Origin of the sequence: Micromonospora sp. NPDC005299 (genome assembly GCF_042872345.1) — a bacterium.
In the GTDB taxonomy this organism is placed as follows: Bacteria; Actinomycetota; Actinomycetes; order Mycobacteriales; family Micromonosporaceae; genus Micromonospora.
On record NZ_JBIAKG010000004.1, the window covers coordinates 111,426 to 168,230 of the forward strand.

Annotated in this window: 49 protein-coding genes and 2 pseudogenes (2 of these 51 running past the window's edge); 27 read left to right on the forward strand and 24 right to left on the reverse strand. The window is 74.9% G+C overall.

Translation table 11 applies throughout. The annotated features are described in order from the left end of the window. On the forward strand, positions 1-1,460 hold the 3' portion of the coding sequence (locus ACFYPD_RS13600; RefSeq protein ID WP_387112647.1) for an AAA family ATPase. The gene continues 1,015 nt to the left of window position 1, outside the view; 1,460 of the gene's 2,475 nt are visible here — the last part of the coding sequence; the start codon falls outside the window, past its left edge; it ends in the stop codon at positions 1,458-1,460. Between the two features lie 32 nt (positions 1,461-1,492). Here ACFYPD_RS13600 and ACFYPD_RS13605 read toward each other — a convergent pair whose 3' ends face one another. Next, positions 1,493-2,695 (reverse strand): RNA-guided endonuclease InsQ/TnpB family protein, encoded by a 1,203-nt coding sequence (locus ACFYPD_RS13605; protein ID WP_387113381.1) that lies wholly within the window; start codon positions 2,693-2,695, stop codon positions 1,493-1,495. 191 nt (positions 2,696-2,886) lie between these two features. Between ACFYPD_RS13605 and ACFYPD_RS13610 the strand changes: the two genes are divergently transcribed. From ACFYPD_RS13610 to ACFYPD_RS13635, 6 genes are all read left to right on the forward strand, one after another. Then, entirely contained in the window at positions 2,887-3,846 is a 960-nt protein-coding gene (locus ACFYPD_RS13610; protein WP_387112649.1) for a hypothetical protein, read from the forward strand. Further along, positions 3,846-4,703: a spermidine synthase gene (locus tag ACFYPD_RS13615; protein ID WP_387112651.1), complete on the forward strand. Its 858-nt coding sequence runs from the start codon at positions 3,846-3,848 to the stop codon at positions 4,701-4,703. The genes ACFYPD_RS13610 and ACFYPD_RS13615 overlap by 1 nt, the downstream gene beginning before the upstream one ends. Before the next feature lie 81 nt (positions 4,704-4,784). Continuing rightward, a complete protein-coding gene (locus tag ACFYPD_RS13620; protein ID WP_387112653.1) occupies positions 4,785-5,483 on the forward strand; it encodes a sigma-70 family RNA polymerase sigma factor in 699 nt (232 codons plus the stop codon). Next, on the forward strand, positions 5,480-6,268 hold the full coding sequence (locus ACFYPD_RS13625) for an anti-sigma factor family protein (RefSeq protein ID WP_387112655.1): 789 nt from the start codon (positions 5,480-5,482) through the stop codon (positions 6,266-6,268). The genes ACFYPD_RS13620 and ACFYPD_RS13625 overlap by 4 nt, the downstream gene beginning before the upstream one ends. A gap of 205 nt (positions 6,269-6,473) precedes the next feature. Continuing rightward, positions 6,474-7,118, forward strand: coding sequence for a hypothetical protein (locus ACFYPD_RS13630; protein ID WP_387112656.1), 645 nt, complete (start codon positions 6,474-6,476; stop codon positions 7,116-7,118). 253 nt (positions 7,119-7,371) lie between these two features. After that, the gene (locus ACFYPD_RS13635) at positions 7,372-8,286 is read left to right on the forward strand and encodes a DNA-3-methyladenine glycosylase family protein (RefSeq protein WP_387112658.1); all 915 of its coding nucleotides are present in this window, start codon (positions 7,372-7,374) and stop codon (positions 8,284-8,286) included. Here ACFYPD_RS13635 and ACFYPD_RS13640 read toward each other — a convergent pair. After that, complete coding sequence (locus ACFYPD_RS13640) at positions 8,280-8,801, reverse strand: DUF1990 family protein (protein ID WP_387112660.1); 522 nt, start codon at positions 8,799-8,801, stop codon at positions 8,280-8,282. The genes ACFYPD_RS13635 and ACFYPD_RS13640 overlap by 7 nt on opposite strands. Positions 8,802-8,894: 93 nt before the next feature. On the opposite strand from ACFYPD_RS13640, the gene ACFYPD_RS13645 reads away from it, so the two are divergent. Next, positions 8,895-9,377, forward strand: a complete 483-nt coding sequence (locus ACFYPD_RS13645) for a GNAT family N-acetyltransferase (RefSeq protein ID WP_387112662.1) — start codon at positions 8,895-8,897, stop codon at positions 9,375-9,377. A gap of 10 nt (positions 9,378-9,387) precedes the next feature. On the opposite strand, the gene ACFYPD_RS13650 is transcribed toward ACFYPD_RS13645, so the two are convergent. Further along, on the reverse strand, positions 9,388-9,600 hold the full coding sequence (locus ACFYPD_RS13650; RefSeq protein WP_387112664.1) for a hypothetical protein: 213 nt from the start codon (positions 9,598-9,600) through the stop codon (positions 9,388-9,390). 137 nt (positions 9,601-9,737) lie between these two features. Here ACFYPD_RS13650 and ACFYPD_RS13655 point away from each other — a divergent pair, with 137 nt between their 5' ends. Next, positions 9,738-10,850, forward strand: a complete 1,113-nt coding sequence (locus ACFYPD_RS13655) for an ATP-dependent DNA ligase (protein ID WP_387112666.1) — start codon at positions 9,738-9,740, stop codon at positions 10,848-10,850. Between the two features lie 34 nt (positions 10,851-10,884). Beyond that, positions 10,885-12,471: an alpha/beta hydrolase gene (locus ACFYPD_RS13660; RefSeq protein ID WP_387112668.1), complete on the forward strand. Its 1,587-nt coding sequence runs from the start codon at positions 10,885-10,887 to the stop codon at positions 12,469-12,471. A 15-nt stretch (positions 12,472-12,486) separates the two neighbouring features. Here the strand turns inward: ACFYPD_RS13660 and ACFYPD_RS13665 are convergent. After that, positions 12,487-12,696, reverse strand: a pseudogene (locus ACFYPD_RS13665) (YncE family protein); the annotation flags it as partial. A gap of 4 nt (positions 12,697-12,700) precedes the next feature. On the opposite strand from ACFYPD_RS13665, the gene ACFYPD_RS13670 reads away from it, so the two are divergent. Then, positions 12,701-13,090, forward strand: coding sequence for a helix-turn-helix domain-containing protein (locus ACFYPD_RS13670; RefSeq protein ID WP_387112669.1), 390 nt, complete (start codon positions 12,701-12,703; stop codon positions 13,088-13,090). Between the two features lie 13 nt (positions 13,091-13,103). On the opposite strand, the gene ACFYPD_RS13675 is transcribed toward ACFYPD_RS13670, so the two are convergent. Continuing rightward, positions 13,104-13,607, reverse strand: coding sequence for an ion channel (locus tag ACFYPD_RS13675; protein ID WP_387112671.1), 504 nt, complete (start codon positions 13,605-13,607; stop codon positions 13,104-13,106). Positions 13,608-13,680: 73 nt separating this feature from the next. Here ACFYPD_RS13675 and ACFYPD_RS13680 point away from each other — a divergent pair, with 73 nt between their 5' ends. Both ACFYPD_RS13680 and ACFYPD_RS13685 read left to right on the forward strand, forming a co-directional pair. After that, positions 13,681-14,133: a GNAT family N-acetyltransferase gene (locus ACFYPD_RS13680; RefSeq protein ID WP_387112673.1), complete on the forward strand. Its 453-nt coding sequence runs from the start codon at positions 13,681-13,683 to the stop codon at positions 14,131-14,133. A gap of 134 nt (positions 14,134-14,267) precedes the next feature. Continuing rightward, positions 14,268-14,801 (forward strand): hypothetical protein, encoded by a 534-nt coding sequence (locus tag ACFYPD_RS13685; protein WP_387112675.1) that lies wholly within the window; start codon positions 14,268-14,270, stop codon positions 14,799-14,801. Between the two features lie 73 nt (positions 14,802-14,874). Here ACFYPD_RS13685 and ACFYPD_RS13690 read toward each other — a convergent pair whose 3' ends face one another. From ACFYPD_RS13690 to ligD, 5 genes are all read right to left on the reverse strand, one after another. Then, positions 14,875-15,591: an ABC transporter ATP-binding protein gene (locus tag ACFYPD_RS13690; RefSeq protein WP_387112677.1), complete on the reverse strand. Its 717-nt coding sequence runs from the start codon at positions 15,589-15,591 to the stop codon at positions 14,875-14,877. Then, entirely contained in the window at positions 15,591-16,580 is a 990-nt protein-coding gene (locus tag ACFYPD_RS13695; RefSeq protein WP_387112679.1) for an ABC transporter ATP-binding protein, read from the reverse strand. Before ACFYPD_RS13695 ends, ACFYPD_RS13690 begins: the two co-directional genes overlap by 1 nt. 1 nt (position 16,581) lies before the next feature. Then, positions 16,582-19,314 (reverse strand): FtsX-like permease family protein, encoded by a 2,733-nt coding sequence (locus tag ACFYPD_RS13700; RefSeq protein ID WP_387112681.1) that lies wholly within the window; start codon positions 19,312-19,314, stop codon positions 16,582-16,584. Next, on the reverse strand, positions 19,311-22,502 hold the full coding sequence (locus ACFYPD_RS13705; RefSeq protein ID WP_387112683.1) for an FtsX-like permease family protein: 3,192 nt from the start codon (positions 22,500-22,502) through the stop codon (positions 19,311-19,313). The genes ACFYPD_RS13700 and ACFYPD_RS13705 overlap by 4 nt, the downstream gene beginning before the upstream one ends. Before the next feature lie 281 nt (positions 22,503-22,783). Then, positions 22,784-23,812 carry a non-homologous end-joining DNA ligase gene (gene ligD / locus ACFYPD_RS13710; protein WP_387112685.1) on the reverse strand — a complete coding sequence of 343 codons (1,029 nt, stop codon included), beginning with the start codon at positions 23,810-23,812 and terminating at the stop codon, positions 22,784-22,786. Between the two features lie 47 nt (positions 23,813-23,859). Between ligD and msrB the strand changes: the two genes are divergently transcribed. Both msrB and ACFYPD_RS13720 read left to right on the forward strand, forming a co-directional pair. Next, positions 23,860-24,270: a peptide-methionine (R)-S-oxide reductase MsrB gene (gene msrB / locus ACFYPD_RS13715; protein ID WP_387112686.1), complete on the forward strand. Its 411-nt coding sequence runs from the start codon at positions 23,860-23,862 to the stop codon at positions 24,268-24,270. Between the two features lie 35 nt (positions 24,271-24,305). Then, positions 24,306-24,677 (forward strand): hypothetical protein, encoded by a 372-nt coding sequence (locus ACFYPD_RS13720; RefSeq protein ID WP_387112688.1) that lies wholly within the window; start codon positions 24,306-24,308, stop codon positions 24,675-24,677. Positions 24,678-24,684: 7 nt separating this feature from the next. Here the strand turns inward: ACFYPD_RS13720 and ACFYPD_RS13725 are convergent, their stop codons facing one another. Next, positions 24,685-24,960 carry an isoamylase early set domain-containing protein gene (locus tag ACFYPD_RS13725; protein ID WP_387112690.1) on the reverse strand — a complete coding sequence of 92 codons (276 nt, stop codon included), beginning with the start codon at positions 24,958-24,960 and terminating at the stop codon, positions 24,685-24,687. 157 nt (positions 24,961-25,117) lie between these two features. Here ACFYPD_RS13725 and ACFYPD_RS13730 point away from each other — a divergent pair, with 157 nt between their 5' ends. The 3 genes from ACFYPD_RS13730 to ACFYPD_RS13740 all read left to right on the forward strand — a co-directional run bounded on the left by ACFYPD_RS13730 (position 25,118) and on the right by ACFYPD_RS13740 (position 27,085). After that, a complete protein-coding gene (locus ACFYPD_RS13730; RefSeq protein ID WP_387112692.1) occupies positions 25,118-25,378 on the forward strand; it encodes a Prokaryotic metallothionein in 261 nt (86 codons plus the stop codon). A gap of 31 nt (positions 25,379-25,409) precedes the next feature. Beyond that, on the forward strand, positions 25,410-25,859 hold the full coding sequence (locus ACFYPD_RS13735) for a GNAT family N-acetyltransferase (RefSeq protein WP_387112694.1): 450 nt from the start codon (positions 25,410-25,412) through the stop codon (positions 25,857-25,859). 128 nt (positions 25,860-25,987) lie between these two features. Further along, positions 25,988-27,085 (forward strand): lytic polysaccharide monooxygenase, encoded by a 1,098-nt coding sequence (locus ACFYPD_RS13740; RefSeq protein ID WP_387112696.1) that lies wholly within the window; start codon positions 25,988-25,990, stop codon positions 27,083-27,085. A gap of 46 nt (positions 27,086-27,131) precedes the next feature. On the opposite strand, the gene hemQ is transcribed toward ACFYPD_RS13740, so the two are convergent. Genes hemQ through hemE form a run of 3 tightly spaced genes read right to left on the reverse strand, consistent with a single transcriptional unit; the run spans position 27,132 to position 30,344 of the window. Further along, a complete protein-coding gene (hemQ, locus tag ACFYPD_RS13745) occupies positions 27,132-27,833 on the reverse strand; it encodes a hydrogen peroxide-dependent heme synthase (RefSeq protein WP_387112698.1) in 702 nt (233 codons plus the stop codon). Then, positions 27,830-29,239, reverse strand: a complete 1,410-nt coding sequence (hemG, locus tag ACFYPD_RS13750) for a protoporphyrinogen oxidase (RefSeq protein WP_387112700.1) — start codon at positions 29,237-29,239, stop codon at positions 27,830-27,832. The genes hemQ and hemG overlap by 4 nt, the downstream gene beginning before the upstream one ends. Positions 29,240-29,252: 13 nt before the next feature. Next, positions 29,253-30,344, reverse strand: a complete 1,092-nt coding sequence (hemE, locus tag ACFYPD_RS13755; protein WP_387112702.1) for a uroporphyrinogen decarboxylase — start codon at positions 30,342-30,344, stop codon at positions 29,253-29,255. A gap of 193 nt (positions 30,345-30,537) precedes the next feature. Here hemE and ACFYPD_RS13760 point away from each other — a divergent pair, with 193 nt between their 5' ends. Beyond that, positions 30,538-31,110, forward strand: coding sequence for a DUF3000 domain-containing protein (locus ACFYPD_RS13760; RefSeq protein WP_387112704.1), 573 nt, complete (start codon positions 30,538-30,540; stop codon positions 31,108-31,110). 125 nt (positions 31,111-31,235) lie between these two features. On the opposite strand, the gene ACFYPD_RS13765 is transcribed toward ACFYPD_RS13760, so the two are convergent. Next, positions 31,236-32,042, reverse strand: coding sequence for a hypothetical protein (locus ACFYPD_RS13765; RefSeq protein WP_387112706.1), 807 nt, complete (start codon positions 32,040-32,042; stop codon positions 31,236-31,238). A 125-nt stretch (positions 32,043-32,167) separates the two neighbouring features. Next, positions 32,168-33,334 (reverse strand): annotated as a pseudogene (locus ACFYPD_RS13770) (trypsin-like peptidase domain-containing protein); the annotation flags it as partial. A gap of 729 nt (positions 33,335-34,063) precedes the next feature. On the opposite strand from ACFYPD_RS13770, the gene ACFYPD_RS13775 reads away from it, so the two are divergent. The 4 genes from ACFYPD_RS13775 to ACFYPD_RS13790 all read left to right on the forward strand — a co-directional run bounded on the left by ACFYPD_RS13775 (position 34,064) and on the right by ACFYPD_RS13790 (position 40,046). Next, a complete protein-coding gene (locus tag ACFYPD_RS13775) occupies positions 34,064-35,386 on the forward strand; it encodes an HRDC domain-containing protein (protein ID WP_387112708.1) in 1,323 nt (440 codons plus the stop codon). 248 nt (positions 35,387-35,634) lie between these two features. Further along, the gene (locus tag ACFYPD_RS13780) at positions 35,635-36,858 is read left to right on the forward strand and encodes a thiolase family protein (protein WP_387112710.1); all 1,224 of its coding nucleotides are present in this window, start codon (positions 35,635-35,637) and stop codon (positions 36,856-36,858) included. Then, positions 36,855-38,924 carry a 3-hydroxyacyl-CoA dehydrogenase NAD-binding domain-containing protein gene (locus ACFYPD_RS13785; protein WP_387112712.1) on the forward strand — a complete coding sequence of 690 codons (2,070 nt, stop codon included), beginning with the start codon at positions 36,855-36,857 and terminating at the stop codon, positions 38,922-38,924. Before ACFYPD_RS13780 ends, ACFYPD_RS13785 begins: the two co-directional genes overlap by 4 nt. A gap of 249 nt (positions 38,925-39,173) precedes the next feature. Further along, positions 39,174-40,046 carry a hypothetical protein gene (locus ACFYPD_RS13790; RefSeq protein WP_387112714.1) on the forward strand — a complete coding sequence of 291 codons (873 nt, stop codon included), beginning with the start codon at positions 39,174-39,176 and terminating at the stop codon, positions 40,044-40,046. Between the two features lie 63 nt (positions 40,047-40,109). On the opposite strand, the gene ACFYPD_RS13795 is transcribed toward ACFYPD_RS13790, so the two are convergent. The 4 genes from ACFYPD_RS13795 to ACFYPD_RS13810 form a co-directional block, all read right to left on the reverse strand. Further along, positions 40,110-40,496, reverse strand: coding sequence for a VOC family protein (locus ACFYPD_RS13795; protein WP_387112716.1), 387 nt, complete (start codon positions 40,494-40,496; stop codon positions 40,110-40,112). Positions 40,497-40,705: 209 nt separating this feature from the next. Then, positions 40,706-43,210 carry a malectin domain-containing carbohydrate-binding protein gene (locus ACFYPD_RS13800; RefSeq protein WP_387112718.1) on the reverse strand — a complete coding sequence of 835 codons (2,505 nt, stop codon included), beginning with the start codon at positions 43,208-43,210 and terminating at the stop codon, positions 40,706-40,708. 292 nt (positions 43,211-43,502) lie between these two features. Then, positions 43,503-44,663, reverse strand: coding sequence for a sensor histidine kinase (locus tag ACFYPD_RS13805; protein WP_387113383.1), 1,161 nt, complete (start codon positions 44,661-44,663; stop codon positions 43,503-43,505). A gap of 5 nt (positions 44,664-44,668) precedes the next feature. Beyond that, positions 44,669-45,337 carry a response regulator transcription factor gene (locus ACFYPD_RS13810; protein WP_387112720.1) on the reverse strand — a complete coding sequence of 223 codons (669 nt, stop codon included), beginning with the start codon at positions 45,335-45,337 and terminating at the stop codon, positions 44,669-44,671. Between the two features lie 160 nt (positions 45,338-45,497). Between ACFYPD_RS13810 and ACFYPD_RS13815 the strand changes: the two genes are divergently transcribed. Next, positions 45,498-46,751, forward strand: a complete 1,254-nt coding sequence (locus ACFYPD_RS13815; protein ID WP_387112722.1) for a C39 family peptidase — start codon at positions 45,498-45,500, stop codon at positions 46,749-46,751. Between the two features lie 24 nt (positions 46,752-46,775). Here the strand turns inward: ACFYPD_RS13815 and ACFYPD_RS13820 are convergent, their stop codons facing one another. Continuing rightward, positions 46,776-48,077, reverse strand: coding sequence for a PQQ-binding-like beta-propeller repeat protein (locus ACFYPD_RS13820; protein WP_387112724.1), 1,302 nt, complete (start codon positions 48,075-48,077; stop codon positions 46,776-46,778). After that, positions 48,062-49,345, reverse strand: coding sequence for a PQQ-binding-like beta-propeller repeat protein (locus ACFYPD_RS13825; protein ID WP_387112726.1), 1,284 nt, complete (start codon positions 49,343-49,345; stop codon positions 48,062-48,064). Before ACFYPD_RS13825 ends, ACFYPD_RS13820 begins: the two co-directional genes overlap by 16 nt. A gap of 82 nt (positions 49,346-49,427) precedes the next feature. Between ACFYPD_RS13825 and ACFYPD_RS13830 the strand changes: the two genes are divergently transcribed. Continuing rightward, positions 49,428-51,281: a hypothetical protein gene (locus ACFYPD_RS13830; protein ID WP_387112728.1), complete on the forward strand. Its 1,854-nt coding sequence runs from the start codon at positions 49,428-49,430 to the stop codon at positions 51,279-51,281. Positions 51,282-51,302: 21 nt separating this feature from the next. Here ACFYPD_RS13830 and ACFYPD_RS13835 read toward each other — a convergent pair whose 3' ends face one another. Together ACFYPD_RS13835 and ACFYPD_RS13840 are read right to left on the reverse strand one after the other, a co-directional pair. Beyond that, the gene (locus tag ACFYPD_RS13835) at positions 51,303-53,090 is read right to left on the reverse strand and encodes a hypothetical protein (RefSeq protein ID WP_387112729.1); all 1,788 of its coding nucleotides are present in this window, start codon (positions 53,088-53,090) and stop codon (positions 51,303-51,305) included. Further along, positions 53,048-54,856 carry a hypothetical protein gene (locus ACFYPD_RS13840; protein ID WP_387113385.1) on the reverse strand — a complete coding sequence of 603 codons (1,809 nt, stop codon included), beginning with the start codon at positions 54,854-54,856 and terminating at the stop codon, positions 53,048-53,050. The genes ACFYPD_RS13835 and ACFYPD_RS13840 overlap by 43 nt, the downstream gene beginning before the upstream one ends. A gap of 237 nt (positions 54,857-55,093) precedes the next feature. Between ACFYPD_RS13840 and ACFYPD_RS13845 the strand changes: the two genes are divergently transcribed. Further along, positions 55,094-56,278: a hypothetical protein gene (locus ACFYPD_RS13845; RefSeq protein WP_387112731.1), complete on the forward strand. Its 1,185-nt coding sequence runs from the start codon at positions 55,094-55,096 to the stop codon at positions 56,276-56,278. 154 nt (positions 56,279-56,432) lie between these two features. Beyond that, a protein-coding gene (locus ACFYPD_RS13850) for a hypothetical protein (protein WP_387112732.1) crosses the window boundary here: on the forward strand, positions 56,433-56,805 show its 5' portion. Its footprint extends 155 nt past the window's final position; 373 of the gene's 528 nt are visible here — the first part of the coding sequence; it begins with the start codon at positions 56,433-56,435; its stop codon lies off the right edge, out of view.

Below are 56,805 nucleotides of genomic sequence, written 5' to 3' on the forward strand. Positions count from 1 at the left end.
TGACCGGCGAGGCGGCGACGGTCCGCGCGGCGGTGGACGCGGCGCAGGCCGAGCACGACGCGGCGGCCGGGGCGCTCGCCGCGGCCCGCGCCGACGTCGAGCGGGCCGAGGCGGAGCTGGAGGCGGCGTTCCGGGCGCACGAGGAGGCGAAGGCCACCGACCAGGCGGTGGCGCTGCGGGCGCACCTGGTCGACGGCGCCCCCTGCCCGGTCTGCGAGCAGCCGGTCCCCCGGGTGCCGGCCGTGCCCAAGGGGTCGGCGGTGGCCCGGGCGCTCGCGGCCGGCAAGGCGGCCCGGGCGGCCAGCGAGGCCGCCAAGCGGGTGGTGCAGGAGCGCGACGCGGCCGCCCGCGAGCTGGACCGGGTGCTGCTGCGCGCCCGGGCCGAGCACGACCAGCTCGGGGCCCGGCTGGCCGAGCTGGACGGGCAGCTCGCCGACGCCGCCACGCCGGAGGCGCTGCGCGGGTCCCTGGCCGAGCACGCCCGGCTGCGCCGGGCGCTGGAGGAGGCGGCGGGCGCGGTCCGCGCCGGCCGTGACGCCGCGCGCCGGGCCCGCAGCACCCTCGACGGCGCACAGGAGCGACTGCGCCGGGCCTGGCGCGACTTCGACACCGTCCGCGACGGGCTGGCCCGGTTCGGCCCGCCGGCCGCCGACCGCGACGACGTGGCCGCCGCCTGGACGGTTCTCGCCGAATGGGCCGGCGAGCAGGCCGGGCGGCGGCGCGCCGACCGGGACGGGCTGGCCGCCGCCGTCGACGCCGCCGAGGCCGCGGCGGGCGAGGTCGCGGAGCGGATCGGCGGGCTCTTCGACGCCGCCGGGCTGCCCGCGCCGCAGGACCCGCAGCGCGACGCCGCGGTGGCGGTGGAGCGGACCGAGGCGGAGCTGCGCCGGCTGGAGGAGCGCCGCGAGCAGGCCGCCGAGCTGCGCGAGCAGCGGGCCGGCCACGAGCGGGAGGCCCGGGTGGCCCGCGCCCTCGCCGGGCACCTGCGGGCCAACAACTTCGAGCGCTGGCTGCTGGCCGAGGCGCTGGACCTGCTGGTCGACGGCGCCTCGCGGATCCTGCGCGAGCTCTCCGGCGGCCAGTACGACCTGGTGCACGACAAGGGCGAGTTCGTCGTTGTCGACCACCACGACGCCGGGCTGCGGCGCGGGGTGCGCACGCTCTCCGGCGGGGAGACGTTCCAGGCGTCGCTGGCCCTGGCGCTGGCCCTCTCCGAGCAGCTCGCCGGGATGTCCACCAGCGCGGCCAGCCTGGAGTCGATCGTCCTCGACGAGGGCTTCGGCACGCTGGACGCGGCCACCCTCGACACGGTCGCGGCCACCCTGGAGAACCTGGCCGCCCGGGGCGACCGGATGGTCGGCGTCGTCACCCACGTGCCGGCGCTCGCCGAGCGGATCCCGGTCCGCTTCGAGGTCCGCAAGGACGCCCGCACCGCCCGCGTCGAACGGACCGGCTTTTGACTCCTCCCCGCCCTAAAGGACGGAGGTTCCCCTCAGCCTCGCGGCTGAGCCGCGCGGAAATCCGCGGTTGGGACCATTTCCTGCTTCACCGGCGACAGCACCCGAGAGGACTCGGAATGTCTGACGTCACCTCCACAGGCAGACGCGGCAAGACCTGCCGCCAAGATGTTCTTCGCCGCGTTCACATCCCGATCGTGTCGGGTGCGGCAGGCAGGACAGGTCCACGTGCGCGTGGACAGGGACAGCTCGGACAGCAGATGCCCGCACGAACTGCACGTCTTCGAGCTGGGATACCAGCGGTCGGCCACGATCAAGGTTCGGCCATACCGTTGGCACTTGTATTCGAGCTGCCGACGGAATTCCGCCCACCCCACATCGGAAATGGCTCTGGCGAGACACCGGTTGCGGACCATGCCGGCAACATTGAGGTCTTCGACCACGATCGTGTCGGCGGCCCGAACCAGTCGGGTCGAGGCGCGGTGCAGGAAGTCTTGTCGGGCGTTACGAACCTTGCGGTGCGCTCTGGCGACTTTGCCTTTGGCCTTGCGCTGGTTGTTCGAACCGCGCTGACAGTGGGCCATTCTGCGCTGGTACCGGGCAAGGTTGCGTGCCTTGCGTTCCAGCAGGCGCGGGTTGGCGATCCGCTCACCGTCCGAAGTGACGGCGAAGTCCTTCAGACCGAGGTCAACGCCGACTGCGTGGCCGATGTCCGGCAGCGGGTCGGGAGCGTCGGTGTCGACGGCGAAGGTCACAAAGTATCGGCCGTCCGGCTCCCGGGACACGATCACCATCGTCGGGTCCAGCGTGGTTTGCTCGATGTCGGGCCAGGACCACACAAGCTCAAGCGGCCTATTGGTTTTGGCCAGCCACAGTTGCCCGCTGCGCATCCGAAACGCCGAGCGGGTGTAGTGGGCGGACTGGCGGCCGTCGCGGGACTTGTAGCGGGGGTAGCGGGCCCGCTTGTTGAAGAAGTTGCTGAAGGCGGTGTGCTGGTGGCGCAGCGTTTGCTGCAACGGCACCGACGACACCTCGGACAGGAACGCCAGCTCCTCAGTCTTCTTCCAATGAGTCAGGCTGGCGTCGGTCTCCCGGTAGGAGGTGGACTCTCCTGTGGTGTGGTAGCGGGCGTGCCGGGCAGCGAGGGTCTTGTTCCACACGAGTCGTACGCAGCCAAACGTGCGGGCCAACATCGCGGCCTGCTCGGGGTCGGGGTAGGCCCGGCACTTGTACGCCATCCTCACACGAACGATTTTGCTAGGAGCGTGCGACATGGCTAGACCGCCGGCGAGTTCGCCGACCCGCATTCCTCCCGGCACTGAAGGACAGCGTTTCCTACGGAGCCTCCGATGAGCGCGAGGACCGATCGCGCAGGAATGCGAGTGACAGCGAAGCGAAGCTCCGCAGTCGCGAACGGAAGGGCGGCTCGGTGAACCAGCCCCGGTTCTTCGTCGACGCGTGGGACCCGGCCTACGGGGCGTCGTTCGAGGCGGGAGGCGGGCCGGCGGCGCCGAGCAGCGCCCAGGTCGACGCCGACGTCGAGTTGCCCGCCACCGACTGGCGGGCCGTCGACGTCCGGCGCGACGTCGCGGCCCCGGACGTGGTGCTGCTGGTCGACGGGGTGCGCCGGATCGACGCCAGCGTCTGGACGGCGGAGGACGACGGTGGCTCGTTCCCGGGCATCGCCGCCTCCTACGCGGCCGGGGTGGTCCGCTGCGACCTGGAGCGGGGCGCGGCGGAGCTGGCCGGTTCGCGGGTGGGCCGGGGCCTGTTCACCGCCAGCCCGTCGGCGCAGGACGTGGTGGCCGGCGCGATCCGCTACCCGGTGCACCGGGTGGGCGGCACGGGCGAGCTGAGCAAGCTCCCCGCCGCCGTGCAGGGCCCGCTGACCGCCCTGGAGGTGGCGGTCTCCGACGCGGTACGGGCCGACGGCGACCTGCTGGTGGTGGACGGGCCGCTGCGCAGTCGGCGGAACCTGCCCCGCACCCTCGGTTACATCAAGACCCAGCACAGCCAGTACCTGGACGGTCGGCTCACCGCGGTGGTCACCGGGCTGGCCCCGGGGCAGCGCTGCCCGGTGTTCCGGCTGGGCACCGCCTGGGGCGGCTACTCGTGGTACCTGCGGCTGCCGGTGGCCGGCGGCGCCCCGTGGGCCGGCATCGTGCGGGTGGAGTGCTCCGCCGAGCTGACCGAGGCCGAGGCCATCGGGCTGGCCGACCTGTCCCTGGTGACGCTGCCCCGGTTCGCCTCCACTCCGTACAAGGATCCGCGCGCCCCGCAGAACCTGATCCCCATCGCCGGCCTGGAGCGGCGGCTGCGCGGGATGCTCGGCGACGCCCGCCTGCTGCACCGGGTGCTCACCGCGGCGGCCCGGGGGATCCGGCGCTGATGGGCCGGCGACGCGGCGCGGACCGGGAGGTCACCCAGGTCGACACGGGGCAAGCCGAGCTGGTGCCCGACCCGGACCGGCCGGGCTCCTGGACGCTGCTGCTCGACGGCGCCCCGCAGTCCCATGTGGACCTCACCGACCCCGGCCACCTGGAGTTCGAGTACGTCCGGCGGCTGGCCGCCGCGATCGACCTGGTGGCACCGGCCGGCGCGCCGCTGCGGGTGCTGCACCTGGGCGGCGGCGCGCTCACCCTGCCCCGCTACGTCCAGGTCACCCGCCCCGGCTCGACGCAGCGGGTGTCCGAGGTGGACGGCGCGCTGGTGGAGCTGGTGCGCCGGGAGCTGCCCTGGCCGGCGGACCCCCGGCTGCGGGTCCGGGTCGCCGACGCCCGGGCCACCCTGACGTCGAGCCGGGACGGCAGCTACGACGTGGTGGTCGCGGACGTCTTCGCCGGCGCCCGCACCCCCGCCCACCTGACCTCGGCCGAGTACGCCGCCGAGGTGGCCCGGGTGCTGCGGTCCGACGGCTGCTACCTGGCGAACATCGCCGACGGCCCGCCGCTGCGGCACGCCCGCGGGCAGGTCGCCACGGTGCGCACCGTGCTGCCCCGCGCCTGCGTGGTCGGCGACGCGGCGGTGCTGCGCGGCCGGCGCTACGGCAATCTCGTGCTCGTGGCGTCCCGGGTGGAGCCGCCGGTGCCGGAGCTGACCCGGCGGGCCGCCGGCGACTGGTTCCCCGGCCGGGTGCTGTCCGGCGCCGAGCTGGACCGCTTCGTCGGGGGCGCTCCGGTGGTCCACGACGCCGACGCCACCGACTCCACCCCGCCCCCGCCCGGAATTTTTTCCGTCCGGCGTTGATCCGCTCGGCGGGCCGCTGCGTATCACCGGGCGGCCATGCCCGTGGGGGGTCGGCTGAGTCATTGGACACCGGAGGTCTGCATGCATGCGGTGGCGGCCGGCTGGCACGGCGAGGTGGCGAGGCCCGAGTGGATGTTCGCCCGGGCACAGCCCCGGTCGCGCGCGTCGAGGTCGGGCCGGGGGGTCGACGCCTGCCCCTCGGATCGCCAGAATGATCCGGTGACGCCGCGACCGGCGCCCGGACGCCACCAGGCCACGTCCACCGAGGCCAGCCACTCCGACCAGCTGATCCGGCTGCTCTACGCCGAGCACGCCGGGCCGCTGCTGATGTTCGTGATGCGGCTGACCGGCGGCGACCGGCAGCGCGCCGAGGACATCGTGCAGGAGACGCTGCTGCGGGCCTGGCGCAACGCGCACCGGCTGGGCACCAACGGTCAGGGCTCGCTGCGTCCCTGGCTGGTCACGGTGGCCCGGCGGATCGCCATCGACGAGCACCGCAGCGAACAGGCCCGCCCGGCGGAGACGTACGACCGGGACCTGACCGCGTTCGCCGAGGCGGACAGCACCGACCGGGTGCTGCGCACGATGACCGTGGCGGACGCGCTGCGTACGCTCAGCCAGTCGCACCGGGAGATCCTGGTGGCGACGTACTTCCGGGGGCGTACCGTGCCCGAGGCGGCCGAGGAGCTGGGCCTTCCGCTCGGCACCGCGAAGTCGCGGGTCTACTACGCGCTGCGCGCGCTGCGCACGGCTCTGCAGGAGAGGGGGGTGACGGAATGAGCCGCGCGGACCACATGGACGTCGCCGCGTACGCGCTCGGCGTGCTGGACCCGCAGGACGCGGAGCGGTTCGAGGAGCACCTCGCCACCTGCTGGGCGTGCGCGGCGGAACTGGAGACGATGGTCCCGGTGGTGGGGATGCTCTCCGGCATCGACGGCGAGGCGATGGCCGCGCTGGAGCAGACGCACACCGATCCGGCGCTGCTGGACCGTACCCTGATGGCGGTCCGCCGGGACCGGCGGCGGACCCGGATGCGGCAGGTCTTCGCCGCCGCGGCGGCGGTCGTGGTGTTCGGCGGCCTGAGCGGTGTCGGCATGGCCGGGGTGTTCGGCGGCGGCGACGAGAGTCGGATCCCGCAGGCCGAGCCGACCCTCACCGCGCCCGTCACCGCTCCGCCGAACAGCGAGCCGTCCGACCCCAACGACCCGAACGTCGGTGGCAACGAGCAGGAGGGCGACCAGCACAACGCGGTCGACCCGGGCACCGGCGTGAAGACCACGATGTGGCTGGCGTCGAAGGAGTACGGCACCCAGATCGACCTTCAGCTCACCCGCCTGCCCGGGCCACGCACCTGCCGGCTGGTCGTGGTCCGCAAGAACGCCACGAGCGAGGTGGTCTCGACCTGGTCGGTGCCGGGCGGCGGCTACGGCACGAACACCAACCAGCTCCCGCTGGAGTTGAGCGCGTCCACCTCGGCCCCGCTCAAGGACATCGAGAAGATCCAGGTGCAGTCGGTCGACGTCAACGGCATCGCCAGCCCGCTGGTGACGGTGAGCGACCTCTGATCCCGCCGGAACGCCGGCGCCGGGCAGCGACACCGCCCGGCGCCGTTCCGTCGTGCCCGGGACGCCGACCCCGATGTGCTGCCACACGCGCCGCCGTCCGGATCGGTTCAACGGATCCACTGTGAAATGGAGCACCCTTTTCTCTTCAACCTTGACAGCGCACCGCCCGTACTACTCGGCGAACTGCCAAGAACGAGGAGGGCACGTGGCACACCTGAAGCGGACGACCGTCATCGTCGCGAGCGCGATGGTCGCACTAACGGCCTGCGCCCCCGCGGGCTACGACGGGGCGAACTCGAGCGCGGCCGAGCCGGTCGCCGTCGCCGCGGCCGAACCCACCGCGTCGGCCGAACCGGAAGCCTCCGCGTCCCCGGACGCGCCCGCCGACAAGGCGCCCCCGTCCGACGTGCAACTCACCGACGAACTGGTCGGCAAGAAGCTGCCCCGGATGGGCAAGGTCGTCACCGACCAGGACGGCTGGGTGCTGTACCGGTTCGACAAGGACTCGGCCGACCCGCCGCAGTCCAACTGCGTGGACAAGTGCGCCCAGGTCTGGCCGCCCGCGCTGACCGACGGCAACCCGCAACTCCAGGGCGTCTCCGACGACAAGGTCGGCACGGTCACCCGCCAGGACGGTACCCGGCAGATCACCATCGGGGGCTGGCCGGTCTACCGCTACATCGGGGACAAGAAGCCCGGCCAGTGGAAGGGCCAGGGCGTCGGCGGCACCTGGTTCGTGGTCGACCCGAACGGCAAGAAGAACCTCACCTGCCTGCCCACCGGCACCCCGAAGGCGGTCGCCCCGCCGTCGTCCGGCGACTCGGGCGGCGACTCGGGCTACTCGTACTGACGGACCCCCGGACACGGTGGCCGGTCGCAGCCGGGGAGGGCGCGGCCGGCCACCGTCGTGGTTCCGGGACGGCGGCTATCCGGCAGCCCCGCGTCCCGGCGCGGCGCCGGCCCGATCCGGGCCGGCGCCGCACCCCTGCGCCGGACCCCCCGAACAATGCGGGCCAGCGCCGCACCCCTGCCGGTGGACCGAGGCGGGCGGCGCGGCCGGCCGTGTCTGCTGTCACCGGGGGAGGTCATGGCAGAGTGGCGGGGTGACCTCCCCCGCCGCCCGCCGGACGCTGCGCCCCCCGGCCGGCTACCGACTGGCCGCCTCGGTCCGCGCCCTCACCTTCAGCCCCTACGACCCGTGCGCCCGGATCGCCGCCGGCAGCTTCTGGTGGGCCACCCGCACCCCGGCCGGCCCGGCCACCCTCGCGCTGCGCCCGGACGCCGGCGAACTGGTCGCCGAGGGCTACGGCCCCGGGGCGGACTGGGTGGTCGAGCGGGCCGACGCGGTGGCCGGGCTCCGCGACGACCTCACCGGGTTCGCCGCGCTCGCCGGCGCCCACCCGCTGGTGGCCCGGTTGGCCCGCGAGCACCACGGGCTGCGGATGCCCGCCACCGGCCAGGTCTTCCCCCGGCTGCTGCGCGCCGTCTTCGAGCAGAAGGTCACCGGCAAGGAGGCGTACCGGGCGTACGCGGCCACCGTGCGGCACTTCCGGGAGCCCGCGCCGGGGCCGCTGCAACCGCTGCTGCTGCCGCCCGAGGCCGCCGCGGTGGCGGCCACGCCGTACTGGGTCTTCCACCCGTTCGGGGTGGAGCAGCGGCGGGCCGACACGCTGCGCCGCGCGGCCGCCGTCGCGGACCGGCTGGAACGCTGCGCCGACGCCGCCGACGCCACCCGCCGGCTCACCGCGATCGCCGGCATCGGGCCGTGGACCGCCGCCGAGGTGGTCCGGATCGCGTACGGGGACCCGGACGCGGTCAGCGTCGGCGACTACCACGTCCCGAACACGGTGGCCTGGGCGCTGGCCGGGGAGGCGCGCGGCGACGACGCCCGGATGCTGGCCCTGCTGGAACCGTTCCGTGGCCACCGCGGCCGGGTCTGCGTGCTGCTGGAGGCCGCCGGCATCCAGGCGCCGAAGTACGGGCCGCGCGCCCCGATCCGCTCCTTCGCCGGCTACTGAGGCGGCGACGCCGGCCGGTGACCGGCGCAGAGCCGGCGCAGGGTCCGGCCGAGCCACCAGGCGTACGCCTGCTGGACGGCCCGGGCGAGCGGCCCGGCGGCGCGCACGTACCAGCGGGCCGGGCGGCTGAACGCGGTCACCTCGAACCACACCCCGTCGGCGGTCCGGGTAACCAGGAACGCCTCCTCGCCGATCTCCGGGTGCCCGGGCAGGGTGCCGTAGCCGAACCCGGCCCGGTCCGGCTCGTCCACCGTCCAGACCACCTCGGTCGGGCCCCAGACCCGCAGCGGGCCGACGCCCAGCCCCGGGGTGACGCGCACGCCCGCGGCAGCGCGCGGCGCGTCGGTGCGCATGACGACGCCGGCGGACCGGTGCAGCCGCCAGCCGAGCACCGCGTCGGCCGCGGTCGGGAAGCCGCCGTCCGGCAGCCGGACGCGGTGGCGCAGGTGGTCGTAGCCGCCCGGCAGGCGTTCGTCGCGGGTCGCGCCCACCTCGGGGTACGTCAGCTCGGGCACGTCGGCCTCCTCCTCGCGCGGAACCCCGCCAGCGTACGGCCGGCCGGGGTGGCCGCCCGGCGTCGGTCCGGCGGGCTGTGGTGGGCTTGCCGGGTGACCGACCAGCTGACCGTCGCCCCGGCCGGTGTCGCGGACGCCGGCGAGATCCTCACCGTGCAGCGCGCCGCGTACCTGGTGGAGGCGCAGCGCTACCGGGACGTGTTCCTGCCCCCGCTGACCGAGACCCTGGACGAGGTCCGCGCCGCCCTGGCCGGGCCAACCGTGGTGCTGGCCGCCCGGCTCGGGTCCCGCCTCGTCGGCTCGGTACGCGCCCGCGTCGACGGCGACACCGCCCACGTCGGCCGGCTCGCGGTCGCCCCGGACCAGCAGGGGCGCGGCATCGGTGGCCGGCTGCTGACCGCGGTGGAGGGCGCCTGCGCCGGCCGGGTGGCCCGGTTCGCCCTGTTCACCGGCGCGGAGAGCGCGGAGAACCTGGGCCTGTACGCGCGGCGCGGCTACCGGGTCGTGGCGCACCGGCCGGACGAGAACGGCAACCGCCTGACGGTGCTGGAGAAGACGGTCGAGCTGGCCGGCTGAGCGGGCCGGGTCAGGCCGCCTCGCGGAGGTCGGCCAGGCCGACCGGGGCGTACCGCCGGAGCAGTAGCTCCAGCTCGGCCACGGAGGCCACCTCGCCCACGACGTTCGCGCCACCGCCGTGCTCGGCCTGGTAGCGGTGCACGAGCCGGTAGCGGTAGCGCCCGCGGATCAGTTCCACGCTGACCCGCCAGCGCCCGCAGCATCCGCAGCTCCACTCCGGCACGCCGCGAACCGTAGCGCTGACCTGCGGTTTCACCATCCGGTCGGCGGGGGACGAACGGGCCCGGCACGGGACACGCCGCGCGCTGCCGCCGGTGATCTGCCTCACGACCGTCGGTGGGGTCTGATTGACTGGTCGCCGTGGACCTGCCGATCAACCCGCCGGTCGAGCCGATGCTGGCGAAGAGCGTGCCCCAACTGCCCACCGATCCCGGCCTGACCTACGAACCCAAGTGGGACGGCTTCCGCTGCATCATCTTCCGCGACGGCGACGAGGTCGAGCTGGCCAGTCGCGGCGGCAAGACGATGACCCGCTATTTCCCCGAGGTCGTCGAGCAGGCGCGCCGCCAGCTCCCGCAGCGGTGCGCGGTCGACGGCGAGCTGATCGTGATCCGCCGGGACGGCCCCGGCGGCCAGCCGCGGCTCGACTTCGAGCTGCTGGCCCAGCGGATCCACCCGGCCGCCTCCCGGGTGAAGCTGCTCGCCGAGACCACCCCGGCCGACTTCGTCGCCTTCGACCTGCTCGCCCTCGACGATGAGCTGCTGACCGACCGGCCCTACCCGGAGCGCCGGGGCCGCCTGGAGAAGGCGCTGGCCAAGGTCCGGCCGCCGGTGCACGTAACCCAGGTGACCACCGACCCGGAGACGGCCCGGCGCTGGTTCGAGGTGTTCGAGGGGGCCGGGCTGGACGGGCTCATCGTCAAGCCGGCCGACCTGCCCTACGAGCCGGGCAAGCGACTGATGTTCAAGGTCAAGCACGCGCGCACCGCCGACGCCGTGGTGGCCGGCTTCCGCTGGCACAAGTCCGGCCCGGTGGTCGGCTCGCTGCTGCTCGGCCTCTACGACGACGCCGGGGTGCTGCACCACATCGGCGTCAGCTCCTCGTTCAGCGCGGCCCGGCGCAAGGAGCTGCTGGACGAGCTGGAGCCCTACCGGGAGGTCGGCGGCGACCACCCGTGGGTGCACGGCGACCACGAGCGGGGGCAGCGCATCCCGGGCGGGGTGAGCCGGTGGACCGGCGGCAAGAACCTGGAGTGGGAGCCGCTGCGCCCGGAGCTGGTGGTCGAGGTGGGCTACGACGCCATGGAGGGCGACCGGCTGCGGCACACCGCCCAGTTCGTCCGCTGGCGTCCCGACCGCGATCCCCGCTCCTGCACCTACGACCAGCTGGAGCGCCCGATCCGCTACGACGTCGACCAGGTGCTCCGCGGGGACCCGGCGGCGACCGTCGGCGACGGGCCGGGCCGGGCGTAGCCTGGCGGTCCACACGATCATGGAAGGCTCCCACGTGACCCGCTTCTCCCACCGGATCCGCCGCCGGCCCACCCTGGCCGGGTTGGTCGCGGCGCTGGTGCTCACCGCCGGCTGCACACTGCCGGCGTTCGCCCCGCGGGCCGAGAGCCAGGGCGAGGCGGCCGCACCGGGCACCGCCCCGACCTGGCGACCCTGCCCCGAGGTGCCGGACGAGCTGGTCGGGCGGGGCGCGGCGGGCATGCGCTACGACTGCGCCCGCATCGCCGTACCACGCGACTGGGGCACCGGGGCGGCGACCGGCGCGACCGCCGGGCCGGGCGCCGGGGAGACCTTCGAGATCGCGCTGATCCGGATCCGGTCGGACAAGCAGCGCAACCGGATCGGGTCGCTGGTGGTGAACCCGGGCGGCCCCGGCGCGTCCGGCGTGGACACCGCGGTCTACCTGTCCTTCGGGCCGGCGTTCGGCGGGCTGCCGGCCGAGGTGACCGACCGGTTCGACATCGTCGGCTTCGACCCGCGCGGGGTGGCCCGGTCCAGCCCGGTGAAATGCATCTCCGACGCCGACCTGGACGCCAGCTTCGGCTACGACCCCGACCCGGAGAGCCAGGCGTCCTTCGACGGCTTCGTCGACCTCAACCGCCGGGTCGGCCAGCGGTGCGGCGCGAAGTACGGCGACCAGCTCCCGCTCTACGGCACCGAGCAGGCCGCGCGGGACATGGACGCGGTGCGCGCGGCCGTCGGCGACGACAAGCTCACCTACCTCGGCTACTCCTACGGCACCCTGCTCGGCGCGACCTACGCCCAGCTCTACCCGCAGCGGGTGCGGGCGCTGGTGCTCGACGGAGCGGTGGACCCACGGCAGAAGCTCATGGCCGGCTCGGAGAGCCAGGCGAAGGGCTTCGAGCGGGCGTTCGACAACTTCGCCCGCTGGTGTGCGGCGAACGCCGGCCGCTGCCCGATCGCGCCCGACGCCCGGGCCGCGGTGACCACGGCCATCGACAAGGCCCGGGTCTCGCCGGTGCGCGGCAGGGACGGCCGGGAGGCCACCGCCGGCTGGGTGTTCTACGCGGTCATCTCCTCCCTCTACACGGAGCAGGGCTGGCAGGATCTGGCCCGGGGGGTCGACGCGTTGCAGGGCGGCGACCCGACCGGCGTGTTCAAGCTGGCCGACGCGTACGCGGGCCGCGAGGACGACGGGCACTACTCCAACATGTTCGACGCGAACATGGCGGTGAACTGCGCCGACGAGAGCGAGAAGCCGACCCGGGAGCGGATCCGGTCGGTCCAGTCGCAGTGGCGGCAGAAGTACCCGCTGTTCGGCCCGGCGCTGGCGGTCGGGATGCTCGGCTGCGTGGAGTGGCCCGGCGGGCGCGACCCGTACCCGACCGGGAAGGCGGCGGGCGCGCCGCCGATCCTGGTGGTCGGCACCACCGGCGACCCGGCCACGCCCTACGAGCAGACCGGCGCGCTGGCCTCGATGCTGGGCGTCGGCCGGGTGCTCACCTGGGAGGGCGAGGGGCACACGGCCTACCCGCAGACCCCCTGCGTGACGGCGGCCGTCGACGCCTACCTGGTCTCGCTCACCGTCCCCCGGGAGGGGCTGCGCTGCCCCGCCCGGTGACGGTGCGCGGACCGGTCAGCCGGCCGCCGGGGGCGTCCAGCCGAGCGGCAGGTGTCCGATGCGGACCCGCTGCGGGTGGTCGCCGACGGGCACGCTGGCCACCTTCTGCCCGGTGGCGAAGCTGATCGCGGTGACTTGGTCGGCGCCGGACTCGGAGATGACGCAGTCCCGGCCGTCCCCGCTGACCGTGGCCCAGTACGGCTTGCTGGCCGGCACCAGGGCCCCGGCCATGTATGCGCTCTGCCTGGCCGCCCTGCGCGCAGCGGCGCACCGGCGGCTGCACGGGTTGCACCTGGTGACGGACCTCGCCGTCCAGACCGCGCTGGCCGCCCAGCCGGACCTCGCCGAGCTGCTCCGGAGCACCCTGCTCGGCGGCCTCGACCCGGCCGACGAGTTCCACCGGGAGCTGGCCACGACCGCGCTGGCCTGGTTGGACCACGGCCAGCGGCTGGACCAGACCGCCGCCGCCCTGCACGTCCACCCGAACACCGTGCGCTACCAGCTGCGCCGGCTGCGGGACCTCACCGGCGGGCCGCCGGTCGAGGAGGGCGCGCGGTGCCCGGTGCCGGACACCGTCCGCTGGTGGTGGGCGTTGCGTACCTGGCTCGACCGGCGCTGACCTCCGGGCGTGGTCACCGGCGCCGGCGGCGCCGGCGCCGCCGTTCCCACGGCGGGGCCACGCTGCCCGGCCCGCTGGCCGGCTCGGGGCGCTCAAGCTCGGGCACCTCGATGCCCTGCCGGGCGGCCATCTCCTCCACCAGCGCCCGCAGCCGCCGCACGTCCGACTTCAGTTCCTCCTGCTCGGCGTGCTCGAAGGCGTCGTCGTCGACGATCAGCCGGCTGGCGAAGTGTGCGGTGATCAGCGGGATGACCAGCAGCACCATGGTGGAGATGAGCAGCGCGGCGAGGAAGCGCCCGGCGAAGGAGGTCGGGGAGATGTCGCCGTAGCCGACGGTGGAGGCGGTCACCACGGCCCACCAGACCGAGTCCGCCGCGTTCTTGTCCTCGGCATGGCTGTACAGCACGCCGGCCACCACGATCATCAGCAGGTACGAGATGATCAGCGTGCGCGGCGAGTTGGCGAACCAGACCAGACCCCGGTAGATCCACCGGAACGGCAACAGCAGGTCGTCCATGCGGCACATGCTGCCCGGTGCCGGCAACCGACGCGACCGCATCGTCGGGCGTGACTGTGCGAGGCTGCCCGGCATGACCGACGTGATCTTCCGGGAGGCGGTCCGGGCCGACCTTCCCGCCGTCATCGCCCTGCTCGCCGACGACGTGCTGGGCAAGGCGCGCGACTTCACCGAGGTGGACGAGGCGTACGAGCGGGCCTTCGCCGCCATCGACGCCGACCCGCGCAACCACCTGGTCGTCGCGGAGACCGGCGGCGAGCTGGTTGGCTGCATGCAGATCACCTACATCCCGGGGCTGGGCCGGCACGGCGCCGAGCGGTCGCTGATCGAGTCGGTCCGGGTCCGCTCCGACCTGCGCGGCCGGGGGCTGGGCCGGGAGATGATGGCGTGGGCGATCGACCGGGCCCGGGAGCGGGGCTGCGCGCTGGTGCAGCTCACCACCGACAAGAGCCGGGCCGACGCGCACCGCTTCTATCGCCACCTCGGCTTCGTGGCCAGCCACGAGGGCATGAAGCTGGCCCTCTGACCCCCGGCCCCGCCGGTTGGCGCTGCCGGCGGCCCTCCCCCGGTCGGGGGAGCTGATTCCCCGGTCGCGGGGAGGCCGCCCACCGGTCCGGTCGACAGGCTGAAGGGCAGTTTCCGCAGCACCGGGGAGGGCCCATGACCAGCGACACCGTGTCCCGCACCGTCCACTTCCGCGACGGCCGTCCCGCGCCGGTCTGGGCGGTCCGCGCGGCCCACCTGATCCCGCTGGTCGTCCTGCCGTCCGGGCTGTGGCGGATCGCCCTGGTCGCCGGCCTGCCGATGGGCACGCCGGTCCACCCCGGCCCCGGCGAGAGCGTCTACATCGTCTCGCTGAGCCTGGTCTCCGAGGGGCTGGCGCTGCTCGCGCTCGGCCTGGTCCGCCCGTGGGGGGAGGTGTTCCCGAGCCGGCTGCCGCTGGTCGGCGGCCGGCGGGTGCCGCCGCGGTTCGCGGTCACCGTCGCCACCGCCGGCGCCGTCGCACTGATCCTGATCTGGGGGTACGCCGCCTGGGGCGTCACCGCCACCGGCAACGACCTCGGCTTCACCCCGACCGGCTTCGCCCTGCTGGTGGCCTGCTACGCCCCCCTCCTCCTGTGGGGCCCCCTCCTCCTGACCGTCACCTGGGCCTACCACCGCCGCCGCTCCCCCGCCCAACCCGGTCGATCATGAGGTTGACGGCACGACACATCGGTGCCGACTGCCGCCAACTTCATGATCGACGGGGCGGGGGCGGGGGGCGGGGTCAGTCGGTGGCCAGGCGGCCGTCGCGGAGGGTGAGGGTGCGGTCGGCCATGTCGATCAGGGCCGGGTCGTGGGTGGCGACCAGGGCGGTCATGCCGCGGGCGTGCACCACGGCGCGGAGCAGGTCCATGATCGACCGGCCGGTCTCCGAGTCGAGCTGGCCGGTCGGCTCGTCGGCGATGAGCAGGTCCGGCTCGTTGGCCAGCGCCCGGGCCACCGCCACCCGCTGCTGCTGGCCGCCGGACAGCTCGTACGGGCGCTGCGCGGCGTGCCCGCCCAGGCCGACCAGCTCCAGCAGCACGGCCACCCGCTGCTCCCGCTCGGCGGCCGGCACCTTGGCCAGCCGCAGCGGCACCCCGACGTTCTCCGCCGCCGACAGGATCGGCACCAGGCCGAAGGTCTGGAAGATGAACCCGACCGTGCCCCGGCGCAGCGCCAGCAGCTCCCGCTCGCTCGCGGTCGTCACCTCGTGCCCGGCCACCCGCACCCGCCCGCTGTCCGGCCGGTCCAGCCCGCCGACCAGGTTCAGCAGGGTGGTCTTGCCGGCCCCGGAGCGGCCCCGGACCGCGACCAGCTCACCCCGGCCGGCCACGAAGGAGACGTCCCGCACGGCGTGGACGGCGTGTTCGCCCCTGCCGAACGTGCGGCTCACCCCCTCGACCCGGACCACCTCGTCGACGGCGACGCGGGCCGGCGCCACGGTCAGCTGCTCGGTCATCACTCACTCTCCTCGGCGTGCGCCCGGTCGCCCGGCCGCACCTCGACGTGGTCGGGTTCCAGGTTGAGCCGGACCCGGTCGCGCAGGGACAGGGTGTCCACGAAGGACGCCGGCAGTTGCATCCGGCCGGTCCGGTCGAGCACCGCGTACTCCTCGCTGACCAGCTCGGTGCTGCCGTCGGCGGCGAGCCGGGCGGTGCGGCGTACCTCGGAGGAGGTCCGGCCGTCGCGGATCGCGACCGTCCGGCGGACCTGGCCGGCCACGGCCTGGTCGTGGGTGACCACCACGATGGTGACGCCCAGCTCGGCGTTGATGGTGCGCAGCGCGGCGAAGACCTCGGCGCCGGTGGCCTCGTCCAGCTCACCGGTCGGCTCGTCGGCGAAGAGCACCTCCGGGTCGTTGGCCACCGCCACGGCCACCGCGCAGCGCTGCTGCTCGCCGCCGCTCAGCTGGCCCGGCCGGCGGTCCGCGCAGTAGCCGACCCCGACCATGTCGAGCAGCTGGCGGGCCCGCTCCCGCCGGTCCCGCCGGGAGCGGCCACCGGCCAGCTTCATCGGCAGCTCGACGTTCTCCAGCGCGGTCAGGTACGGCAGCAGGTTCCGGCCGGTCTGCTGCCAGACGAAGCCGACCATCTGGCGGCGGTAGGCGAGCCGGCGCCGGTTCGACAGGGCGAGCAGGTCGTAGTCGGCGACCCGGGCGATGCCGGCGGTCGGGGTGTCCAGCCCGGAGAGGATGTTCAGCAGGGTCGACTTGCCGGACCCGGAGGCGCCGACGATCGCCACCAGCTCGCCCCGATCGATGACCAGGTCGAGGCCCTGGAGGGCGACGACCTCCACCCCCTCGGTCTTGAAGATGCGGACCAGGCCGTCGCAGACGATGTGCCCACGCAGCCGGTCCCGGCCGCCGGCCCGTTCGGCGGCGCGCTCCGCGGCGCGCTGCTGAAGGGCGGCCAGGTCGGGTACGGCGGACGCCTCGGCGATCGCGGTCAACTCAGCTCTCCTCTCCGAGCCGGAGCACCTCGCCGAGGCGCATCCGACGGTTGTTCAAAGCCTCGACGGCGACGGCGAAGCCGAGGGCCAGCACGGCGAGGCCCAGCACCCCGACCACCAGGCCGGGTTCGAAACGTGCCCGCACGGCCACCCCGCCGGTGAAGGCGGGCAGGCCGAGCACGGGGGTGAGCAGCACCGGCAGCAGCGCGCCGACCACCGCGCCGGTGAGCACGGAGACCAGCACGAGCGGGGTCAGCTCCACCAGCAGCAGCCCGCGCCACTGGCGGCGGGACAGCCCCATGGTGCGCAGCCGGGACAGCACCTGCCCGCGGCCGCGTGCCTCGGCGAGCACCGCGAACGCGAGCGCGAGCAGGCCCAGCGCGGCCCCGCCGATCGCGCCAATGGTGAAGCCGAAGACCAGCAGCCCGTTCACCCCGCTGCCGCCGAGCTCGGCGCGGACCGCCGACCGGACGGCCACCGTGGGCTGGCGGGGTCGCTCCCCGCCGGTCACCGTCCCGGTGCGCTGGTAGCGCTGCTGCCCCTCGCCGACCACCCGGGCCACCGCGGCCGGGTCGACCCGGTCCCCGGCGAGCAGGAAGCCGGTGGGGACGAGCGGGTGCAGGGCGTCCGCCGGCAGCGCCGGCCAGGGCAGCACCACGAACCGGGTCACGTTCCGGTCGACCAGCGGAAACTCGTCGACGGTCGCGGCGGTGCGCACGGGGAACCGGTTGCCCTGCACGTCCAGCCAGGCGGGCCGCCGGCCGGCCGGGTCGGCCAGCCCAGCGTCGGTGAACTCGTCGGCGAGCGCCGGGGAGACCAGCGCCGGCAGCGGGCTGGTGCCGTCGCCGGTGGCGCGCAGCGGGTCGGGGACGGTCACCGGGACGCCCGCGCGGCGGGCCACCTCGGCGAACCGGGCGCCGTCGACCAGCAGCACCCGGGTCTCGCCGACCCCGCCGAACCGGCCGGCCTGGTCGGCGTGCGGGCGCTGGCCGGTTTCCACCAGCAGCGGGGTGACCGCGCGGACGCCGGGCAGGGCGGCGAGCGCGTCGGTGGTGTCCGGGGCGAACCGCTCCCCGTCGACCCGGACGTCCCCGGGCACGGCGCCGGCGGCGGCCCGGTCCCGCCCGTTCTCGATGCCGGTGGCGACCACCCCGCAGAACGCGGCGGTCGCCACGGCCAGTACCAGCACGACCAGCGGGCCGGTGGTGGCGGCCCGGCCGGCGCGGGCGGTGCCGAGGAACGCGACGCTGCCCCGGGCCCGGGCGGCGGCCCGGCTGAGCAGCCGCATCGGCCACGGGTACGCGCGCAGCGCGACCAGCGCCGCGGCGACCGCCAGCAACACCGGCACGGAGACCAGCAGCGGATCCACCGCCCCGCCGAGGACCAGTCCCCGGCGACGCAGCAGGAACGCCCCGAGCACGGCGACCCCGAGCACGGTCACCTCGACGGTGAGCCGGACGGCCGCGGAGCGGGCGCCGATCAGGTCGGCCCGGCCGGCGCCACCCCGTGCCGCGGTGAGCGCGGCGACCGGTGGAACCAGGGTGATCAGCACCGCGGCGAGCAGCACCCAGCGCAGCTCGGTGCCCTCCCCGGGCAGCAGGCCGCCGAGCAGCCAGCCGCCGCCCGCTGCGGCCGGCAGCACCAGCAGCGACTCGGCGAATCCGCGGCGCAGCACCGCACCGGTCGAGCCGCCCCGAGCCCGCAGCAGCAGGTACTCGGACCGGCGCCGGCGCGCCGCCAGCCGGGCGGCGAGCAGGGTCAGGCCGGCCAGGGTGGCGAGCAGCCCGGCGGCGATGACGGCGAGCAGCGTACGGGCGGCGGCGAGCGACTCGGCGAACCGCCGCAATGGAATGTCGACCCCCTGGCTGAATCTGAGCCCGGACGGCTTCGGGCTTCGGTCGAGGCGGCTCAACCCGTCGATCAGCGCATCGAGCTGGGCCGGAGTGACCCGGTCCGGAGAGATCCGGTAGCGCCAGCCGAAGCTGACCGGCCAGCCGGCCTCGGCCAACGCGGTTAGGCCGCCGTCGGCGGTCACCCCGACCAGCAGGAACGGTTTTCCGTCCCCCTCTGGCTCACCGAGCCGCAGCAGCGAGGGGAGGGCGTCCCAGATCCCGTCGCCGGGATCGGCCGGTCGGAACAGGCCGACCAGGACGATCTTTCTGCTCTTCGTCGGCTTCCCGTTGATGTCCAGGATGGAGAGCGTGAGCCGGTTACCGGCACGCAGTCCGAGCCGGCCGGCGAGCGTGTCGGCGAGGGCCATCTCGACCGAGCCGTCGGAAGCGGTGCCCGCGTCGGGCCACCGGCCCTCGACCAGGGTCGCCGCGTCCCGGATTCCGCTCACCGTCCGCAGGCTGAGATCGATCAGCCCCTTGTCGGAGGTCAACTCCGGCCCGGTCAGTCGGGTGAACGAGGTCTGCGCGGCGAACCAGCGCTCGCCGACCGCCTGCCGCACGACGGGTGGCATCCGCCCCTGGAAGCTGTCCAGCTCAGCCGCGCGGCCGGCGAGGACCTCCCGGCCCCCCGAGCGGATCTGCACCGTCCCCATCGTGTAGGTCAGGTCCCGGCGCGCCACCGGCTGGGCCGCCACGTACTCCCGCAGCCCCTGCCCGGTGAGCCGGTCGGCGACCCGTGGCACCCCCGTGATCAGCAGGGCGGTGACCAGGGTCAGCACCGCGAGGAGGAGGAAGTGCCCTCCGTACGCCCGCACCCGCCGGGCCGCCCCGAACAGACTCATCGTTCTCCCCCGATCCGCAGCTGCACGGCGGCCACCCGCTGACGGATGCCGGTGGTGATGGCGGCGCCGGCGGCCAACGCGGCCAGCAGCAGGCCGCACGCGGTGATTCCGACCGGCCCCCACGGCACGGAGAAGACCGGGTCGGGCACGGGTCGCCCGGCGTCCGGGGTAAGGATCACCAGGGGCGCCATGGTGGCGCCGACCCCGGCGCCGACCAGCAGTCCCACCGTCACGCCGATGCCTGCCAGGAAGAACTGCTCGGCGAGCAGCGCCCGGGCGAGCAGCCGGGGCGCCGCGCCCAGGGTGTGTAGCACGGCGAACTCCCCGAGTCGGTGCCGGGCGGTGGCCCACACGTCCACCGCCAGGCCGACGAGGGCGAGCAGCGCGCAGCCCAACGCGGCGGCGAGCAGCCCGGTCCGGGCGCCCTGCCAGTACGGGTCCCGAGCCGCGGCCTCGACTGCGGCCCGCCGGTCGAGGACCTCCACCCCGGGCAGTGTCGCGATCTCGTCGGCGGCCGTGGTGTGGGCCGTGGTGTCCGTACTCAGCCACCACTCGGGGATCGGTCGGACCGCGCCCTCCTGGCGGATCAGCCAGTCCACCGCGGCGGGCAGGTCGAGCAGCACCCCACCGCCGGTGCCGGCGGTGCCGGGCACCGCCTTGAGCTCGCCGACCACTCGGGCCGGCAGGGACACCCCGAAGAGCGAGAGCGGGACGATGTCCCCCACCTTCACCCGGAGCGCGTCCCGTACTGCCGGTGTGATCAGGGCGGGCACCGGCCGGCTCTCCCCGCCGGGCACGACGGCGAACCGGGAGGAGAACTGGTCCGCGAACGGTCCCCCCTCCTGCACGACGGACGGTTGAACGACGTTGACGCCGGAGGCGGTCACGTCCGACGTCTCCACGGGACCGTCGTGGATGGCGTCCACCATCGACCAGGCGCCGATCAGCTTCAGCGGCTGCGGAGCGCCCACGGCGCCGGTCACCCGCAGCCCGTCGATCCGCAGCCGGTAGCCGGTGCCCGCGACATCGCCACCGTCGGCCTCGAAACCGGCGAGCCGAAGCGGGTCGCCGTTGGTGTCTGGCAGGTCCAGGGTGAAGGGCACGGCCCGGCCGTCGCTGCCGGCGGTGGCCAGCGGCAGCCGCCAGGCCAGCCCTCCGGCCGTGGTGACGAGCGCGGAGACCTCGATCTGGTGCGGTCGCAGCGCCCCGTCGACGGGGGTACGTACGGTGCCGGCGAGTTGCCGGGCCCCGCTCGGCAATGTGACACCGGCCGGTGCGGCACGCCCGCCGACCATCCGGTCGAGCAGCTTGCCGGGCGGTTCGTCGCCCAGCCGGTCGGCGAGCCGGACCACGCCGGGAGCGGCGGCGGCGTCCAGCGCCACCGCGGTGGTCGGCAAGTCCATTCGACCGACCCGCATCTCGTCCCGCCAGGCCGGCAGCACCCGGTCGGTGCCCGGCACCGAGGCGAGCTGCGACCTCCGGTCCACCGGTGCCGCACCCTGGCGCTCGATCACCCGCAGGTCGGCCCCGACGCGGTGCGCGGCCTGATCGGCCTGCGACCGCTCCCAGGTGGTGACCAGCGACCACGCCAGGGTGCTACCGCCAACGGCGAGAGCGAGCAGCAGCACCGGTCCGGCGTGCGGGCGGCGGCCCGCCTGCCACATCCCGAACATCGTCGCCGTCCACGGCCTTCGGTCGACGAAGCGCTCGGCGAACCGGGTCGCCGGCGGCAGCAGCCGCAGTGCGACGACCGCCCCGGCCAGCACGCCGAGGGTCGGCGCGGCGGCCAGCAGCGGATCGATGCCGAGCTGCCCGCCGGCCCCGGCGAGGGGCGAGGAGTACTGCCGCAGCTGGGCCCAGGCGAGCACGGCGAGCGCGACGAGGGCGAGGTCGACGCCCGCCCGCTGCACGGCTGCGCCTCGGGTCGGGCGGGACCGAGCCGCCATGTCGGCGACGTAGGTGCCGGCCTGCCGCAGCGCGGGCATCACCATGGCGAGCAGGCAGCCGATCGCGGCGGCGACCGCGACCGCCCAGACCTGGCCGAGCGCGCCGTCGGCCAGCCGCAGGTCGGCACCGAGCCACCGCACCGCCTCCCCCGTCAGCGGCGGGGCGAGCAGGGCGGCCGGGGCCACGACCAGGGTCGCCTCCCGTACGGCGAGGCCGGCGAGCTGGCCGCGGGCGGCGCCACGGGCGCGCAGCAGCGCGGTCTGCCCGCGGCGGTCCTCGTTGAGCAGCGCGGCGACCAGCACCAGCGCGTACCCGCCGAGCACCACGATCAGCAGCAGTGGGGTGAGCAGGGCGGACCGGCCCACCAGGTCGGCCCGGCCGAGCCGGTCGACCAGCCGGTCCAGGTGGCTCACGGTCTGCGTGGAGGAGCCGAGACCGGTGGCCTCGGGGATCTCCTCGGCGACGGTGGCGAGGGCCGCCGTGACCCCGGTCAGCCGGCTCGGCTCGACCACCGCGAGGTCCGGGGCGACCAGCCAGGCCCCCGAGGTCGAGCCGGAGAAGGTGCGCGCGAAGTCGGCCGGGTCCAGCGCGAACGGCCCGTACGAGTCGCTCGTCGCGTCGCCCTGGCTGTCGCCCACGCCCGGGGCGAGCCGCCAGTAGGCGTCGGCCGGGTCGCGGGGCCGCCAGGTGCCGGCCAGCACCACGGCCCCGGCCCGCTCGGCGCTGCGGTCGTAGAGCGGCACCCGCCCCCCGACCCGCAGGCCGAGCTGGCCGGCGACCTTTTCGGGCAGGGTGACCTGCAACGGCGCCGCGTCGGGCGTCGGCCACGTCCCGCCGGTCAGCTCGGCGTGCGCCGGCAGGTCGGTCAGCGTGGCGAGGCTGGCGAACATCGGGTCGTCGTCGGTACGGGCCGGCCCGAGGTCCCCGGTCAGCTCCCGCCCGGTGCCGTAGCGGGCCGCGGCCACGGTGACCGGGACCCCGCCGAGGCCGTCGGCGAACTGGGCGCGGACCGCCCGGTCCCGGTCGGCGTACGCGGCGGCGTCCCGCCCGCCCGAGCCGCTGACCAGCAGGCTGCGCTCCTCGGCCGGGGCGGCGTCCAACACCGCCCGGGCGCCCGCGTCGACCGCCCGGCGGTTGTAGTCGGAGAGTCCGGTGACCAACGCGACCGCGACCAGGGCCGCGACCGCGGCGGCGAGCAGCAGTCCCCGAGCCTCGACCGCCCGCCTCCACACCAGCTTCATCCGACGTCCTCTCCTGGCCCCGGCGGGCCGACGACCAGGTAGACCCGTCGGGGGGCGGGAAAGGTTCGCGCACGTTACGTGATCGTTATCCGCGCCGGTCTGCTTCCCTGATCGTCATGGCGACCGAGATCCTGCTCGTCGCGGTGCTGCTGCCCGAGGTGCACGCGCACCTGGCCCGGGGCGAGAAGATCAAGGCGATCGCGGCGTACCGCCGGGCGAGGGGCGCGGACCTGCGCACCGCCAAGGCGCGGTGGAGGCCTCGCCGGTCGCCGCGGACCGGTTCAGGCGCGCGGCCGGTCGCGGTCCTTGGAGGGCTGCACCCGCTTGGGCTCGCCGGGCATCTTCGGGTATTCCGGCGGGTAGGGCATGTCGCCCTGACCGGCGGCGGCGTCCCGCTCGGCCCATTCCAGCAGGGGCGTGATGTCCCACGGGGCGTCGTCGATCCCGGCGTGCGGGTCGCCCCGCTCGGCGAACCGGGCCGGCACGCTGCCCAGGTGGAAGTCGTCCGGGTCGGCGTCGGTCAGCTCGTCCCACTCGACCGGGGTGGAGACGGTGGCCCGCCCGTTGGCTCGCAGCGAGTACGCGCAGGCGATGGTGCGGTCACGGGCCATCTGGTTGAAGTCCACGAAGACCCGGCTGCCCCGCTCCTCCTTCCACCAGGCGGTGGTGACCAGTTCGGGGCGGCGCCGTTCCAGCTCGCGGGCCAGCGCGATCGTCGCCCGGCGCACCTCGACGAACGTCCAGCGCGGCTGGATGCGCAGGTAGACGTGCACGCCCCGGCCGCCGGAGGTCTTCGGCCAGCCGGTCACCCCCAGCTCGTCGAGCAGCCCGCGCAGCTCACCGGCGGCGGTGACCGCGTGGGTGAAGTCGGTGCCGGGCTGCGGGTCCAGGTCGATGCGCAGCTCGTCGGGGCGGTCGACGTCGGCGGCGCGCACCGGCCACGGGTGGAACACCACCGTGCCCATCTGCGCGGCCCAGGCCACGTGCGCCAGGTCGGCCGGGCACAGCTCGGCGGCCTTCCGGCCGCTGGGGAAGCTGATCTCCGCGGTCGCCACCCACGGGGGTACGCCCCGGGCCGGCACCCGCTTCTGGAAGAACGCCTCCCCCTCGATGCCCTCCGGGAAGCGCTGCAGGGTGGTGGGCCGGTCGCGCAGGGCCCGCATGATCCCCTCGCCGACCGACAGGTAGTAGTGGAAGACGTCCGCCTTGGTGAAACCGCGCTGCGGGAAGATCACCCGGTCGGGGCTGCTCAGCCGTACGGTGTGCCCGGCGACCTCGATCTCCTCGACTGCGGCCTTGCTGCCAGCCATTGGGCGACCCTATGCGATGCCACCGACGGCCGACGTACCGTTGAGCGGTGAGTCTTTCCGACAATGAACTGCCCCGCACCGAGGACGAGTGGCGGGTCCGGCTGAGCCCGGAGGAGTTCCGGGTGCTCCGCGAGGCCGGCACCGAGCGGCCGTGGACGGGTGAGTACGTCGAGACCAAGACCCCTGGCGTCTACCACTGCCGGGCCTGCGGGGCCGAGCTGTTCCGCAGCGAGGACAAGTTCGACTCGCACTGCGGCTGGCCGAGCTTCGACGACGCCATCCCGGGCGCGGTCAAGGAGATCCCCGACAACACCCTCGGCATGCGGCGGGTCGAGATCCGCTGCGCCCGCTGCGACAGCCACCTGGGGCACGTCTTCGAGGGCGAGGGCTTCACCCCGAAGGACACCCGGCACTGCGTGAACTCGATCTCGGTCCGGCTGGAGCCGAAGGGCTCCTGAGGCGGCCCTTGCCCGGACGCGCTACTGATGAGGTCATGCCCCACCTCGACGTACGGCGGCTCGCCGCCGTGGACATGTACGGCTCGGCCGGCTCGCCGGTCCGGCGGCGGGTGATCCTGGTGGAGTTCGTCGTCGGCGTGGTGGGCTGCGTCGCGCTCGGACTCTGGGCGGCGCACGGGGGCGGTCCGGTCCGGACCGCCCTCGGCGGCTACCTGGCGCTGGTCGGCCTGAACTACGTGCCGCTGGCGCTGCACGCGCTGACCCTGAGCCGCCGAGGCGCGCTGGAACGGGAACTTGCCGGCGTCGACGTCCCCGCCGAGCTGCGGCACTACACGCCGCGCCAGCTCTGGCTCTTCGTTCCGCTGCTGCCGGTCGTGCTCGCCGCCCGGCAGGCCCGCCGGCGCTGAGCGGCCGTCAGAGCCGGAGTGTGCCGCCGCGTTCGTCGACGTGGTCGGCGGCCTCGTCGTCCAGCCAGACCCCGCCCGTGGCCAGGTACCGGAAGCGGTACTCGCCCGGGCCGAGCCGCACGGTCACCGTGCGGGTGCCATCGCGGCGGGCGACCAGCTCGTGCCGGCCGGGCTGCCAGTCGTTGAAGCAGCCGACGACGCTGACCGTGCCGGGCGGGGTGTCCCGGGGCAGGCTGAAGGTGACCCGGGTCTGGTTGCCGAAGAGCTTGTTGCGCTTGATCAAGGGGGTTCCTCCGAGGTTCGAGGCGGTCACCGGGTCTAACGCGCGACACGCCGGGGGCGACTCGCCGTCGAGCCGGATCAGGTTCGCCCGTTTCGGTTGCCGGGGCGTGTCCGCTGGCCGACCCTGGGATGACGGGTCCGTTTTCGGGGGGTTTCGTATGGCTACCTGTGAGGTCTGCGGCAACGACTACTGGATGGCGTTCGAGGTGCGCACGGTCAACGGGGCCACGCACACCTTCGACTCCTTCGAGTGCGCCATCCACAAGATGGCGCCGATCTGCGAGCACTGCCAGATCAAGATCGTCGGGCACGGCGTGGAGGTCTCCGGCCGCTTCTTCTGCTGCGCGCACTGCGCCCGCGCGGTCGAGGGCTCCCAGGGCGCCGAGGTCCGCGACGCGGTCGGCGCCCGCCCCGCCTGAGCACTCCGGGGGGCCGGCCTACCATCGCGGGATGCCTACCGAGTCCCACCTGGCCGGCTTCGCCGAGCTGGACGCGCGCACCTTCCACGACCTGCTCCGGCTGCGCATCGACGTGTTCGTGGTGGAGCAGTCCTGCCCGTACCCGGAGCTGGACGGCCGGGACGTCGAACCCGGCACCCGGCACCTCTGGCTGACCCGGGACGGCGACGTGGTGGCGTACCTGCGGATCCTGGCCGACCCGGGCGGTGTGGCGCGGATCGGCCGCGTGGTGGTGGCGCCGGCGGCCCGCGGCGCGGGCCTGGCGGGCGCGCTGATGACCGAGGCCCTGGCGGCGGTGGGCGACCGCCCGTGCGTGCTGGAGGCGCAGACCCACCTGGTCGACTTCTACGCCGGCCACGGCTTCACGGTCAGCGGCCCGGGCTACGTCGAGGACGGGATCCCGCACACCCCGATGCGGCGGGAGGGCCGAGTCGCCGCCTGAGCAGACATTGACGGATACCGCTTTCCTGTGGCAGCGTGCCAGGCGAGCCACCACACGAGCCGCGGGAGGGGGCAACTCCCGCACCGTCCGGGCGTCGTGCACCGACATCCCCACCCCGGAGGCTCACCATGTCCACTCCGCACCGCCGCCGCGTCCCCGTCGTGGCGGCGATCCTGAGCGTCTGCGCGGTCGTCGCGGCGCTGCTCACCACCGCCCTGTCCGGCCCGGCCTCGGCGCACGGGTCGGTGGTCGACCCGGCGTCCCGCAACTACGGCTGCTGGCAGCGCTGGGGCAGCGACTTCCAGAACCCGGCGATGGCCACCCAGGACCCGATGTGCTGGCAGGCCTGGCAGGCCGACCCGAACGCCATGTGGAACTGGAACGGCCTGTTCCGGGAGGGCGTCGCCGGCAACCACCAGGGGGCCATCCCGGACGGCCAACTGTGCAGCGGCGGGCGCACCTCCAGCGGGCGCTACAACGCCCTCGACACGGTCGGCGCCTGGAAGACCTCGCCGGTGACCACCAACTTCCGGATCAAGCTGTACGACCAGGCCAGCCACGGCGCCGACTACATCCGGGTGTACGTGACGAAGCAGGGCTACAACGCGCTGACCACGCCGCTGCGCTGGAGCGACCTGGAGCTGGTCGGCCAGATCGGCAACACCCCGGCCAGCCAGTGGACCCCGGAGACGCAGGGCGTGTCGATCCAGGTGCCGGCGAACGCGCCGGGCCGGACCGGCCGGCACGTGGTCTACACCATCTGGCAGGCCAGCCACCTGGACCAGTCGTACTACCTGTGCAGCGACGTGGACTTCGGCGGCGGCTCCACCACCCCGCCGACCACGCCGCCGCCGACCACCACGCCGCCCCCGACCACGACCCCGCCGACGACCACTCCGCCGACGACGCCGAACCCGGCCGGGGCCTGCACGGCGACCTACCGGATCACCGGGCAGTGGGGCGGCGGCTTCCAGGCCGAGGTGCAGGTCACCAACGGCGGCTCACCGATCCGGGGCTGGTCGGTGAGCTGGAACTACGCCAACGGCCAGCAGGTCAGCTCGGCGTGGAACGCCACGGTGAGCACCAACGGGACGCTGGTCACCGCGCGCAACGTCGCCTACAACGGCACCCTCGCCGCGGGGGCGAGCACCTCGTTCGGCTTCGTCGGCTCGTCGAGCGGAAGCAACCCGGTGCCGGGGAACGTCTCCTGCACCACGGTCGCCTGACCGCCGTCCGGCCGGGGTCGTGGATCACGGCCCCGGCCGGCGCGGGTCAGACCAGGCAGGTGACGAGGTCGGCGATCGAGCGGCGGCGGCCCGTGTAGAAGGGGACCTCCTCGCGGACGTGCCGGCGGGCTCCGGAAGCCCGCAGGTCGCGCATCAGGTCGACGATCCGGTGCAGCTCGTCGGCCTCGAAGGCGAGCATCCACTCGTAGTCGCCGAGGGCGAACGAGGCGACCGTGTTGGCCCGCACGTCCGGGTAGCCCCGGGCCATCTTGCCGTGCTCGGCCAGCATCTCGCGCCGCTCGGCGTCGGGCAGCAGGTACCACTCGTACGACCGGACGAACGGGTAGACGCAGAGGTAGGCGCGGGCCTCCTCGCCGGCCAGGAACGCCGGGATGTGGCTCTTGTTGAACTCGGCCGGCCGGTGCAGCGCCATCTGCGACCAGACCGGGGTCAGCGCCCGGCCCAGCGTGGTGCGCCGGAACCGCAGATAGGCGTCCTGGAGCGCGTCGCTGGAGGACGAGTGCCACCAGATCATGAGGTCCGCGTCGGCGCGCAGGCCCGCCACGTCGTAGGTGCCGCGGATCGTGACGTCCTTGCCGGCCAGCTCCTCGAAGAGCGACTCGACCTCGTCGACGACGTTCTCGCGCAGCGACGGGAGGGGGCTGGTGGCGCGGTAGACCGACCACATGGTGTAGCGGATGGTGTCGTTGAGCTCCCGCAGCCGGGCCGCGTTGGTCTGCTCCGTCATGCTGCCGATCCTCCCAGTGCAGTGATGATCTCTTCGGCCGCCGTCTCGCCGGAGCGGACGCAGACCGGGATGCCGACGCCGTCGTAGCCGGCCCCGGCCAGGGCCAGCGTCGGGTGGGCGGCGCGCAGCGCCGCCCGGGCCGTCCCCACCCGGCCGAGGTGGCCGGGGGTGTACTGCGGCAGGGCGCCACCCCACCGCTGCACGTGCCGGGCCACCGGGGCGGGCAGCGGCGTGCCGAGCACCTTCGACAGCTCCCGGTGCACGGTGGCGACCAGGTCGTCGTCGGTGAGCTGGAGCGAGGCCTCCTCGCCGTACCGGCCCACCGAGGCGCGGACCAGGGCGAGCCCGTCGGGCCGGCGCAGGTGCCCCCACTTCGTGGTGAAGAAGGTGGACGCCTTGATGAGCAGCCCCTCGGTGGCCGGCACCAGGAAACCGGACAGCTCCGGCAGCTCCGGCTCGGGCAGGGCCATGGTGACCAGCGCGACGCTGGCGTAGTCGAGCCCGCCGACGGTCGCCGCGGCCTCGGGGGCCGGGCCGGCGAGCAGCCGGGCGGCCGGGCGGGCCGGCACGGCGAGGACCACGGCGTCGGCCTCGACGAACTCGGGTTCACGCGTGGGGCCGACCACCAGCCGCCAGCCGGTCGGGGTGCGGTGCAGCTCGCGGACCGCGGCGTCCCGGCGGATGGTCGCCCCACTCTCCCGTGCCGCCGCCTCGACCAGCGTGCTCAGCCCGCCGGCCAGGGTGCCGAAGACCGGGGCGCCGGGGGCGCGGGGCGCGGCGGCCTGCGCGGCGCGGACCGCCCCGACCAGGGTGTGCTCGACCCGGGCCGCCCGGGCCAGGGCCGGCATGGTGGTGACCAGCGAGAGGTCGTCGGCCCGGCCGGCGTAGACGCCGCCGAGCATCGGATCGACCAGCCGGTCCACCACCTCGTCGCCGAGCCGATCGCGGACCAGCGCGCCGACCGACACGTCGGCGTCGGGCGGGAGCAGCGGCGCGCCGCCGTCCCGGTCGGCCGTCGCGGCCGGCTGCGCCACCGCCGCCACCCTGTCCAGATCCCCGGGTACGCCCACCAGGGTGCCGCCCGGGACCGGGCGCAGCCCACCGTCGACCACCAGGGCCGCCTGCCCGACGGTGGGGTGCACGATCGCGTCGGCCAGGCCGAGGCGGCGGACCAGCGTCACCACGGCCGACTCCCCGCCGGCCGGGTCGCGCATCAGGAACGACTCGGCGCCGAACTCGACCGGACCGCCGGCCAGCTCACCGGTGCGCAGCTTGCCGCCGAGGCGGCCGGACTGCTCGTACACGGTGATCTCGGTGCCGGCAGGGGCGCGGTCGCGCAACCGGACGGCGGCGGCCAGCCCGGTGATCCCGCCACCGACGATCGCCACCCGCCACGGTCGCGCCATGGTCGTCCCTCCCTTACGCGGCCGGCCGCGCGGACAGCTCGTGCACCAGCGCGACCACCCGGGTCAGCACCTCGGGGTCGGTCTCCGGCAGCACGCCGTGCCCGAGGTTGAACACGTGACCGGGGGTCGCCCGCCCCTCGTCGAGGATCCGGCGCACCGCGGCCTCCACCACCGGCCAGGGGGCGAGCAGCACGGCCGGGTCGAGGTTGCCCTGCACGGCCTTGTCCGGCCCGATCCGGCGGGTCGCGACGTCCAGCGGCGTACGCCAGTCCACGCCGACCACGTCGGCGCCGGCCTCGCCCATTGCGCCGAGCAGCTCCGCGGTGCCCACCCCAAAGTGGATCCGGGGCACGCCCGCGTCGGCCAGGCCGGCGAGCACGTACGCCGAGTGCGGCAGCACGTAGCGGCGGTAGTCCGCCTCGGAGAGCGCCCCGGCCCACGAGTCGAAGAGCTGCACCGCGGACACCCCGGCGTCGACCTGCACCCGCAGGAACGCCAGCGTCACCTCGGCGAGTCGGGCGCAGAGCGCGTGCCACAGCTCCGGGTCGCCGTACATCAGCGCCTTGGTCTTGGCGTGGGTCCGCGACGGGCCGCCCTCGACCAGGTAGCTGGCCAGGGTGAACGGCGCGCCCGCGAAGCCGATCAGCGGGGTGTCGCCCAGCTCGGCGACGAGCAGCCGCACGGCCTCGTCCACATAGGACACCTCGTCGCGGCCGATCGGGTTGATCCGCTCGACGTCGGCGGCGGTGCGGACGGGTTCGGCCACCACCGGGCCGGTGCCGGGCACGATGTCCAGGTCGACCCCGGCGGCGGCCACCGGCACCACGATGTCGCTGAACAGGATGGCCGCGTCGACACCGTGCCGGCGGACCGGCTGGAGGGTGATCTCCCGGACCAGCTCGGGGCGGCGGCACGAGTCCAGCATCGGCACGTTGGCCCGGATGTCGCGGTACTCCGGCAGCGACCGGCCGGCCTGGCGCATGAACCAGACCGGGGTGTGCGGGGCCGGCTCGCGCCGGCAGGCGCGGACGAAGGGCGAGTCGGCCGGCCCGCCGCGGCGGGGTTCTCCGTCTCGGGCGGCAGTGCCCGTGGTGTCGGTGGTCATCGCGGCAATCGTGCCACGCGCCCGGACGCCCCCCGCCGCCACCGTCACCTTTTGTGACGTGAAAGGAGGGGCCCCTTGTCGACGGCTGCGGTAGCGAAGGGTCCCCTTCTCACGCGCTCTCGGCGCGCATGATCGGGATGACCGCCCGGCGTGCCGTCACACCGGGCGGGGCGGGGCGGCATAGGCTGCCGTCATGGCCCCCCCGATCGCGCTCCCGGAAACCTTCGCCCGCGCGGTCGCGGGGCTGCGATCGGTGACATGCCGCCCGGAGATCGTGCTGGAGGAGGTCGGCGCCCCGCAGCGCCTGGCCCCGTACGCGTTCGCGCTCTCCGCCGGCGTGCTGCGCGAGGACGACGAGGTCGCCACCGGTCGGCTCATCCTGCTGCACGACCCGGCCGGGCACGAGGCGTGGCAGGGCACCCTGCGGCTGGTCACCTACGTGACCGCCGAGCTGGAGGTCGACCTGGCCAGCGACCCCCTGCTGCCCGGGGTGGGCTGGACCTGGCTGACCGACGCCCTCGACGCGCAGGAGGCCCGTTACCGGGCCATCGGCGGCACGGTCACCCAGACGCTCTCCACCCGGTTCGGCGAGCTGGCCGGGCCGCCCGCCGCGGGCGACATCGAGATCCGCGCCTCCTGGACGCCGCTCGGCGCCGACCTGGCCCCGCACCTGCTCGGCTGGTGCAGCCTGCTGGCCTCGACGGCCGGCCTCCCCCCACCCGGCGTCACGGCGCTCCACACCCGCCGCCCCGCCGGCGCCGCCTGACCCCCGTCGCTTCTGCGATCTTGGCGAGTTGCCGTTCGCGGTGAACGGCAACTCGCCAAGATCCGCGTGTCCCGCCACGGCGAGGGCCGCCCCGAGTGGTCGGAGCGGCCCGTGGTGAAGCCGGGTCAGAGGTAGTTCTCGGCCTCGTCGCAGACCTTGTCCAGCCCCTTGTTGGCGGCGTCGAAGGCCGCCTTGTCATCCCGGGACGCCGCCGCGATGGCCGCGGTCAGCTTGTCCAGGCAGCTCCCGATGACCTTCTTCTGGCGGGCCTGCTCGTCCCGGTCGTTCTTGGTGCCGGTCAGGTCCTGCTCGGTGTCGGCGAGCTTGTCGCGGACCGTCTGGAGGTCGCCCTTGAGCTTGTCGATCTCCTGCCGGTTCGCGGTGATCGTGCCGTCCCGCTGGCTGACCTGCTGCTCGGCCTTGTGCAGCTTGCCGTTGGTGCTGACGTAGAGGCCGGTCATCACGCCGCCGAGGACCAGGAGCAGTCCGGCGACGATGCCCAGGATCAGGGCGGCCCGCCCCTTGCCGCCACCCGCCGCGGGCGCCGCGTAGGGCGGCACCGGGCCGGGCGGGGCCGACATGGGGTAGCCCGGCGGGGCCGACATGGGCTGCGGGTAGCCCGGCGCGGAACCAGCGCCTGAGGTCGGCGGGGCCGACATCGGCTGCGGGTAGCCCGGCGCGAAGCCGGCGCCGGAAGTCGGCGGAGCCGACATCGGCTGCGGGTAGCCCGGCGCGGCGGCCGGCGGCGGGAACGGGGCGGCGCCCGGCGCGTACTGCCCGGGAATCGGGGCGGTGGGCTGCGGCAGGGTGGGCTCGGGCTGGGCCGCTGTGTGCTGCGGGGGCTCCGGCTGGGCCCCGTACGGGCTGCCGTAGACGGTGCCCCCCGGCGGCTGGGGCGGATAGCCGCCCGCTCCGGTCGGTGGCTGGGACATGGTTCTTCCTCCAGGTTTGCTGGTCCCCCGCGGGGTGGCCCGTAGGGCCGGGTTCTGCGGTCGGCGTGGTCGGGGCCCACGCCTCGACGGTGCGGTACGCGGTCAAGCCGCCTGCGGCGCGCCGGTCAGCAGAGCTTGAACCGGTCGCACGCGGTCTTGATCGGCACCGCCAGGCCGATGCCTTCGGCGTCCCGGGCCTTGGCCGTGGCGATCCCCACGACCTCCTTCGAGCCGTTGATCACCGGCCCACCGGAGTTGCCGGGGTTGATCGGCGCGTCGAACTGGATCACCGGACCGGAGCCGCCCTCGTCCTTGCGGAACGCGCTCACCACGCCGGTGGTGACACTGTCCTGGAGGCCGAGCGGGGCGCCGACCACCACGATCTGCTGCCCGGACTTGACCGGCGTACGCGCCGCGACCAGGCCGGTGAACTTCGCGGTGGTGCGCAGGTGGGCGAGGTCCTTGTCCTTGTCGACCTCGACGATGGTCGCCTCGAACCGCTGGTCGGTGCGCTCCAGGAAGACCTTGCGATCACCCGCGTTGAAGACCGCCTCCACCACGTGGAAGTTGGTGAGCAGGGTGGTGCCGCCCCCGGACGGGGCCTTGCCGATGGCGAAGGCCGTGCCGGTGAACTGGCCGGCCCGGACCCGGAACACGCTGGGCAGCACCGCGCTCGCCACGGCCTCCGGGTTGAACGCGGAGCCGGCCTGCTTCTCCAGAACCCCCGCCCGCTCCTCCAGGCCGTCGAGCCGGCCGGCATCCGCGCCCTGCGCCTCGGCCAGCCGCCGGTCGGTGGCGGCGAGCCGGTCGTCCAGCCGGTGGATCTGGTACGCCTGCACGCCCGCCACCAGGGCCAGGATCCCGGCCAGGACGAGCGCCACCACCGGCAGCCGACGCCCCCGCCGCGACCGCTCGGGCTGACCGGTGGTCGCTCCCGGCACCGCCAGCCCAGCGGCAGGCTGCCCCAGGTAGGCCGGGCCGGACGTGGGCTGGCCGGGGTGGGACGCCGGCGCCGGGTAGGCCGGGCCGGAACTGGGCTGACCCGGGTAGACCGGGCCCGAACTCGGCTGACCCGGGAAGGCCGGGCCGGAGGCCGGGGCCGGGTAGGCCGGGCCGGAGGCCGGGGCCGGGTGGGCCGGGCCAGAGGTGGGCCGGGTCGGGTAGGCGGCGGACGGCTGGCCCGAGGGTGCGGGTGGGGCGGGGGCGCTCGCGTCCGGCGAGGCCGGATGAGCGGCGGCGCCGGGCTGGCCGGCGAACTGCCCCGGAGCGGTCGGCTGCCCCGGAACGGCGCCCGGCTGTGCGGGCGGCCAGCCACCGGGGGCGCGCGGAGTGGGTGCGGCCGGGCCGCCCCACTGGCCGCTGTTCGGCGTCGCCGACCAGGTGGCCCGGGCACCCGGCTGGTCGGCGCTCGGCGCACCCGGGACGGCGGGCGTCGCGCCGAATCCGGCACCGGGAGCGGCGGGCGCGGAACCGGGAGCGGCGGGCGCGGAACCGGGAGCGGCGGGCGCGGAGCCGAAAGCAGCGGGCGTGGGGCCGTAGCCGGGGGCGGGGGCGGTGGGCGCGGTGCCGTAGCCGGCACCGAGACCGGTCGGGCCGCCGCCCGGCGGGAACCCCTCGGCGGGCGCGCCCGGGAAGGTGGCGTTCGGCGCGGCAGGCTGGCCGGGGCCCGTGGCGTGGCCGGTCGGCGGGACGATGCGCGGTGGCAGCGGCCCCGGCCGGTCGGCCCCGGCCCGCTCCGGGGCGGCAGTCTCGTCGCCGCCCTGCCCCGGCACGCCGTCACCGGCCCCGTACGCGCCCGTCATGATCGCCTGTCCTCCCCCGTGACCGCACCGCCGCCACCAACGCCCTCGGGGCCCGCGGCCCGATGGACCGTACCTGCGTGAACGGGGTTTGTCTCCCCCGTTGTCCGACCCTGCCATGCCAGCGCAACCCGGCCTTGTCACGACACCTGTCGGACATCCCGCCGACACGCGACCGACCGGCTGCGCACACCGGATCGCCCGGCGCACTAGGGTTGTCAGGTGACCGACGAACCACCCCTGCGCCGTCGGGCCGCCGAAAGCCGTACGGAAGAGGCATCGCCGCATCCGTCCTCGGCCACGCCGGAGCCGGCGGACGCGGGGACCGAACCCACCGCCGGCGGGCCCGTCCCGCTGACCGCCCCGCGTGAGGGCACGCCCGCGCCGGTGGCCGCTCCGAGCGAGCTCGACGAGGTCGTGGCCCGCTTCGCGGCCGGCACCGGCCCGGTGGCCCTGGACGCCGAGCGAGCCTCCGGCTACCGCTACAGCCAGCGCGCCTACCTGGTGCAGCTGCGCCGGGCGGGCTCCGGCACGGCGCTGATCGACCCGCTGCCGCTGCCCGACCTCACCGCCCTCGACGGGGTGATCGCCGGGGCCGAGTGGGTGCTGCACGCCGCCAGTCAGGATCTCGCCTGCCTCGCCGAGCTGGGCCTGCGCCCGCGCCGGCTGTTCGACACCGAGCTGGCCGCCCGGCTGGCCGGCTTCGAGCGGGTGGGTCTGGCCGCGCTGACCGAGCAGGTGCTCGGCTACAGCCTGGAGAAGCACCACTCCGCGGCGGACTGGTCGAGCCGGCCGCTGCCGGAGTCCTGGCTGACGTACGCGGCGCTGGACGTGGAGCTGCTGGTCGACCTGCGCGACGCGCTCGACGAGGAGCTGACCAAGCAGGGCAAGTCGGCGTGGGCGGCGGAGGAGTTCGCCGCGCTGGTGCGCAACGGCGCCCGCCCGCCCCGGGTCCGGGCCGAGCCGTGGCGCCGCACCTCGGGCATCCACCGGGTGCGCGGCGCGCGGGCTCAGGCCCGGGTGCGCTCGCTGTGGTACGCGCGGGACCAGATCGCCGCGCGGCGGGACGCCGCACCGGGCCGGGTGCTGCCGGACTCGGCCATCGTGGCGGCCGCCGAGCTGGACCCGAAGGACGAGAAGACCCTGCTGACCCTCCCCGGTTTCGGTGGCCGGTCGGTGCGCCGGCTGGCGCGTACCTGGCTGGCGGCCCTGGACGACGCGCGCCAGTTGCCGGACGACTCCCTGCCGGTGAACCCCGTGGTGGAGGGTCCGCCCCCGCCGCACCGGTGGGCGGAGCGGGACCCGGTGGCGGCCGGGCGGTTGGCCCGGTGCCGCGAGGTGGTGGTCGGCACCGCCGGCGCCCACAACCTGCCGCCGGAAAACCTGATCGCCCCGGACTACATCCGCCGCCTGGCCTGGCAGCCTCCCGAGGAGCTCACCGACGACACGGTCGCGGAGACCCTGCGCACCTTCGGCGCGAGGGAGTGGCAGATCAGCCTCCTCCTCCCCGCCCTGACCGAGGCCCTCCACCTCCCGGCGTCCTGACCCCCGGTCCCAGCGTTGATCATGAAGTTGGCGGCAGTGTCGGAGATCGACACCGCCGCCAACTTCTTGATCGACCGGCTGGCGGCGCTCGCGGGCGGTGTGGGGTTGGCCACATGGGGGGTGCTGTCGGCGGTGGTTACTGGCGAGTAGCATCCGGGGGAAACCGCCAGTGCCGGCCGACCCTCGTTCGGTCCGTAGCGCCGCCTCGCGGCGCGGAGGCCGAATCATGGTCGAAGAGGAGGCTCCAAGTGCCCCGTGAAGTTCGGGATGTCGTCTTCGTCGACGGCGTCCGCACCCCGTTCGGCAAGGCGGGTGGCATGTACGCCAACACCCGCGCCGACGACCTGGTGATCCGCTGCATCCGCGAGCTGATGCGGCGCAACCCGCAGCTGCCGCCGGAGAAGGTGGAGGAGGTCGCCATCGCGGCCACCACCCAGATCGGCGACCAGGGCCTGACCATCGGCCGCACCGCCGCCCTGCTGGCCGGCCTGCCCAAGACGGTGCCCGGCTTCGCCATCGACCGGATGTGCGCCGGCGCGATGACCGCCGTCACCACCGTCGCCAGCGGCATCGCCGTGGGCGCCTACGACGTCGCCATCGCCGGTGGCGTCGAGCACATGGGTCGCCACCCGATGGGCGAGGGCGTCGACCCCAACCCGCGGATCATCGCGGAGAAGCTGGTCGACCCGTCCGCGCTGGTCATGGGCGCGACCGCGGAGAACCTGCACGACCGGGTCCCGCACATCACCAAGGAGCGCACCGACGCGTTCGCGCTCGCCTCGCAGCAGAAGACCGCCAAGGCGTACGCCAACGGCAAGCTCCAGGGCGACCTGGTGCCGGTGGCGATCCGCGACCCGGAGGCCGGCTGGGGCCTGGCCACCACCGACGAGGCTCCCCGGGAGACCTCGCTGGAGAAGCTCGCCACCCTGAAGACCCCGTTCCGCCCGCACGGCAAGGTCACCGCGGGCAACGCGGCCGGCCTGAACGACGGCGCCACCGCCGCGCTGCTGGTCGCCGAGGAGACCGCCCGCGAGCTGGGCCTGCCGATCGGCATGCGGCTGGTGTCGTACGGCTTCGTCGGCGTCGAGCCCGAGGTGATGGGCGTCGGCCCCATCCCGTCGACCGAGAAGGCGCTGCGCATCGCCGGCCTGAGCATCGACGACATCGGCCTGTTCGAGCTGAACGAGGCCTTCGCCGTGCAGGTGCTCGCCTTCCTCGACCACTTCGGCATCGCCGACGACGACCCGCGGGTCAACCCGTGGGGCGGCGCGATCGCCATCGGTCACCCGCTCGCCTCGTCCGGCGTCCGGCTGATGACCCAGCTCGCCCGGCAGTTCGCCGAGCACCCCGAGGTCCGCTACGGCCTCACCGCCATGTGCATCGGCATCGGCATGGGCGGCACCGTGATCTGGGAGAACCCACACTGGACGGAGTCCAGCAAGTCCGCACAGGGGGAGGGTGGCAACAAGTGAGCGCGCTCGCCGCACCGAACGAGGTCGTCACCAAGGCGCTGCTGCGCCAGGTGGCCGTACCGGGGCTGGACCGTCCCGCCGCCCTCATCACCCTGGACAACGGCTTCGACCACACCAAGCCGAACAGCTTCGGCCCGGGCGGCCTGACCAGCCTGGACGAGGCGATCACCGCCGCCCTGGCGGCGGACCCCGCGTTCATCGCGGTCACCGGCAAGCCGTACATCTTCTGCGTCGGCGCGGACATCACCAGCCTGCCGCAGCTGGCGAACCGCGAGCAGGCGCTGGAGGTCGGTCGGCTCGGCCACCGGGTCTTCGCCCGGCTCAAGGACAGCGCGGTCCCCACCTTCGCCTTCGTCAACGGCGCGGCGATGGGCGGCGGCCTGGAGCTGGCCCTGCACTGCCACTACCGGACCCTGTCGGCGGGCGCGGCGGCCCTGGCGCTGCCGGAGGTCTCGCTCGGCCTGGTCCCCGGCTGGGGCGGCACCCAGCTGCTGCCGAACCTGATCGGCATCCCGGCCGCGACGCAGGTGATCCTGCAGAACCCGCTGATGCAGAACAAGATGCTCAAGCCGAAGCAGGCGGCGGAGATGGGCATCGCCGACGTGCTGTTGGAGCCGGCCGACTTCCTGGAGCGGTCCCTGGAGTGGGCCGCCGGCGTCGTCCGGGGCGAGGTCACCGTGACCCGACCCGAGGTCGACAAGGACATGTGGGCGGGCGTGCTCTACTTCGCCCGGCAGACGCTGGACCAGCGGCTGCACGGGGCGGTCCCGGCCGCGTACAAGGCGCTGGACCTGCTGGAGACCGCGAAGGACGCCGACTTCGCCGCCGGCACCGCAGCCGAGGACGAGGCGCTGGCGGACCTGGTCTTCTCCGAGGAGCTGCGCAGCGGCCTGTACGCCTTCGACCTGGTGCAGCGGCGGGCCAAGCGGCCGGCCGGGGCGCCGGACAAGGGCCTGGCCCGTCCGGTCACCAAGGTGGGCATCGTCGGCGCCGGCCTGATGGCCAGCCAGCTCGCCCTGCTCTTCGCCCGCCGCCTCCAGGTGCCGGTCGTCATGACCGACCTGGACCAGTCGCGGGTCGACAAGGGCGTCGGCTACGTGCACACCCAGATCGAGAAGGCCGTCAGCAAGCGCCGGATGGACAAGGGCACCGCGGCCAAGCTGTACGGGCTGGTCAGCGGCTCGGTCGACAAGTCCGTCTTCGCCGACGCCGACTTCGTCATCGAGGCGGTCTTCGAGGACCTCGGCGTCAAGAAGCAGGTCTGGGCCGAGCTGGAGAAGATCGTCAAGCCGGAGGCGGTGCTCGCCACCAACACCTCCAGCCTGTCGATCACGGAGATGGCCGCCGACCTGGAGCACCCGGAGCGGGTGGTCGGCTTCCACTTCTTCAACCCGGTCGCCGTGCTGCCGCTGCTGGAGATCGTCCGCGGCGAGCGGACCGACGACGCCACGCTGGCCACCGCGTTCGCGGTCGGCAAGCAGCTGAGGAAGTCGAGCGTGCTGGTCAAGGACGCCCCGGCGTTCGTGGTCAACCGGCTGCTCACCCGCTTCCTCGGCACCGTCTTCGCCGCCGTCGACCAGGGCACCCCGCTGGACGTGGCGAACAGCGCGCTGGACCCGCTGGGCCTGCCGATGCGCCCGCTCGCCCTGCTCCAGCTGGTCGGCCCGGCCGTGGCGTACCACGTGGGCGGCACCCTGCACACCGCGTTCCCGGAGCGGTTCGGCGTCAGCGAGAACCTCAAGCGGATCGCCGACTCGGGCCAGCCGATCGTGGTCGACGACCAGGTCAACGAGGAGGTCGCCAAGCTGCTCGTGGTCGGCGACCAGCCGCTCACCGCCGAGCAGGTCCGGCAGAACGCGCTGGACGCGCTCGCCGAGGAGATCCGGCTCATGCTCGACGAGGGCGTCGTCGCCGAGGCGCAGGACATCGACCTGTGCATGATCCTGGGTGCCGGCTGGCCGTTCCACCTGGGCGGCGTCACGCCGTACCTGGACCGGACCGGCACCGCCGAGCGGGTCACCGGCCGGCGGTTCCTGCCGCGCGGGGTCGCCAGCCTGCGCAGCTGACCCAACCCGCCTCCGCCACGATCGCGGTGGCCGGCCGTCCCCTGCGGACGGTCCGGCCACCGCGATCGGCCGTTTCCGGGCCGGTGACGGGCCGCCGGCCCGTCACCGGCCGGACACCTGGCGGACACCGCTCGGCCGACCCGGTCACGACCCGGTTCCGGTTTCGTCACGTCGTCGGTGGCCGGACAGTGCGGTGTCGGCGCGGCTGGCTACGATCACGCGTCCGGATCTCTCACAGGAGCTGCCAACATGTCCCAGCCGCCGTCCAATCCCTATCCCGGTTCCTACCCCCCGCCGCAGCAGCAGCCCGGCGGCTACCAGCCGCCGCAGCAGCCTCAGTACGGCGGCGGCTACCCGCCGGCTCCCCAGCAGCAGCCGCAGTACGGCGGCTACCCGGAGAGCGGCCAGCCCGGCCAGCCCGGCCAGCCCGGCCAGCAGTACGGCGGCTACCCCGAGAGCGGCCAGCCCGGCCAGCAGTACGGCGGCTACCCCGAGACCGGCCAGCCCGGCTACGGTGCCCCGGCCCCGCTGCCGCCGAAGAAGAAGTCGAGCGTCGGCAAGATCCTGCTCATCGTGCTGGCCGTCGTGCTGGTGCTCTGCGTGGGCGGTGGCGTCGCCATCTGGTTCGCCGCCAAGGACGAGGTCGGTGAGGTCGTCCAGGCGACCAAGACCCGCCTGGTCGAGCCCGCCACGCTGGCCGGCCGGCCCAAGGTGAACGAGCCGGACCTCCAGACGGCCGCCACGCAGATGAAGTCGGAGATCGCCAAGGACGTCCCGAACGCCACCAGCACGGTCGGCGCGTTCTACGGCGAGCCGGCGAAGAAGGACCTGGTCATGATCGCCGGCGCGTCCGGCGTCATCGCCGACCCGCAGAAGGAGATGGCGGACGCCGTCACGGCGATCGCCCCCGAGCTGGGCGCCAAGGAGTTCAAGACGGTCGACGCCGGCCCGCTGGGCGGCGAGGCCAAGTGCGGCGACGGCAAGACCGAGGACGTCCCGGTGGCCGTCTGTGTCTGGGCCGACAAGGGCAGCCTGGGCATGGTGGTGGTCTACTTCAAGTCCGCGGCCGAGATCCAGCAGGAGTTCGTCACCATGCGTGGCGAGATCGAGAAGCGGGACTGACCCGCACAGATCCGGTGGACCGGGCCCCCGCCCTGCGGCGGGGGCCCGGTCTCGTCTCACCGGTCAGGCCGAGGCGGCCCGCTCGGCGGGGCTGCGGCAGACGCAGAACTCGTTGCCCTCGGGGTCGGCGAGCACCACCCAGCCGGTGCCGTCCGCCCGGCGGCGGTCGGCGACCAGGGTGGCTCCGAGGTCGCGCAGCCGCGCCACCTCCTCGTCCCGGGTCCCCTCGGCCGCGTGCACGTCGAGGTGGAACGCGCCCTTGCCGTGCCGCTCCCCCACCGAGACGAAGAGCAGGTCAGGGCCGTGGCCGTCGGGGGCGGCGAGGACCGCCTCCGGGTCGCCCGGGTGGTCGTCGTCGTTCAGCTTCCGGTCGAGCACCCGCGCCCACCAGCTGGCCAGGACGTACGGGTCGTCGCTCTCGACGGTGACGCAGTGGATCTGTGCACTCACGGTGCTTCCTCCTGGATCGGAGTGCGCCCCGCCGGAGTGAGGACGGTCAGCGGGGACTGCGGGGCGCGGGACTGTTCACGGTGGACATCGACCACACCCCCTTCCACACCTCGGGCTGACGCAGTCGATCATGTCACCAGCCGGCGGCGGGAACAAGGCCGGCCCGGCCCCGCGCGGCGGGACCGGGCCGGACGAAAGCCCGCAGCGGGTCACGGGCCGACGAAGACCGCCTTCGCCCGCCAGTCGACGCCGTCCACGGCCGGGCCGCTGCGCACGGTGAACGCCGCGACCGGCGCACCACCCGCCCAGTCGGTGGCCGACAGCTCGCCGGTGCCGCGGTTGACCTTGTAGAGGGTGCTGCCGGCCAGGAAGACCGACCCGGCGTCGGCGAAGCCGCTCGCCCCGGCGACGGTGAACTTCTCCGCGCCGACCACGCCGCTGTCCGGGGTGAACCAGCGCCAGAACAGGCCGCCCTGCCCGGCGAGGGTGTAGTAGAGCCGGCCGCCGCTGTAGAACATGCCGGTGACGTCGGGGATCTCGGGATAGAAGTTGTTGGTCACCCCGACGTACGTCTGACCGGCGGGGCCGGAGTCCGTCTCCACCGCGTCCCAGTAGGCGTCGTGGTACGGGTCGACCGCCGACGCGGCGCCGAAGGTGGACCCGTCGAAGGTGCGCCGCCACAGCGACCCGTTCATCCCGTAGAAGAGCGTGCCGCCGACCCAGAACGCGCCCCGCGCGGTGGACCACGCGGTGCCGTCCGGCACGGCCACCGGGGCGGCCGCGCCGACCGTGGTGACCCCGTCGTACGACCGGACCTGCACCTCGTTCCCGGTGCCGGCCGGCGGGGCGCCGGTCTTGACGATCTCGATGCCGTCGACCAGCGGGTTCTCCACCACGTGCCGGAAGTCGACGTCGACCGAGCCGTCGCTGACCACGGTGAACGCCCGCATGGTGCCCACGTTGTGCCCGACGCCGGCGGAGAGGTCGAGGTCGTCCAGGACGGTCGTCCCCTCCAGCGCCACGTCGAAGACCCGGGAACCGGGGGCGGCCGTGCCGTCGTACCGGTTGGCCAGGTAGAGCCGGACCTGCACCTCGGTGCCCGTGGGCACCGGGAACTGCCAGCTCATCTCCGCGTCGCCGGCGGGGTCCCAGCGCTCGTCGCTGTAGAGCGCGGCCGGGGTGCCGGCCGGCACGGTGGCGTCCACGCCGCCGACCGGCGCGAAGCCGGCCGTGCTGCTGCCGGCGTTGTGGTACGGGCTGGGGTTGCCGCCGTCGTCGGCCGCCCAGTCCGGTCCGGTGTCCGTCGAGGCGACCAGGGGGCCGCCCGCGTTGACCCGGTACAGCACGTTCGTCGGCGCCGGGACGCCGGCCTGGTACACGTGCCCCGGGAGGGTGGCCGTGGTGGTCGGGTGCGGCGCCGCGCCGCCGGTCAGCGGGAAGAACGCGATCCGCTCCCGCCGGTACTGGAAGTTGCCGATCCACGAGGTGTCCGAGCCGACCCAGAGGCCGGCCGGGGTGACCAGCATCTCGGAGGCGCCGATGCCGCGCGGGTGCCGGCCCGGGTTCCAGGACAGCGGCAGCCCGGTGCGCGGGTCGAGGGCGGCGATGCTGGCCCGGCCGACGGCGCCGGCCTGGGCGGAGTCGCCGCCGAAGCTGTTGTTCAGCCAGCGGAAGTGGCCGCCGACGTAGACCGCCTGCTCGCTGATGCCGACCGAGAGGTAGGTGTCGCCGCCGGTGTAGTCGACCCAGGTGGGCTGGAGGTCGGTCCCGGTGGCGCCGGCCTCCCAGCGAGCGGCGGCGTCGCAGAGCGTGCCACCGTTGGGCGCGCCGGTGGTCACCACCACGAAGTAGCTGCCGTCCGGGGCGAACGCGAGGTCCCGCATGTACGAGTCGAACGCCCACCAGGCGCAGCGCGGGGTGTACCGGCTGGTGTTCCAGTCGGCCACGGTGGCCGCGGTCGCGCCCAGGTCCAGCTTGACGATCTGGTCGTGCAGCACCCCGTCGGCCTTCTTGAAGTTGCCGATCACCACGAGCTTCGTGCCGTCCGGTGAGACGGCCAGCTTCTCGGCCCCGACGCCGGCGTTGGAGCCGCTGACCCCGTCGTAGTTGTGGTGCTCGGTGAGCGTCGTGGTGAGGTAGCCGTCCACCGCGCCGGTGCTCGCGTTGAGCGAGGCGAGGCCGCCGCGCGGGTTGGGGTTGCCGGCCGTGGTGAAGATGCCGCCGACCAGCAGCCGCCCGCCGACCAGGGCGACGTCGTTGACCAGCCCGTTGAACGCCGGGCCGGCGAAGCCGGTGACCACCGCGCCGGTGGCGACGTTGAGCAGGGCCACCTTGCGCCGGGTCACCCCGTTGACGGTGTTGAACTTGCCGGCGACGAAGACCGTCCCGGCGGTGGGTCCGGCGACCACCGCGTACACCTCGTTGTCGACGGTCGGCGCGAAGGCGGTGTCCACCGTGCCGGTGGCCTTGTCGAAGGCGAGCAGGTAGTTGCGGGTGATGTCGACGTCGGACCCGCGGTTCTGCACCCGGGTGAACGAGCCGGCCACGATGATCTTGGTGCCGGCGTCGTGGATCGCGTTGACCGTGCCGTCCATGATGTCCGGCGAGGCGGTGGAGGGCGTCGCTTTGACCAGCGTGGTGTGGCCGGGCGCGGCGGCGGCGGGGCCGGCCGGGGCCAGCCCGGCGGCGGTGAGCGCGACGGCGGCGAGGGCCACGAGGACACGGCGCGTGAGAGCCGAGGGTGGGGTCACTGGCAGCTCCGGAGACTGGTGCGGACAGGCGTATGGCAGCAATCACCCTGAGCCACCCGTCACGCGCAGTCCAGCACCGGCCGCGCTTTCTGCCCGACCACCGCGCCGCTCCCGCCCGACCACCCGCGGCCACCGGACGGGACAGCCGGGCCGGCCACACGAACAGGTGGCCACGGATGGTGGTTCGGCGGACGGCGCCGTCAGGTCGGCGGTCCGGCGCGTACCGGCGGTCGGCCGCGCGGACGCCGATCGGCTCCTAGGTGGCCGCGGGGGCGTCGGCCGACGGCAGGGTGACGGTAACCTCCAGGCCGCCGCCCGGCTGGGCGACCGCCTTCACCGTGCCGCCGTGCGCGTCGCAGACCGCGCGCACGATGGACAGTCCGAGCCCCGAGCCGCGGGCGCCGGTGCGTTCCTGCCCGCCGCGCCGGAACGGCTCGAACAGCCCCGGCACGTCGGCGGGTGCGACCTCGAAGCCGGTGTTCCCCACCACGAGCCAGGACCGCTGCCCGTCGGTGCCGGTCCGCACCCAGAGCCGGCCGTGCAGGTGGTTGTAGCGGACCGCGTTCTCCACCAGGTTGCCGGCGAGCCGGTCGAGCAGGCCGGGGTCGCCGACCACCGGGGCGGCCCGCAGCGAGGTGTGCACCTTCAGGCCGATCCGCTCCACCTCGCGGGCCATCGCGGAGAGCGCGTTGGCGGTGCCCACGGCGAGGTCGAACTCGGTGCGCCGGGCCAGCCGGCCGCCCGTCTGTGCCTCGCTGCGGGCCAGCACCAGCAGCGCGTCGACCAGCCCGTTGGCGCGTTCCGAGGCGTCCCGGACCACGCTGGCCATCCGGCGGTACTCGGCGAGGTCCGCCTCGTCGTCGCTGAGCGTCACGTCGATCTCGGTGCGCATCACCGCGAGCGGCGTTCGCAACTCGTGCGAGGCGTTGGCCACGAACCGCTTCTGCGCCTCGAACGCGGCGCTGATCCGGTCCAGCATGGCGTCGAAGGTCTCGGCCAGCTCGGCCACCTCGTCGTTCGCGCCGGACCAGCCGATCCGCTCGTCCAGGGTGGTCTCGCCGAGCCGGCGAGCGGTCGCGGTGACCTGGTGCAGCGGGCGCAGCGCCCGGCCGGCCACCGCGTACGCGCCGGCGACCCCGACCATGCCGATCGCCACCAGCGCCACCAGGGCCTTGACCAGCAGCTCACGCGAGGCGGCGTCGACCAGTTGCCGCTGCCAGTGCCCGGCGTCGAGGGTGCGGCCGTCGGCGAGCACCACCGTGGTGCCGGGCAGCAGCTCGTCGGTGGGACGCAGCGCGTCCCGGACCAGCAGCCAGGCCAGCAGCACCAGGACCGCTCCGGCCCCGACCAGCAGCACCCCGTTGAGCAGGGTGAGCCGCAGCCGCAGCGTGGGCCGCAGCCGGGACCGGCCGGTCACCGCGCTCACAGGGAAACCTCGCCGATCCGGTAGCCCGCGCCGACCACCGTGTCGATCAGCGGCGGGTCGCCGAGCTTCTTGCGCAGTGTCATCACGGTGACCCGGACGATGGTGGTGAACGGGTCGGTGTTCGCGTCCCAGACCCGCTCCAGCAGCTCCTCGCTGGAGACCACCGCGCCACACGCCTTGAGCAGCTCGGCCAGCACGCCGAACTCCTTGTTGGTCAGGTCGACGGGCTCGCCGCCGCGGGTGACCACCCGGCGGGCCGGGTCGAGCACCAGGTCGGCCACCTCCAGCACCGGCGGGGCGGCCGGGGTGGCCCGCCGGCCCAGCGCCTGCACCCGGGCGACCAGCTCGTCGAAGGCGAACGGCTTGGGCAGGTAGTCGTCGGCGCCAAGCTGCAACCCCTCCACCCGGTCGGCGACCGTGACGCTCGCGGTCAGCATCAGCACCCGGGTCAGCGCGCCAGAGGCGGCCAGGTCGGCGCAGATCCGGTCGCCGTGCACGCCGGGCAGGTCCCGGTCCAGGATCACCACGTCGTAGCGGGTGACGAAGGCGGCCTCGTGCCCGGCGTCGCCGTCGTAGGCGACGTCCACGGCCATGCCGCGCTTGCGCAGCCCGCGCGCGATCGCGTCGGCGAGGTTCCGCTCGTCCTCGACCACCAGTACCCGCATCCCGGCCTCCCACCTCGTGACCTCCCACAACCTAGTGCGGGCCGCCAAGCGTCCCTCGCCCGCCGTCGTTGCAAAAAATCTTCGGGTACGCGATGCTGCCCGGCAGCGAGCGACAAGCGCCCCGGCCACCGGCCCGGGCCCGAGCCCGACGGGAGCCCGCATGACCGCTGTCGACCCCGGCCGGGACGTGACGTACCACCGCTTCCGCTTCCCGGCGGACCTGCACCTCGGCACCGCCGACGGGGTGGCCGCCGGCCCGGACGGGCTGGTGCTCCACACGCCGGCCGACCGGCTGGACCACACCGACCCGCACTCCGGCGACACCGCCGGGTACGACGCGGCGACCTGGACCTCCCCGGTGGTGCCGGTCGGCTTCGCCGTCGCCGAACTGGTCCCCTCCTGGACCGCCGACGCCCCTCCCGGCTGCTGGCTGCGGGTGGAGGTGCGCGGCTGGGCCGGGGACGCCGCCACCACCGGCTGGTACGAGCTGGGCCGGTGGGCCGCCGACGACACGGCCATCCACCGCTCCTCGGTGCCGGGCCAGGCGGACGACGCGGCCTCGGTCGCCGCCGACACCCTGCGCGTGACCGGCGCGACAGTCACCGGCTGGCAGGTCCGGGTCACCCTGCTCCGGCGCCCCGACGCCCCGGCCGGCCCGGTGCTGCGCACGGTCGGCGTGGTCGCCTCGGCCGGCGACGGGACCAGCCCCGGCACGCCGGCCACCCGGGCGGGCGCACCCGGCGCAGCCGACGGCGGCCCGGTCACGGCGCCGACCCCGGTCGGCACGGAAGCCGGCGACGCGCGGGGCCGGGTGCTCGACGTGCCCCGCTACGCGCAGCGGCTGCACGCCGGCGGGGAGACCCGCTGGGGCGGTGGCGGGGACTCCTGGTGCAGCCCCACCTGCGTCTCGATGGTGCTCGACTTCTGGGGCGCCGGCCCCACCCCGGACCGGTACGCCTGGGTCGCCCCGCCCGGCCCCCGGCCGGTGGTGGTGCACGCCGCCCGGCACTGCTACGACCACGCGTACGCGGGAGCCGGGAACTGGGCGTTCAACACCGCGTACGCGGGGCTGCACGGGGGGGACGCCTTCGTCACCCGGCTGCGCTCGCTGGCCGAGGCGGAACGGTTCGTGGCCGCCGGCATCCCGTTGATCGTCTCGGCGGCCTTCACCCGGGGGCAGGTGCCCGGGCTGGACTACGACACCCGGGGGCACCTGATCGTGCTGGTCGGCTTCACGGCCGACGGCGACCCGGTGCTCAACGACCCGTACGCCCCCGACGACGAGGGGGTCCGCCGGACCGTGCCCCGGGCGGCGTTCGAGGCGGCCTGGCAAGGCGGCAGCGGCGGCGTCGTCTACGTGGTGCGCCCGGAGTCGGTGCCGCTGCCGCCGGCGCCCGCCCAGGCCAACTGGTGACTCGGCCGCCGGCCACCTGGTGAGTCAGCGGCCCACCGGCCAGATCACCAGCCCGCCGGACGGCCGCAGGCAGACCAGCGCGGCGCCGGAGTCGGCGCACTCGTCCCAGGAGCCGGGCAGCACCGCCCGGATCCGGGCCTCGCCGGCTGCGACGTCCAGCACGCCGACCAGCGTCCGGTCGCCGGTCAGGCGGCGCAGCCCGAGCAGCCGGGTCGGGTCGCTCTCGAAGCCCACGGTCCGCCAGCGGCCGAGCCGGGCGAGGGCGCGGCCGGTGGCCGGATCGAGCACCGACAGCTCCAGCTCCAGCCCGACGCCCGGCTCGGCGCCGAGCAGCCGGCCGCCGAACGGCGCCATCCCGATCCACTGGTCGTCCACCCAGCTCGGCCGGCCGGTGGCCGGGTCGAGGGCGCGTACCCCGCCGACCTGGTCGCGGATGCACACCATCCCGGCGCACTCGACGAACCACACCCCGGCGCGGGGCTCCACCGGCACGTTCCAGCGCCGGTCCAGCCGGTCCAGCCCGTACGCGGTGACCGTGCCCGGCGCGCCGTCGACCAGCAGCAGGTCGGCCACCACCTGGGTGAACCGGTAGGAGACCCGGTCCGCGGCCGGCGGCACCCGGCCGGCGTGCACCAGCGCGCCGGAGTCCGCGTCGTGCACCTCCACCCGCCCGTCCGGAGTGACCAGCACGATCTGGGTCGCCCCCCGGGCGTCCGTCCGGTATGCCACGCCGTTGCTGGGCAGCGGCAGCGACCAGCGCACCCCGCCGGAGGCCGGGTCGACGGCCAGCACGGTGCCCGTACCGGCGGCGCGCGGGGTCTCGAACAGCACCCCGCCGGACGCGGTCGACACCGGGTAGCCGGACTGCCGCCAGCGGACCACGCCGGTCACCGGATCCAGCAGGGTGGAAACCGTGTCGCCGGCCCCGGCCGGGCTGCTCGTCACCAGTAGCCCGCCGGCCACCGTGCCCAGCCCGAGGACGTGGTCGCCGGCCGGCAGGGTGAACCGCCACAGCGGTTCGCCCCCGGGCAGCCGGTGCCCGGTGACCACCCGGCCGCCCCGGCCGATCGTGCCCGGGCCGTCGGCCACCACCAGCCGGCCCGCCAGAACCAGGAAGATGGCGCCCTGCGGGGCGGCCACCCGGATCCCCGCCGGCGGCCGGGACGGCGGGGCCGCGCCGGCGAGGGTCAGCACCGCCAGGCAGCAGACCGCCACCACCCGGGCCACCCGCCCCGGCGGCCGGGCCGGCACCGGAGACGGCTCGTCGGCCTCCTCGCCGTGCCGCATCTCCCCCAGCTCGATGACCGGGCTCACGGCAGCCGCCACAGCCCGAACCCGCCGTTCGTGTGGCGGCAGACGAGCAGCTTGGCGCCCATCCGGCAGTCGCCGACGGCCCCGACCAGCACGTCGCGCACCTCGGGGCGGCCGCCGGCCGGGTCCAGCTCGACGAGGAGCAGGCGGCTGTTTCTTATCCGCCGGACGCCGAACAGCCGGCCGTCGAACTCGTCCTGCGCGACCACGTCCCACCGGCCGAAGTCGGCCACCAGCCGGCCGGTGGCCTCCTCCACCACCGCCAGGGCGGTTCCGGTGGCCGTGGGGTCGCCCGTGGCGACCAGGAGCCGGCCGCCGTCGACCGCCAGCGTCCCCGTCCAGCGGTCGTCGGACCACCGCACTGCGCCGGTGGCGGGGTCGAGCGCCCACATCCCGCCGGTCAGCCGGGTGGCGCAGAGCAGGCTGCCGCACCGCTCGGCGTAGCCGACCAGCGGGAGGTCGGCCGTCCAGCGCCGCTGGAGGGTGTCCAGGTCGTAGGCGGTGACGGTGCCGCCGTCGGCCCCGATCACCAGCAGCATCCCGGCGGCCAGCAGGGTCCGCCGCCGGGTGGGTCGGTCACCGGGGGCCAGGTCGCGGGCGGCCAGCCTGGTGCCGCTGGCCGCGTCGTACACCGCGGTCTCGCCGGCAGCCGGCAGGTGGACCAGCCGGTCCACTCCCGACGGACCGAAGCTGAGCTCGACGTTGTCCGGCGTGCCCGGGACCGACCAGAGGGTCCGGCCGTCGCTCACCGCCACCCGGCGGATCGCCTGCCGGCCCGCCAGCTCGGGCACCTGCACGAGCAGCGCCCCACCGGCCGGGAAGCCCACCCCGGGCTGGAGCCAGCTGACCCGGCCGGTGCGGGCGTCGAAGCCGATCGTCTCCCACGCGGAGTCGCCGGCGGTCCGCCCGACGAGCAGCACGGTGCCGTCCTGCTCCCACACCGTGGTGGCGGCTCCCTCCCCCGGCAGCACGGTCCGCCAGAGTGTCCGCGGTGGACCCCCGGCGACCCGGTAGGCGACGAGTTGCCGGCCCACGCCGCGCTGCGGGTCGGGCGGCTGCACCACGTACACCCGGTCGCCGGAGACGAACGCGGCGGCCCCGGGGCCGCCGGCCAGGGTGCGCGCGGCGGGCCGCGGTGGCGCGGCCGCGGCGGTGAGCGTGACCAACGCCACCAGCAGCACCACGACGCTCCGGAACGGACGGCCGACGGCCCGCGGCCGCCGCCGTGCCGCCGGATCGGGCGGGGTCTCGTCGCGCAGCTCACCCAGATCGATGACGGTCACGACCACCCCCTCTCCGCGCCGCCGCACCGGCGGTGCCGGCCGTGACCGGCGCGACAACGTGCCGCCTGTACGATGGCCCGTCGTGGCTGTGCCGGTGGTGGACCCCTCGCTGAACTCCTCGCCCGTCGAGGCCGAGGCCGTCGTGGCGGACCCGCCGCGTCGGCCCCGACGCCGGCCGGCCCGCGCCGACGTGCTGGCCATCGGAGCCTATGCGGTGCTCGGGGTTGTCGTCTGCCTCAACTACTGGGGGGACGTGGAGCACCGGGTCTCCTCGCACCTGCCGACCGACCACAGCTGGTTCGAGTGGCTCTTCGCGCACGGCGCCTACTCGGTGCGTCACCTGGAGAACCCGCTCTTCACCGCCCGGCAGAACGCGCCGGACGGGGTGAACATGATGGCGAACACCTCGCTGCTCGGGGTCACCCTGCCGCTGGCGCCGCTCACCCTGCTGCTCGGCCCGCAGGTGATGTACGCGCTCTACCTCGGCGCGGCGCTCTCGGCGACAGCGGCCACCTCCTACTGGGTGCTGTCCCGGCACCTGGTGCGCTCGCGCGGGGCGGCCTTCGTCGGCGGCGCCTTCCTCGGTTTCGCCCCGGGCATCGTGCACCACGCCAACGGGCAGCCGAACTTCGTCTCCAACTTCCTGCTGCCGCTGATCGTGGCCCGGGTGCTGCGGCTCGGCGAACCGGGCCGGTGGCGGCGCAACGGGATCGCGCTGGGCCTGCTGGTGGCGTACCAGGTCTTCATCAACGAGGAGATGCTGCTGCTCACCGCGCTGGCCTGCCTGGTCGTCGTGGCGGCGTGGGTGGTGCAGCGGCCTCGGGCGGCGCGCGAGCGGGCCGGCGCGTTCCTGGCCGCCGCCGGGGTGGGCGGCGGGCTGGCCCTGCTGCTGACCGCGTACCCGATCTGGTTCCAGTTCAACGGGCCGCAGTCCTACCGGGGCCTGCAGGGCGGGGTCTTCCACAACTGGGGCGAGGACCTGATGGCCTTCGTCACCTTCGCCCGGGACACCGTGGCCGGGAACGAGGCGGTGGAGCAGACCATCGGGCTGACCGAGCAGAACACCTGGTTCGGCTGGCCGCTGGTGCTCGTCGCGCTGGCCGCCCTGGTGCTGCTGGTGCGCCGCTCGCTGCCGGCCCGGATCCTGGCCGTGCTCGTGGTGCTCTTCTCGGTCGCCGCGATCGGCCCGAAGGTGCGCTTCGACGGCGTGGAGACCACGGTCGACGGCCCCTGGGCGTACGTGCCGGACGACCTGCCGCTGGTCGAGATGATGATGCCGACCCGGCTCAGCCTGGTGGTGGCCGCCGCGGTCGGCGTGCTGCTCGCGCTGGCCTGGGACGCCCTGTCCGGGCGCGGCCGCCCGCCGGTGCCCGCCCAGCGCACCGGTTCGCCCGCCCCGGCCCCGTCGCGCCGCCGCTGGCTGCGCCTCGTCGGGTACGCCGCCATCGTGGCCGCGCTCCTGCCGCTGCTCCCCCGCCCGCTGCCGGCCCAGCAGATCGACCCGCCGCCGCGCTTCATCACGGCGGGCGGCTGGCGGCCCTACGTGCCGGACGGCCGAACCCTGGTGCCGGTGCCGATCCCGAGCAACGTGCACGGCCTGCCCACGCTGCGCTGGAGCGCGCTCACCGAGCAGGCGTTCCCCATCCCCGGCGGCTACTTCATCGGCCCGAACGAGGTGGGCGAGGGGGTCTTCGGCGCGCCGAACCGGCCGACCAGCACCCTCATCTACGCCACGATGGACGCGGACAGGGTCCCGCCGCTCACCGAGGAGAACCGCCGCCAGGCCCTCGACGACCTGCGCTTCTGGAAGGCGTCGGTGGTGGTGCTCGGCGCGAACCCCCGCGAGGCGGTGCTCCGCGAGCTGATGACCCAACTGCTGGGCCAGCCGCAGCGCGTGGACGACGTCTGGCTCTGGGACGTCCGCGACCGCGTGTGACGCCGGGCCGGCCGGAGCGGGTCAGCCGGTCAGGGGGCGAACGTCCCAGAGGTGGGCGCCGGGGACGTCGCGGCCGGGGCCGACCAGGGCGTCCACCGTGGCGCGGACCGGGTCGCCCGGCGTCGAGTCGGCCTGCACCAGCACCGCCGCCCGCCAGTGCCGCAGGTCCGCGACGGCCTGGCGGCGTTCCGCGTCGCCGATCGGCGGCACCTGGCCGGTCTCGGCGGCCCGGCGCAGCAGCAGCGAGGTGGGCAGGTCCGGCGCGCCCCAGTGGGCGGTGGGATCGTCGGCGGAGCGGGGGCCGATGAAGTAGCCGCCCGGCGCGTCGAAGGCCAGCCCGGTGCGCGCCGACCAGAAGGTGGCCGGGCTGACCCCGGACCCGGTGACCGGCGGCACCGGCACCAGCGTCCGCCCCGGCGGCACGTACGCCCGCCAGCCGCCGTCGGCGACGAAGGCCGGCACCGGCATGGCCGGCACGGTGCGGATCGGGGTCGGGGCGAGCGGCAGCAGCGCGGCCGCGACCGCCCCGGCCCACGGCGCCCAGGTCCGGGGCGCGCGGTGCCGGACCCGGTCCAGGGCGAGGGCCAGCAGCACCCCGAGCACCGGCACGCAGACCAGCGCGAACCGGGCCGGCACCACCAGGTCGAGCAGGGGCACCCCGGCGAGCAGCCGGTACGGCCCGGGCACCCCGGTGTCGTGCCGGTTCACCACCACGGTGGTGCCGAGGGAGAGCAGCGCGAAGAGCAGTCCACAGGCCGCGAGGGCCCGGACCAGGGGCCGCCGCCACAGCCGGACCACGATCAGCAGGGCCAGCAGCGGCAGGAACGGCCCGAAGAAGGAGTTCTCCTCGGTGGGGTTCGGCGAGAGCAGCCCGGCGTGATACCCGTCCCCGGCGACGGTCTGCCGGGCGGCGGCGGCGTAGGAGGCCAGGTCCAGCCGGTAGCCCCGCGTGTAGAAGGGCATCCCGCGGTAGTGCCCGGCGCCGCGGAACTGCACCCACAGCGGGTACGCCAGCAGCACCCCGGCGACCAGCGCGCCGATGCCGAGCCGGCGTGCCACCACGGGCGCCAGCCGGCGCGCTCCGGCCCGGTCCGCGAGGGCGTACGCCCCGGCGAACACCCCGGCCGCGAGGGCCAGGAAGACCAGCACCTCCTCGCCGAGGAAGACCTGGTACGCGACGGCCAGCCCGAGCAGGATCCCGTCCCGGCGGATCCGGTCCGCGGCCGGCCGGAACACCAGCCCGAGGATCACCGGGACCAGGAACTGGGCGGCCATGTGCAGGTGCGCCCCGGCCTGCGACACCAGGCCCGGGGCGAAGCCGCAGAACAGCCCGCCCACCGCCGCGGCGGCCCGGGACCGGACCAGCCGGCGGGCGAGCAACGCGTACCAGGCGGTGGCGGTGCCGGCGAGGCAGAGCACCACGGCGACGAGGAAGGCCACCTGCGAGCCGAACAGCGCGGTGACCGGGGTGAGCGGCACGCCCAGCCCGAGCACCGAGGTGTTGGCCATCAGGTTGACCCCGTCCGGCACGTTCAGAGCCGTGCTGTGCAGCGGGTTCTCCCCGCCGGTCACCGCGCGGGCGGCGCGGGCCAGCATCCACTCGAAGAGCATCTGGTCGCCGGCCTGGTGGAACAGCCGGTCGGGCCGGCCCCACTGGCCGGCGGTGAGCAGCACGGCCAGGCCGAAGTAGCCGGCGACCACGAGCGCGTCGACCGGGCGCGGCCGCCGCCGGCGCCGAGGCACGGGGTCGGGGCGGTCCGGGCCGGTCAGGCGGACTGGCTGGTCAGTGTCCGGACGTCCCACAACCACACGTCCAGCTCCTGCCGGGCGGGCCCGACCAGCTGCTCCACGGTGCGGCGCAGCGGTTCGGCGTTCTGCTCGTTCAGCGGCAGCACCACGATCGCGGCCCGCCAGTGCCGCAGCTCGTCGAGGAAGCGGCGGCGCTGCCGGTCGTCGAGCTTCGGCGTACGCCCGGTGGCCTCGACGTCGGCGAGCAGCTCGCCGATGCCGCTGGGCCGGCCGCCGAAGCGGCCCGGGTCGCCGGTGACCCCGTTGCGGGGGGCGAGGAAGTAACCCCCGGGGATCTTGAAGGCCAGGTCGGTGCTGGCCGCCCAGCGCATCGGGTCGGTGTTGCCCATGGCCGGCACCGGCACGGACACCAACGTCTGGTCCGGGCCGACGTACTGCCGCCACCGGTCGGCCGTGATGAACGTCGGCACGGCCGGGCGGGTGGTGACCCGCAACGGCATCGGCGCGATGGGCAGCAGCGCGAACACCAGGCCGGCGGCGGTCAGGGTACGCATGGTGCGCCGCTCCACGACCCGCAGCGCCGCGGCCCGCTGGACGGCCAGGGCCAGCAGCACCCCGACGACCACGGTGGTGATCAGGCCGAACCGGGTCGGCACCACGGCGTCCAGCAGCGGCAGCTTCACCAGCAGCTCCCACGGGCCGGTGACCAGGTCCCGGTCCCACCAGGAGACCCGCTCGCCGAGGGAGAGCACGGCGAAGAACAGCCCGGTCGCGGCGAGCGCCCGGACCACCACCTCCCGGCGCAGCCAGACCACGATGCCGACGGCCAGCAGCGACAGGCTCCAGCCGAAGAAGGCGTTCTCCTCCGAGTAGTTCGGGGCCAGGTTGACGTTGGCCCGCTCGTTGCCGCCGAGGGTGGGCGAGCCGGGGGTGAAGAACGCGGCGATGTCGTTGCCGTAGTCGCGGACCGTGTCGCTGAGCCCGTGGTACGCCATCGGCCCGGCGAACTGCACCCAGAGCGGGTACGCCAGCAGCGCCCCGGCGAGCACCGCGCAGACGGCCAGCCCGGCGGCGAGCGGCCGCCGGGCGGCGGCCCACCGCTCGCGCCGCTGCACCACCACGGCGAACAGGAACACCCCGCAGGCCAGCGCCGTGAAGAGCAGGATCTCCTCGTTGACGAACGCCTGCGCGGTGACCAGCAGGGCGAGCAGCGCGCCGTCGCGGACCGGCCGGGTGGAGCGGGTCAGCACCAGCACCCGCCACACGATGAACGGCAGCAGGAACTGGCTGATGATGTTCGGATGCCAGTTGGCGTGCGACAGCATGGCCGGCGAGAACCCGCAGAACCAGCCACCCACGGCGGCGGCCAGCCGGTTGCGCACCAGGTGCCGGGAGAGCACCCGGTACCAGGCGGCGGCCGTGCCGGCGAGGCCCAGCGTCACCAGGGTGACGAAGGAGACCGCCGGTCCGAACAGGAGGGTCACCGGCACCATCGGGATGCCGAGGGCCAGGATGGCGGTGTTCGCCATCAGGTTGACCCCGTCCGGATAGTTGAACTGGTCGGTGTAGAACGGGTACTCGCCGTGCAGCACGACCCGCACCGAGTGCGCCAGGAAGAACTGCACCTGCGCCGGGTCGCTGCTGTAGAGCGCGGCCACCCGGCCGGCCGGGTCGGCCCAGATCCCGCTGGTCACCCAGACCGCGGCGAGCAGGAACGCTCCGTACACGGCCAGGTCCAGCCGGCGCGGCGTCCACCGCCACCGCCGCCGCGCGGCCGGCGCGGCGGGCTCCGGCTCGCGTGCGGTGACCGAGGGTTCATCCACCATGACGGAGAGCGGTCCGCCCGAGGCGTCGGCATCCGGCGTCGAGTCGCCACGGGGCTCGGCAGGCGTCACAGTCGGCGGAGTCTACCGGAGCGGGAGAATGGCGTATGAATCGCACGTCCCACCGTCCTCAATGGTCATCGGCCGAAAGGGTGAGGCGGGCGCGGCCGGGCGACGGGTCGTCTCGTACCATGTGGGCTTCCGGACACGACCGGCGATGGGATACAGGGGGCGTACAGGGTGGCTTCAGCCCGCCGACGCGGCACGACGGCCACGGCGCTGCTGGCCCTGCTGCTGACCGGCTGCGGCCCGGTAGCCGGGCGGCAGCCGGCGACGCTGCCGGTCGGCTACGACAGCCTGGACGGCACCCTGAAGGTCTGGCCGGCGCGTGGCAGCCTGGCCCGCGACGCCGCCGCCACCGCCGGGATCACCGCCGCCGTCCGCGACTGGCGCTCGCCCGTCGACGACCGGGCCCACCTCTCCTCCTCCGGCATCCTCTATTCCGGCCAGGTCGCCGGGTCACCGCTCGCCCTGGTCGCCGCCGACGTGCCCGGCGAGGCCGCCTCCTGGCTGCTGCAACTCGACCGCGACGGGCAGCGCTGGCGGGTCGCCCACGCCACCGAGTACACCGACCCCGGCTACCTGGTTTACTCCGACGTGCTGCCCGTCCAGCAGCCCGCCGGCCGCCGCTACCTCACCTCCGCCCGGGTGGAGCGGCTGCTCGGCCCCGACGGCAAGGCGCTTCCCGCGGCCGACGGCATCACCGAGCCGGTCGCCGTGCCCGCCTGCCAGGCCGTGGCGGTGACCGCGACGCTGCGACCCACCCGCTCGCTGCCGCGCGGCCGGGCCGCCGACCGCGTCCTCGACCTGGGTACGGCGACCGCGGCGCCTCGCTATCCGCTGGTGCGGGACGAGACGGGCTCCGGTAGGCGGGCGCTGACCGGGCTGGACACGTGCGTGCTCGGCGGTGAGCGGGGACCGTTCGGGAGCGTGCCGCGGCGGATCGGCGACCGGCAGGCACCCCGGTCGGCGCCGGAGTCCTGGCCGATGGCGAAGATCGCGGTGCGGTCGCTGGGCTCGGTGACGCTCGGCGGCGGCGAGCCGGGTGAGCTGGAGCAGCTCACCTGGGAGAGCGCCACCGGGACGATGACGGCGGTGGTCTACCGGCCGGCGGGTGGCGGTGCTCCCGTGGCCTCCCCTGCCGACCGGTCCACGACGCTGCAGGCCTACTACCTGCCGGTGCCGGGGCAGCCGCTCGCGGTGCTGAGCTGGCGAACCCGGGACGCGTCGTTCGCCGCGCCGCCCGGGACGACCCGGCTGGTGGACCGGCCGGGGCTGGTCGTGGTGGCGCAGCCGGACCGGAAGCAGACGTTCAGCCTGGCCGGCACGGAGAAGACCTGGTACCGGTCCGTGGGCGGGCGCTGAGCCGCCGGCTTGGCCTCCGTGCCGGCGTTTCCCGCCAGCCAAAGGGTCGACCCGCCGCCATACGCGCACCGTATTGACACCCTCACCCACCGGGAGCAGATTCCGGGGTGCACCCGGTCGATCGCGGCCGGGGCGTCCCGGAAGGGCGGTCGCCATGCGCACAATCAGGTCCACCGGCAGGGCCCGACTCGCCGCGGCGGTGGCGTTGCTGGCGCCGTCACTCGTGCTCGTGGCCGGACCGACGCCCGCGCAGGCCGCGGACACGACCACCCGGATCCTCCGGGCCCCGCTGGAACTCTCCGTCGTCCTGCCCTGCGCCAACGGCGGCCTCGGCGAGGTCGTCGACTTCGACGGCACGATCTCCGAGGTCTATCACGTGACCGTCGACGGGACCGGCGGGTTCCACGTGCACATCGTCGAGACCCAGTCGAACGTGCACGGCATCGGCGCGACGACCGGAGACCGGTACGTCAGCACCCGGGTCAACCTCTTCGTCTACAACCAGGGCTCCGGCGGGCTACCCATCA

What these genes read in the sequence shown, in the direction of transcription:
- ACFYPD_RS13730 (WP_387112692.1), top strand. Translation starts at nt 25,118, where the DNA reads ATGGCTACCTGTGAGGTCTGCGGCAACGACTACTGGATGGCGTTCGAG.
- hemE (WP_387112702.1), bottom strand. Translation starts at nt 30,344, where the DNA reads ATGACCACCGACACCACGGGCACTGCCGCCCGAGACGGAGAACCCCGC.
- ACFYPD_RS13605 (WP_387113381.1), bottom strand. Translation starts at nt 2,695, where the DNA reads ATGGCGTACAAGTGCCGGGCCTACCCCGACCCCGAGCAGGCCGCGATG.
- hemG (WP_387112700.1), bottom strand. Translation starts at nt 29,239, where the DNA reads ATGGCGCGACCGTGGCGGGTGGCGATCGTCGGTGGCGGGATCACCGGG.
- ACFYPD_RS13625 (WP_387112655.1), top strand. Translation starts at nt 5,480, where the DNA reads ATGAGCCGCGCGGACCACATGGACGTCGCCGCGTACGCGCTCGGCGTG.
- hemQ (WP_387112698.1), bottom strand. Translation starts at nt 27,833, where the DNA reads ATGACGGAGCAGACCAACGCGGCCCGGCTGCGGGAGCTCAACGACACC.
- ACFYPD_RS13735 (WP_387112694.1), top strand. Translation starts at nt 25,410, where the DNA reads ATGCCTACCGAGTCCCACCTGGCCGGCTTCGCCGAGCTGGACGCGCGC.
- ACFYPD_RS13690 (WP_387112677.1), bottom strand. Translation starts at nt 15,591, where the DNA reads ATGACCGAGCAGCTGACCGTGGCGCCGGCCCGCGTCGCCGTCGACGAG.
- ACFYPD_RS13615 (WP_387112651.1), top strand. Translation starts at nt 3,846, where the DNA reads ATGGGCCGGCGACGCGGCGCGGACCGGGAGGTCACCCAGGTCGACACG.
- ACFYPD_RS13815 (WP_387112722.1), top strand. Translation starts at nt 45,498, where the DNA reads ATGACCGCTGTCGACCCCGGCCGGGACGTGACGTACCACCGCTTCCGC.
- ACFYPD_RS13740 (WP_387112696.1), top strand. Translation starts at nt 25,988, where the DNA reads ATGTCCACTCCGCACCGCCGCCGCGTCCCCGTCGTGGCGGCGATCCTG.
- ACFYPD_RS13790 (WP_387112714.1), top strand. Translation starts at nt 39,174, where the DNA reads ATGTCCCAGCCGCCGTCCAATCCCTATCCCGGTTCCTACCCCCCGCCG.
- ACFYPD_RS13765 (WP_387112706.1), bottom strand. Translation starts at nt 32,042, where the DNA reads ATGTCCCAGCCACCGACCGGAGCGGGCGGCTATCCGCCCCAGCCGCCG.
- ACFYPD_RS13700 (WP_387112681.1), bottom strand. Translation starts at nt 19,314, where the DNA reads ATGAGTCTGTTCGGGGCGGCCCGGCGGGTGCGGGCGTACGGAGGGCAC.
- ACFYPD_RS13680 (WP_387112673.1), top strand. Translation starts at nt 13,681, where the DNA reads ATGACCGACGTGATCTTCCGGGAGGCGGTCCGGGCCGACCTTCCCGCC.
- ACFYPD_RS13685 (WP_387112675.1), top strand. Translation starts at nt 14,268, where the DNA reads ATGACCAGCGACACCGTGTCCCGCACCGTCCACTTCCGCGACGGCCGT.
- ACFYPD_RS13720 (WP_387112688.1), top strand. Translation starts at nt 24,306, where the DNA reads ATGCCCCACCTCGACGTACGGCGGCTCGCCGCCGTGGACATGTACGGC.
- ACFYPD_RS13810 (WP_387112720.1), bottom strand. Translation starts at nt 45,337, where the DNA reads ATGCGGGTACTGGTGGTCGAGGACGAGCGGAACCTCGCCGACGCGATC.
- ligD (WP_387112685.1), bottom strand. Translation starts at nt 23,812, where the DNA reads ATGGCTGGCAGCAAGGCCGCAGTCGAGGAGATCGAGGTCGCCGGGCAC.
- ACFYPD_RS13620 (WP_387112653.1), top strand. Translation starts at nt 4,785, where the DNA reads ATGCATGCGGTGGCGGCCGGCTGGCACGGCGAGGTGGCGAGGCCCGAG.
- ACFYPD_RS13705 (WP_387112683.1), bottom strand. Translation starts at nt 22,502, where the DNA reads ATGAAGCTGGTGTGGAGGCGGGCGGTCGAGGCTCGGGGACTGCTGCTC.
- ACFYPD_RS13670 (WP_387112669.1), top strand. Translation starts at nt 12,701, where the DNA reads ATGTATGCGCTCTGCCTGGCCGCCCTGCGCGCAGCGGCGCACCGGCGG.
- ACFYPD_RS13760 (WP_387112704.1), top strand. Translation starts at nt 30,538, where the DNA reads ATGGCCCCCCCGATCGCGCTCCCGGAAACCTTCGCCCGCGCGGTCGCG.
- ACFYPD_RS13675 (WP_387112671.1), bottom strand. Translation starts at nt 13,607, where the DNA reads ATGGACGACCTGCTGTTGCCGTTCCGGTGGATCTACCGGGGTCTGGTC.
- ACFYPD_RS13840 (WP_387113385.1), bottom strand. Translation starts at nt 54,856, where the DNA reads ATGGTGGATGAACCCTCGGTCACCGCACGCGAGCCGGAGCCCGCCGCG.